The organism is Pseudomonas sp. Pseusp88 (assembly GCF_047303955.1).
Classification (GTDB): domain Bacteria; phylum Pseudomonadota; class Gammaproteobacteria; order Pseudomonadales; family Pseudomonadaceae; genus Aquipseudomonas.
Genome location: NZ_JBGLYM010000039.1, coordinates 1 through 47,213, shown reverse-complemented (window position 1 = coordinate 47,213; position 47,213 = coordinate 1). Strand labels below are relative to the sequence as shown.

The window sequence follows — 47,213 nt, the reverse complement described above, 5'->3', positions numbered from 1 at the left end:
GAGTGGGGCGGGGCGGTGTTGATGGCTGTCGAGCATGCGCCTGAAGGCAAGAAAGGTTTCTATGGCAGCCTGCCGCAGACCGGCGTGGGCGCCGGCCTGGTGCTGGCGTCCCTGGCCATGGGCCTGGTGGCGAAACTGCCGGAAGCCGACATGCTCAGTTGGGGCTGGCGCCTGCCGTTCATCGCCAGTGTCGTGCTGCTCGGGGTCGGCTGGCTGATTCGCCTGAAAGTGCCGGAGTCGCCGGACTTCGAACGCATCAAGAAGGAAAACACCGCAGTCAAAATGCCGCTGCTCAAGGTCCTGCGTGAACACCCCCGGGAAACCCTGACCATTATTGGCGCCCGTACCGCCGAGAACGCCTGGTTCTACATGTCGGTGACCTTCGCCCTGGCCTACGCCGCCAACCAGCTGCATATCCCTCGGGCCGACGTGCTCAACGCCATTACCGCCGGGGCGGCGCTGTCGCTGTTCACCATGCCGTTCTGCGGGCATCTGTCGGACAAGGTCGGCCAGCGCCGCCTGTATTTCGCCGGGTTGCTGCTGCTCTGCGCCTTCGTCTATCCGTTCTTCGCCATGCTCGAAACCCGTGAGCCGACTCTGGTCTGGTGGGCCATGGTGCTGGCGGTGGGCGTCATCTTCCCGATCCTCTACGCACCAGAGTCGTTGCTGTTTGCCCGACAGTTCCCGGCGCAGATCCGCTACAGCGGCATCTCCGTCTCGGTGCAACTGGCCGGCGTTCTGGGCGGCGGTTTTGCGCCAATGATTGCTACCAAGTTGCTCGAATCCGGCGGTGGAAGCCCGCATTACGTCATCGTTTACCTGATCGGCATGGGGGTTGTGGCGCTGTTCTGCACAGCCCTGATGAAGCGCGACCCGAAGCGCGTCGTCTGACCGAACTTACTTGAGGAAACTGCCAAATGAATGCCCATAACAACAATACCAGCGTCGCCCGGGTCAAACTGTTGATCGACGGCGAGTGGGTTGAATCCCAGAGCACCGAGTGGCGCGATATCGTCAATCCGGCCACTCAGCAAGTACTGGCCCAGGTGCCTTTCGCCACTCAGGGCGAACTGGATGCCGCCGTCGCTGCCGCGCAAAAGGCCTTCCTGACCTGGCGCCACACCCCGGTGGGTGCGCGCATGCGCATCATGCTCAAGTTGCAGGCGCTGATTCGCGAGCACTCCAAACGCATCGCCGCCGTGCTCAGTGCCGAGCAGGGCAAGACTCTTGCTGACGCCGAGGGCGATATCTTCCGCGGCCTGGAAGTGGTCGAACACGCCTGCTCCATCGGCACCTTGCAGATGGGCGAGTTCACCGAGAACGTCGCCGGTGGCGTCGATACTTACACGTTGCGTCAGCCTATCGGCGTCTGCGCGGGCATCACGCCCTTCAACTTCCCGGCGATGATCCCGCTGTGGATGTTTCCCATGGCCATCGCCTGCGGCAATACCTTCGTGCTCAAGCCATCGGAACAGGACCCGATGTCGACCATGCTGCTGGTGGAACTGGCCGTGGAGGCAGGCGTGCCGGCCGGTGTGCTCAACGTGGTGCATGGCGGCAAGGAGGTGGTCGATGGCCTTTGCACGCACAAGGACATCAAGGCCGTTTCATTCGTCGGCTCTACAGCGGTGGGCACCCACGTCTATAACCTCGCCGGGCAACACGGCAAGCGTGTGCAATCGATGATGGGCGCGAAAAACCACGCCGTGGTACTGCCCGATGCCAATCGCGAACAGACCCTCAACGCCCTGGTCGGTGCCGGTTTCGGAGCGGCCGGTCAGCGCTGCATGGCGACTTCCGTGGTCGTGTTGGTGGGCGCTTCGAAACAGTGGCTGCCGGACCTCAAGGCCCTGGCGCAGAAACTCAAGGTCAATGCCGGTTCAGAGGCGGGGACGGATGTCGGACCGGTGATCTCGCGTCAGGCGAAAAAACGCATTCTCGATCTGATCGAAAGTGGCGTGCGCGAAGGCGCCAAGCTGGAGCTGGATGGCCGCGACATCAAGGTGCCCGGCTTCGAGGACGGCAACTTTGTCGGGCCGACCCTGTTCTCCGGGGTGACCACCGAGATGCAGATCTACACCCAGGAAATCTTCGGCCCGGTCCTGGTGGTGCTGGAAGTCGATACCCTTGATCAGGCCATCGCCCTGGTCAACGCCAACCCCTACGGTAATGGCACCGGTTTATTCACTCAGAGTGGAGCGGCAGCGCGCAAATTCCAGAGTGAAATCGATGTCGGCCAGGTGGGCATCAATATCCCGATTCCGGTGCCGGTGCCGTTCTTCAGCTTTACCGGTTCACGCGGTTCCAAGCTCGGCGATCTCGGTCCGTACGGCAAGCAGGTGGTGCAGTTCTACACTCAGACCAAGACCGTCACCAGTCGCTGGTTCGACGACGACAGCGTCAACGATGGCGTGAACACGACGATCAACCTGCGTTAGGGAGAACTGCCATGAAAATCGCATTTATCGGCCTGGGCAACATGGGCGCCCCCATGGCGCGCAACCTGCTCAAGGCTGGCTACCAGTTGCACCTGTTCGACCTCAACACCGCCGTGCTGGCGGAACTGGCTGCCCTCGGTGGGCGCATCAGCGAATCACCGAAACACGCCGCTCAGGGCAGCGATATGGTCATTACCATGCTGCCTGCCGCTGCCCATGTGCGCAGCGTGTACCTGGGCGAAGACGGCGTGCTGGCTGGCATCGCCGCCGGCGTGCCAGCGGTGGATTGCAGCACCATCGACCCGCAGACCATACGTGACGTCGCCGCTGCGGCGGCCAAACAGGGTGTGGTATTGGGTGACGCGCCGGTCTCGGGCGGTACCGGTGGCGCCCAGGCCGGGACCCTGACGTTCATGGTCGGCGCCAGTGTCGAACACTTCGAAGTGCTCAAGCCGGTACTCGCGCGCATGGGCAAGAACATCGTGCATTGCGGCGATATCGGCACCGGGCAGATCGCCAAGATCTGCAATAACATGCTGCTGGGCATCTCCATGATCGGCGTCGCCGAAGCCATGGCCCTGGGCAATTCGTTGGGCATCGATACCGGGATTCTGGCCAACATCATCAACAGCTCCACCGGCCGTTGCTGGAGTTCGGAAATCTATAACCCCTGGCCCGGCGTGGTCGAAACCGCCCCGGCTTCGCGCGGTTATACCGGTGGCTTTGGCGCCGACCTGATGCTCAAGGACCTGGGCCTGGCCACCGAAGCGGCGAAGGCGGCCCATCAACCGGTGATCCTCGGCGCATTGGCGCAACAGCTGTATCAGGCGATGAGCCAGCGTGGCGATGGCGGCAAGGATTTCTCGGCGATTATCGAGGGGTATCGCAAGGCTGAATAATGGCGTTGGGCTAACTCCTGTAGGAGATTCTGTGGGAGCGAATTCATTCGCGAAAGCTTTATTCCGGACGCCGCCATGTGTTGGATGTACTGGCCCCTTCGCGGATGAATCCGCTCCCACAGGTATCGATGATATTCACGCGCTACTGTGGGAGCGAATTCATTCGCGAAAGCTTTCTTCCGTACGCCGCCAATGTGTTGGATGTACTGGCCCCTTCGCGGATGAATCCGCTCCCACAGATCCGACGATATGCACGCGCTACTGTGGGAGCGAATTCATTCGCGAAAGCGATATTCAAGCCGCTGAAGATGCGCTGAATGTACCGGCCTCTTCGCGAATAAATTCGCTCCCACCATTTGCTCCCGGTTCAACCAGCCAGCAACGCGTTCAGCTCGCCTTTTCTTTCCAGTAGCGCCAAATCATCGAACCCACCCACATGCAGGTCGTTGATGAAAATCTGCGGCACGCTGCGACGCCCACTGCGGCTCATCATTTCCAGCATTTTCTCGTTCGAGCCGGCAACGTTGATCTCGATCGGCTTGACGCCTTTACCCGCCAGCAGGCTTTTGGCGGCGACGCAGTAGGGGCAGGTGTTGGTGGTGTAGACGGTGACTTCGCTCATGGCGGACTCCGATGCAATTAAGGACATGGACTTATCCTAGGGCGAAAGGTGTATCGTTCGGCTGCTAAAAGTCGAAGAAATGCAACCGATCGTCCAAACCCGAGGGCTTCCATGGATCGCCTGTCCACGCTGCTCAATCACTTCGGCGTCAGTGCCGGGACCTTTCACAGCGGTGAATTCTGCAACGCCGCAGCCTTCGATGCGGACGGTCGTCATGGTCATCTGCATGTGTTGCGCAGTGGTGTGCTTGGGCTGCGCCTGGCTGACAATCGCGAGCTGACGTTGAGCGAGCCGACGCTGATCTTTTTCCCCCGGGCCTATGCCCATCGCCTGACGCCGGCGCCCGGAGAGTCGGCGCAAATCGTTTGTGCCAGCCTGGATTTCGCCGCCGGTTCAGGCAATCCGATTGCTGCCGCTTTGCCGGATTACTTGCTGCTGCCGCTGTCTTCCAGTGCCTTGCTGGGGCCGACCCTGGAATGGCTGTTTGCTGAGGCGTTCGGCGATATGTGCGGGCGCGAGGCGGTCATGGACCGGCTGTTCGAGCTATTGGTAATTCAACTGCTGCGCTATCTGCTCAACGAAGAGCGACTGGGCAGCGGCATGCTCGCGGGGCTTGCGGACCTGCGTCTGGCCAAGGCGTTGAACTTGATGCACGCCATGCCGCAGCAGGCCTGGACGGTGGGTGAACTGGCCGAAGCGGCGGGGATGTCGCGAGCCAGTTTTGCCGCGCATTTTCATGAGGTGGTCGGGCAGCCGCCTGCGGAGTATCTGCTCAGCTGGCGGGTCAGCCTGGCGCAGAAACGCCTGCGCGAAGGCCGCCCCATCGCCTTGATTGCCGATGAGGTCGGTTATGAAAGTCCTTCGGCACTGGCCCGGGCCTTTCGTCGCAGAACCGGCTCAAGCCCGCGCCAATGGTTACAGACCACTCAGAACGGTTTGTAAGGCAAAAACTTTCCGTCCAGAGTGATGACGGCGCGGGAACCGCCCTCGGGATCCTTAACCTTTTTCACGTCGAGCTTGAAGTTGATGGCGCTGATAATGCCGTCCCCGAACTGCTCGTGGACGATGGCTTTTAGGGTGGTGCCGTAGACCTGGATCATCTCGTAGAAGCGATAGATGGTCGGATCGGTGGGTATGCCATTGGGCAGGCTGCCGCGCAACGGGATGGTCTGCAGTTGGGCGACGGTGCTGTCGTCCAGGTCCAGGTGCTTGCCGATGACTTTCGCGGCATCGGCGGGCAGCGGATGCTGACCGAGCAACGCGGCAGTGACGTAGGCAAGGCTCAGGCCGGTGCCTTCGGTCAACTGGGCGAAGGACAAGTCCTTGCGGGCTTTGATTTCCAGCACTTTGCTGGTCAGGGCCTGGGAGGGATCCTGGAAAGCATGGGACTGTTGCATAGGGTGATTCCTGTAAGCAAGGGAAGGGCGGCAGTGGCCCATACTCATCGCATCTGCGTGATAGCGTCCAAGACCGATATGCAATAGTTTCTATTGCTCCTGCCTATAGCTTCCTCGGAGCGCCCCCAATGCTGCTGCGACATATCCGCTACCTGCTCGCCGTGGCTGAGCAGGGCAACTTCAGCCGTGCCGCCGAGGTGCTGCATGTTTCGCAACCGACCCTGTCCCAGCAGATCAAGCAGTTGGAAGAAGAACTCGGCGTCGAACTCCTTGACCGTTCGGGGCGCAGCGTCCGCCCCACGGCGGCAGGGACGGCCTATATCGAACATGCGCGCAAGATGCTGCTGGAGCTGGAGGCGGGCAAACGGGCCATCCACGATGTCCAGGACCTGTCTCGGGGCAGTTTGCGCCTGGCCCTGACACCGACTTTCATCCCTTACCTGGCCGGCCCGCTGATCCGCGACTTTACTGCGAGATATCCCGATATCCACCTGACCGTCCTGGAGCGCTCGCTCAACGATATCGAGAGCGAACTGGCCGAGGACGCCATCGATATCGCCATTGCCTTCGATACGGTGCGCAACCCGGAAATCGAGCGCCTGCCGCTGTTGGTGGAAACCCTGGGCCTGATGGTGGGCAGGCATCACCCGTTCTTTGCCCGCAACAAGATCCGGGTAGCGCCGCCGCAGTTGTCCGAGCAACCTTTGGTGCTGCTGACTAAAGACTTCATTACCCGCACCTGCATCGAGGATTACTTCCGTGTGCATGAGGTCAGGCCCAAGGTGGTGATGGAGACCAATTCAGTGGGGGCGATTCTCGAAATTCTGCGCCATGCGCCGATGGCCACCATCCTGCCCGAGGCCATTGCCAGTGAAGAACGCGGGTTGCGCTGCTATCAGCTCGAAGGCTATCCGCCACAGCGTACGGCGGCGTTGTTGCGGCGGCGGAATGGCTACCAGAGTGCGGCGGCATTGGCGTTTACACAGATGGCCGAGGCGTGGTGTGTCAATAATCTCGGGGGGCGGGAGGTTTAGATCTCAGTAGTGGACACTGTGGGACCGGCTTTAGCCGGGAATACGCCTTCCCGGCTAAAGCCGGTCCCACATTTGCTCTGTGCCGCGCTACGGCGAGCTTCCCGCGAGGCAAGAAAAGGCTAGGATACGATCCCTTCCCCTATGTCAGATGGAGCCCCTCGCATGGCCTTGCATATCAACACGCCGCTGCTCGAATCCCGCGCCCTGAGCGAGCGCGCCGGTTATTCCGTGTGGCTGAAACTCGATGCCTTGCAGCCGCCGGGTTCGTTCAAGATTCGCGGCGTGGGGCATGCCTGTGAAGTCCATCATGCTCGCGGTGCCAAGCGTTTCATTTCATCTTCGGGCGGTAATGCCGGGTTAGCGGTGGCGTATGCCGGGCGGGCACTGGGTGTGCCGGTTACGGTAGTCGTACCGCAAACCACTACTCAGCGGGCGCAGGATCTGTTGCGTCTGGAGCAGGCCGAAGTGATCGTGCATGGCGCGTCCTGGCAGGAGGCCAACGCCCTGGCCCAGACTCTGGTGACGGATGCCGATGCTTTTATCCATCCCTTCGACGATCCGCTGCTGTGGACCGGCCATGCCACGCTGATCGATGAAGTCGCGGCAGCCGGGCTCAAGCCTGATGCGGTGGTCCTGTCGGTGGGCGGTGGCGGCCTGCTGTCGGGGATGATCGAGGGGCTCGATCGCAATGGCTGGCAGGACGTGCCCGTGTATGCGGTGGAAACGTCGGGCGCGGCGTCCTTTCATGCAGCGGTGCAGGCGGGCGAAGCGGTGGAGATCGATGCGATTACTTCGGTGGCAACATCTCTGGGCGCCAAACGGGTCTGTGCGCAGGCGGTGGCGAGCCTGAAGAATCACCGGATTCACAGCGTCGTGGTGTCGGATGCCGAGGCCCTTGATGCCTGTGAGCAGTTTTTGAGTGATCACCGTGTTCTGGTCGAACCTGCCTGCGGTGCAGCGCTGGCCCTGGCCTATCACCCGGAAAAGCTTCCGGCCCAGGGCAAGGTACTGTTTATCGTCTGCGGTGGCGCGACGGCAACGCTGGAGCAGATTCGGGCCTGGGCCAAGGCCTGATCATTGCGGGTTGAGCCAGGGCGTTTGCGTACTCCAGAAGATGATATCGACCCCCAGGTAATCTTCGGCGAAAGTCACGAGCTCCTCGCGGGTGAAAGGCGCGCCGGTCTTTGGGTTGGTATAGGTCAGGGTCGGTTCCTGTACCGCCATGGCCACCTGTTCCAGCCGCTTTTTGTAGCGATTAAGGAATGGGTAGGCGGCGTTCATATGGGCCTTCTTGTACGGCACGATATCCGGGCCGCCGAGGCCGATGCGGTTATTTGCTGCGAACTCGAATAACCGCGACATATAGCGCTGATCGTCATTCCACTCACAGGGGAAGAAGTTGACGTACTGCACCACATGAGACTGTTTGAAGGCGTTGCGAGCGAAGCGGATATTGTCCAGGGTCGCGGCGAAATAGCCTTCGCAGGTAAAGCCGGAAGCGGCGTCATTCACATCAATGTCGATAGCGGTTTCCGGCAAATTCATACCCGCGATGCGGCCATCGAATGACGCCGCCAGGGCAGCCAGCAACGCCTGGAAACGTGCCCGCACACTCGGCTGCCATTGCATCGCTACCCACCCCTGGCCTTCGGGCATGCCTTCACCGGCATTGTCGGATTGGGCCATCAGCCCACCGTGATAGACCGGCTCCTGTTGCAGGTAGAGCGGGATATTGCGGGCTTCGGCAGTGAAGAACCGGTCCTGAATCTGGATGAACAGTTTCTTGTCGAGTTTGCCCAGTCGGGCGAGGTCTTCTTCGATAGCGGAAAAGTTGTATTGGCCTTCGGCGTTTTCCAGCAGCTTCCATGAGTAAACGATCTGCACCCCTTCGATATCAGGGCGCGTCAACAGCGCACCGAGCTGTTCAAGCTCACCGGATGAGGTGTAGAGATAGTGCTTTGGCGGGGCCGCCAAGACGTTGCCGATGCCAATGATAAGCAGGGCAATGAGGGTGATGAGGCTGCGCATTGTTTAAATCCCTGGCAGTGGGTAAGGGATGTTTTATAGGTGATTGTGCGATGGGATGTGCGGTATGGGGATATTGCAGGCAGCGCCGCAGGGTCACCTGTGCAGCCTTTGTCGGACCGGCTTTAGCCGGGAAGGCGTAGGCAGGATCGATACCCGTATATCGTCTGCCCCATTGTCTTCCCGGCTGAAGCCGGTCCCACAGAAAAGCCGGATCAGGCAAAAACGAAGTATTTGCGCACAGTCTCGACCACTTCCCAATTGCCTTTGAAGCCTGGCTCGATGATGAACTTGTCGCCGGCTTTCAGATGGATCGGGTCTTTACCTTCGGGAGTCAGGATGCAGTAGCCCTCCTGAAAGTCGCAGTATTCCATATCATATATTTATGTTCTCATCCCTTGTCTAGCTAAGATTTTCACTGCGGAACAGGGCAGCTTTTGGCGGCAGCCTGTAATGACTTGGCATAATCCATATAGGTTTCGGGGTCGTAGGGCTCGGCAATTATCTCGAAGCTGGATCCGTTTTTGCTGTCAAGCCACTGCTCAACGTTCAATGCCCATAGCCGACCATCATGCCTGGCGAGCAAATCAAAAACGTGTAAATTTAAATCGTTATCTTCGCCCACATAGGAATAGCGGTAATATAGTTTTTTGTACCAACCGTCAATCCCGGTTATCGCCCTGATCGCTACTGTTGCCTGCGCTTCGTCGGCATCGCTCAGAGAATACATTCTACCGATAGTCAGTCTGCCAGACTCCTCAAGTTCGGCCAGGGGCACTACCAGTGGCTGGCGGCTTATCAGCCGAGAGTTGCTGCAATCGAAGACCCACTTACCCGACTTCACAAAATCATCGGCGTAGACAACTACACCATTGCCAAAATCCCGTTTATATACACTTGTCATTATCTTTAATCCATAGTGAGCCGCGACCAGCAGTAACGGCGAGAACATGATTATTGCAACCCATAAATTCTTACTTCGATAGAAATTCAAGGTGACCTCCCGGCGCACCGACGGGTGTATCGCCTGAAATCACAGGCTTGCTGGCTCCTGCGGACTGGTAGGTAAATTTTGAGCTTTTATCGTACTTATCACGCTCAATTTCCAACTCCTTCCACCGCCTGCACCACGCCTCGTGTGGCGCCGCACTGCCATTAACCTCACACGACTTACTCCGCTGCCTATCTCTAAACGAACCCCAGGTATTCTTGTAATCCGAGCGCCGAATAAACGCACGCACCTTTATTTGCAAATGATCGACCAATAACTGCGCTATGAGCGCGTCATCGACCGGGCTTCCTGGGCTTACAATACCGAGCTTGTCGAAATTCATTGCGGAACAGGACAACTTTTGGCGGCAGCCTGCAGTGATCTTGCATAATCCATATAGGTTTCGGGGTCGTAGGGCTCGGCAACTATCTCGAAGCTGGATCTGTTTTTGCTATCAAGCCACTGTTCAACGTTCAACGCCCATTGCCGACCTTCATGCCTGGCGAACAAATCAAAAATGTGTAAATTTAGATTGTTATTTTCACCCAGACGAGAGTAACGGTAATATAGTTTTTTGTACCAGTCTTCAATCTCAGTGATCGCTCTGATCGCTACCTTTGCCTGCTCTTCGTCGGCATCGCTCAGAGAATACATTCTACCGATAGTCAGTCTGCCAGACTCCTCAAGTTCGGCCAGGGGCACTACCAGTGGCTGGCGGCTTATCAGCCGAGAGTTGCTGCAGTCGAACACCCACTTACCCGATTTCACAAAATCGTCGGCGTAAACGACTACACCATTTCCAAAATCCCGCTTATACACACTTGTCATTATCTTTAATCCGTAATGAGCCGCGACTAGCAGTGACGGCGAGAGAATGATTATTGCAGCCCATAGATTCTTACTTCGGTAGAAACTCAAGGTGACCTCCCGGCGCACCGACGGGTGTATCGCCTGAAATCACAGGCTTGCTGGCTCCTGCGGACTAGTAGGTGGATTTTGAGCTTTTATCGTACTTTTTGCGCTCGCCCTCCAACTCCTTCCACCACTTCCACCACTTCCACCACTTTTCGTGTGGAACCGCACTACCATTAACCTGACACGACTTACTCCGCTGGCGATCTCTAAACGATCCCCAGGTATTCTTGTAATCCGAGTGCCGAATAAACGCGCGCACCTTTATTTGCAGTTGATCGGACAATAACTGCGCCATGAGCTCGTCATCGACCGGGCTGCCTGGGCTTACAATACCGAGCTTGTCGAAATTCATTGAGGAACAGGGCAGCTTTCGGCAGCGGCCTGAAGCAGCCTAGAGTGATCCATATATATTTCGGGGTCGTAGCGTGTGGCAGTTACCTTGAAGCTGGATTTGTTGTCATAGCCGATAGATTGATCAATTTCGACGGCCCATTTACGCCCAGCATGTTTAACCAGCAAAGAGAATGTATGATATCTGAGCACACTGTTCTCATCTAGCCCAGAGTAAAGATAACGAATTCTTTTATGCCATTCAGGTATGCGCACAATAGCTCTAATGGCCTCCTTTGCCAGGACTTCATCAGTCTTGCTTAAAGTATACATATTACCTATTGTGAGTTTTCCGGCGGTATTCAGCTCTGCCAACGGAGTCGACAATGGTTCACGACTGATCAGTCGACGATATTCACAATCGAATACCCAGCGTCCAGTTCTCACATAGTCGTCCGCATAGATTACGACGCCATTACCCAAGTCCTTTTTATATACACCTGTCATTAGTTTGGCCCCATAATTCATAACAATCACCAGCAAGAAAAGAAAAAAAGCCAAGGCGATCCAGAGCTTATTATTTTGGCAGAAACTCAAAGTATTCTCCTGACGCGCCTACAGGCGTATTGCCAGATATCACAGGATGAATGGCGCCCACGAGCTGGTAAGTGAACCTCAAACTCTTATCAGTTTCATACCGCTCCGTGGCTAACTCCCTCCACCACTTACACCACTTCTCGTGTGGCACCGCACTACCTTTAGCCTCACACGACTTACTCCGCTGGCGATCTCTAAACGACCCCCAGGTATTCTTGTAATCCGAGCGCCGAATAAATGCGCGTACCTTGATCTGCAGATGATCAGCCAATAACTGCGCCAGGCTTTCATCGGTTTGCGAGAAGAACTGGAACAGCCCTTCGATAGCAAGGTCATGCACGTTGCCCATACCCGTGCGGCAGGCGTAGCTGTCGATTTGCGCGGAACCGGCAAACGCGAGGGCGGAAAGCTGTTCGTAGTTCAGTACATCAAGGGACAGCTCTTGGTCTTCGGCCAGTTGGTAGCCAAAGGCAATGCGCTGGGGTACGCCGTGGCTGAACAGCGATAGGTGTTCGATAGGGGATTGCTTACGGTCTTTGCCTTGATTGAGGTAGTGGATCAGCTCCTGAGCGTTGCCAACGGTGATGAAGGCTGCGTCGTAGTGGTCGGCAGACGCGCGCGCCGCGCTGAGCATGGCGTCGTTGTAGCTCGGGGCGAACACCACCAATGTGCGCGTCAGGCCGGGCTTGTCGGACCGGAATTCAGCCAGCTCGCGCACGGCCTGGGCGATGAACATCATCTTGTTGCCGGAGCCGTTATCGTGCTGGCTGCCGGCGACCGCGATCAGCTCGGGTGTCAGCGGCTCCTTGGCAGCTTGAGGCGCAGCCTCGGATTGCAGCAGCGCTCCCGAAAGCAGGGCTCGTTCCTTTAGCTGCGGGTCGGCCAGCAGTTGCGCCATGAGTGGCTCATCAACCGAGCCGTCCGGGCGCACGGTGCCGAGTTTGGCGAAGTCGATCACGGTCTCGGTGCATTCACCCTCGAATTGATAGCCGCCAAAGGTATCGTGGCTGCCCGAGACGATGAAGCCGCCGTGGCTGGTCGGGCTGCCCAGATGCGCGACCGGCCGATGGTTGATGATGATGCGCGGATAGCCTGCCGTGATCACCGCGCCACAACCGCAGACATCGCCCACGCGGGCGGCGCCCAGGTCGTTGATCTGAACGTCGGACGATGCGCTGACGATAGTCGAGGTGCCATGGCCGGGGATGGGGCAGACGTGTTTGTCGCCGAGTCGGGTAACGGGGATCATGCCATTCCTTGGGTGACGTCTTTGAGGAGACGAACGCTAAAGGAATGTGCTGGAGGGTTCTGTAGGGCAAATCGCAAAGGGCTGAGGGATGTTTCTTTGAATTCTTCTCGCGCGCTCACTGAGGCGCGGTTGGGCGGAGCCAGACGACAACGGCGCGTTGAGTGTACTGGCTCCTCCGCGAATCAATTCTTCCCCACAAAAATAAAGTCATTTCATCTTTCGATGATAATCAGGCAAAAACGAAGTACTTGCGCACAGTCTCGACCACTTCCCAATTGCCTTTGAAGCCTGGCTCGATGATGAACTTGTCGCCGGCTTTCAGGTGGATCGGGTCTTTGCCTTCGGGAGTCAGGATGCAGTAGCCCTCCTGGAAGTCGCAGTATTCCCACTTGGTGTATTCCACGTACCACTTGCCCGGGGTGCAGATCCAGGTGCCCATGATCTTTTCGCCGTCAGCGGAGGTGTAGCAATTGAGGTTGACGGTGTGCGGGTCGCCCGCGAGTTTTTCCCACTTGCAGGCATCGACGACGGGCAAAGGATGGGTATCGCGCAGGACGGTAATCAGGTTAGACATGACAGCTCCAGATCAGTGGCGCAAATTGCGTGCGCCCACCATAGGGTGGATGGAGGCGGGCCAGTTGTCTGAACTCGACATCGGGTTGTCCATAAACGCTGGTTTTCAGCCCCGGCTCAGTGCATCCAGCAACACCCTGGCATAACCCGGCAGAGCGGCGAAGTCGCGGGCGCACAGCAGCAGTCGGCGCTGGGCCCAGGGATCGTTCAACGGCAGGCTATGGAATGGCTGCGGCCCCTGCCAGCGTTCAAGGACTATCTGCGGCATCACGCTCAGGCCGGCACCCCGGGCGACCATGCGCAGAGCGGCGTCGAAGCCTTCGGCGCGCACGCGGATGTTCAGACGGCGGCCGACATGCAGTGACTGTTCTTCCAGGTACAGGGCCAGTGCGCTATTGGCGCTCATGCCGACGAATTCGTGATCCAGGGCCTGACTGAAACTCAGGGTGGGTTCCCCGGCCAATGGATGGCCCAGAGGCATCACCAGGGCCAGTGGATCTTTGCGAAACGGCAGGGTCTGCAGGTCGCTGGCGTCCACGGCGTCGGAAATGATGCCGATGTCGGCCTCTCCTTGGCGCAGGGCATGAAGAATGCGCAAGCTGGGGCGTTCTTCCAGTTCAACATCAATGGACGGATTGCTGACCAGAAAGTCGGCCAGCAGCTCCGGCAGATGTTCACTCAGGGCCGAGCTATTGCCCAACAGGCGCACCCGTCCCTTGAAGCCTTTGGCGTAATCGGCCAGATCCGATTGCATGCGTTCTACCTGTTGCAGGATCAGTCGCGCATGCTGAGCCATGGCCAGGCCCGCTGGAGTCGGCGTGACGCCCCGGCGCCCGCGCTCGAACAACGGGGTATTCAACGATGCTTCCAGTGCGCGCACCCTGGCACTGGCCGAGGCCAGGGACAAATGGCTGCGATGGGCGGCGGCGGTGATATTGCCCCTTTCCACCACCTTGAGGATCAGGCGCAGGTCGGTCAGGTCGAAGTGCATGAAGGTAAGCCTATGGCAGAAACTGAGGCTGGCTCAGTATATGGCAGATTTTCAAGGCACGCCGTGGCCGCCATCATGAGGCCATGAACGCACTGATCGAACACTATCAAATACTGGGTTTGGGCCTTTGCGCGTTAGTGCTGGGCACCTTTCTGCTGGCCGGTACGGTCAAGGGCGTGATCGGCCTGGGCCTGCCGACCGTGGCCATGGGCTTGCTGGGCCTGGCTATGCTTCCGGCTCAGGCAGCGGCGCTGTTGATCATCCCGTCGACGGTGACCAATGTCTGGCAGCTGGCGATTGGCGGGCAGTTGCGGCCGTTGCTCAAGCGCCTATGGCCGATGCTGACCATGGTGGCGCTGGGCACCGCAGCGGGTTCCTGGCTGTTGGGAATAGGCTCGGACGCTGCCATGGGTAGAGCGCTGGGCGGTGCGTTGTTGCTGTATGCGTTGACGGGATTGTTTCTACCGCCACTGCACGTCGCCCCCCGGCATGAACGCTGGCTGGGGCCGTTATGCGGCTTTCTCACCGGTTTGATCAGTTCGGCTACCGGGGTTTTTGTGATTCCCGCCGTACCTTATCTACAGGCGCTGGGTCTTGAGCGAAACCAATTGGTGCAGGCCCTCGGGTTGGCCTTTACCGTGGCGACCCTGGCCCTGGCAGCCACGCTATTGCGCAGCGGCGCATTGGGTGGGGGGGAGCTGAGCGCTTCGCTGTTGGCGCTGCTACCCGCGCTGCTGGGTATGTGGCTGGGTCAGTATTTGCGCCAACGCATCAGCGCCCAATTGTTCAAGCGCCTGTTCTTCATTGGCGTCGGCGGCCTGGGCCTGCACTTATTGATTAGCGGATGACGGGCTGATCATGTCGATCATGCGGACCTCGAAATCCCGCTCCAGGTAGTACATGCGATTTTCGAAGAAGCGCGCCATATGCGGCAACGAGGAGTGCACATCCAGATGCGCCTTGGATTGCCAGACTTCATAGAAGATAAACAGCGACGGATTTTCACGGTCGCGCAGCATGTGGTACTCGATGCAGCCGTCCTCCTCGCGACTCTGCTCCACGTACTGACTGAACAGGGCCAGGAATGCATCAGACTTGTCCGGCCGGGTGTAGGCGTGGAGGATAAAGCCATACAAGGCGTTCATGGGATGGGCTCCTGAGGGAAGAAATTTGTCGAATCCTAATTCAAGAGTTCACTGTTGATTTGTGCCTTTTAAGCAAATATCTTTTGCTCCGCTTCTGCTTAATCTGCCGCTATTGCGTCGTTATCCTGCCGTCACTTCCCCTTACTGACTTCCCGGACCAGCCCTGTGGGCTTGCGGGATAGCGACGAGAATCAAGATGAAAAAAATCCTGTTTTTGAATGGCGGCAAGCAATTCGCCCACTCCGAGGGTCGTTACAACGCCACCTTGCACGAAGCTGCCGTGGCTTTTATGGACCATGCCGGTTTTGACGTGAAGGAAACCTTTATCGACGGCGGTTACGACGCCGCCGAAGAAGTGCAGAAGTTTCTCTGGGCTGACGTCATCGTCTGGCAGATGCCGGGCTGGTGGATGGGCGCGCCTTGGACGGTGAAGAAATACATCGACGAAGTCTTCACCGAGGGCTACGGCAGCCTGTATGCCAACGACGGTCGCACCCGCTCCGACGCATCGCAGAAATACGGCAGTGGCGGATTGCTGCAAGGTCGTCAGTACATGATTTCCGCGACCTGGAACGCCCCGCAACAAGCCTTCGATGATCCGACCGACTTCTTCGAAGCCAAGGGCGTGGACGCCGTGTACTTCCCATTCCACAAGGCCAATCAGTTCCTTGGCCTGACCGGCCTGCCGACTTTCCTGGCGGTAGACGTGATGAAAGTGCCGAATATCGAAGCCGATGTGCAGCGATATCAGGCGCACCTGGCACAGGTTTTCAATATCACCGCCTGAGTAGCCCTGCGATAGTCGGATGTTCTTTGCTTCAAACACGGCTAACATCCAGCGTGTTTTGAGCGGAGAACAATAATGAAAGCCAGATCCGACGAGCTACAAGTCTTTATTTCTGTTATCGAAAGCGGCTCCATTTCGGCGGCTGCCGAGCAATTCGGCCAGACGCCTTCGGCCGTGAGTCGCACCTTGTCGCGGCTTGAAGCCAAGCTGGAAACCACCCTGATCAACCGCACCACGCGGCGTATGGACCTGACCGAAGAGGGCAAGTTCTTCCTCGAGCGCGCGCGGCAGATTCTGGCGCAGATGGAAGACCTCGAAGAGCGCCTGTCCCTGCGCCAGCAACACCCCGCCGGGCGTCTGCGGATCAACGCCGCATCGCCTTTCATGCTGCATTCGGTGGTGCCCTATGTCGCCGAGTTTCGCCTGCTGTACCCCGATATTCAGCTGGAGCTCAACAGCAACGATTTGATCATCGACTTGCTGGAGCAAAGCACCGACATCGCTATCCGTATCGGCAGCCTGGCCGACTCGACCCTGCATGCCCGTTCGTTGGGCAGCAGCCCGCTGAATATCCTCGCCAGCCCGGCTTATCTTGAGCAGCATGGCACGCCGCGCCGCGTTCAGGACTTGAGCAGCCACACATTGTTGGGCTTTACCCAGACCGAAACCCTCAATCATTGGCCATTGCGTCATGCCGAAGGGGATCGCCTGTTCATTCAGCCGGCGGTCGCGGCGTCGAGTGGCGAAACCTTGCGTCAACTGGCTATAGCCGGTGAAGGGATTGTTTGCCTGTCGCATTTCATGACCCACGACGACATCCACAAAGGCCGCCTGAAAGTGCTGCTGCCCGAGGCCAACAGCGGCTATCGCCAGCCGATCCATGCGGTGTACTACCGCAACTCGCAACTGGCGCTGCGGATTCAATGCTTTCTGGATTTCATCCAGCAGAAGATGGCGGGGTATGCCGCCTGAAATGGGGGCCGTTTATTGTGAGACCGGCTTTAGCCGGGAAGACTTCAAGGCAAGCGATAGAGATGCATCGACTGTACTTGCCTCTTCCCGGCTAAAGCCGGTCCCACATCTATGATTGCGGCTTCTGCCTTTACCCATTATTTACGCTCTCAGCCCCTTGCCGTTCAGCTTGCTGCGGTTAGGCTGGCGCTTTGCCTGTCCCGACCTTTTATCGAGATAACCCTGTGAAGCTCATTCCTGTTCAATACCGCCTGGCTGCGGCTGTCCTGCTGGGGACGCTGGGCCTGTTGTCTGCCTGTTCCAGCACGCCTACCGATCCGCGTATCAAGTTCAACGAGCAGCTCGATGAGGACCTCGGCACCGCCTATAAGTCGGCCCGCCAGCAGGTAACCGGTTGGGAGGCTGACTGGGACTTCGGCCCGCAGTCTGTCGCGGTGGCCTTGCAGGCGCCGGTGACGGCGGGGCCGGTGCCGCTGATCATTTATCTGCCGGGGCTGGGTGAGTCGGCCACGGGCGGGGAGCAGTGGCGGCGGGCCTGGGCACAGGCCGGTTATGCAGTGCTGTCGATTCAGGATCAGGACGACGGCCCGGACATCTACGCCAGTGGCCTGGCCCAGGCCGGTGACTTCCATGGCCTGGCAGCTTATCGCTATGCCGACTCGGCGTTGCAACGGCGCCTGGCCACGGTACAGAAAGTCATCAAAGAAGCGCGCAGCCGCGCCGCCAAGGGCGATGCACAATTGGCGGCCATCGACTGGAATCAGGTGGTCTTCGCCGGTTTCGACCTGGGAGCGCAAACCGCCCTGGCCATGGCGATGAACCCGGCTGCGTCACCAGTGCAGCCCAAAGCCTTGCTGTTGCTCAGCCCGTACGCCGAAGCCGGTGCCGATCCGGCGCAGTTCGCCAGGGTATCGGTGCCGGTATTGTCGCTGACCGGCCAGAATGACGAAGACCCGTTCAACTGGGTCAACACTTACCACCTGCGTCAGGTAGTCGGCGACTCGGTGAATGTCGCAGGGAGTTATCAGGTGGACCTGAACCGGGCCACCCACAAGACCTTTTCCGGCACGGAACTGGTGAGTGCGCCGAAGCCGGATAGCAAGACCGCCAGGCTGCCCGAGGCTACCGACACCGGCAGCAAACAGTCCCATGGCGGCGGCAAGGGCCGCAGCCGCGGCGCACCGTCCCGAGGGGCCAATGGGCCGTCGGCTGGCGAGCCGCCGACCGATCCGAAGCAGGTCGCAGCGATCCAGTCCCTTAGCCTGGCGTTCCTCGACAGCCAGCTCAAGCATGCGCCGGGCGCGGCGGACTGGTTGCACAATGGCGCAGCCGGCTGGCTTGGCGACGCCGGGCGGTTGAAGGAAAAAGCCGGGCGCTGATAAGACGGGATAGTGGGATGTGGGACCGGCTTTAGCCGGGAAGGCGTCAGATCTGACCATGCAATTGTGGCGAATGTACCGGCGCTTTCCCGGCTAAAGCCAGTCGAACATAGTTCGAGTTTTCAAGGATATTCGTGATTTATACGCAACATTCATTTGGCCTTGCATGACTTTTTCAGAGGTAATACCTGCTCGATACTGGGGGCAACAGTTACTTACCCCTGAGGAGTCATTCCATGAAGATTTTCATTACGGGCGCTGCCGGTTTTATCGGCGGCTCCATCGCCACCGCCCTCGTCAAGCAGGGCCATCAAGTCTCCGGCCTGGTTCGCACTGCCGAGCAGGAAGCGCAAATGCTTGCGTTGGGTATCACGCCAGTCATCGGCACTCTGGACGACAGCGGATTGCTTTCCGGGCAGGCGCGTCAGGCCGATGCAGTGATCAACGCCGCCAGCAGTGATCATCGCGGCGCGGTAGAGGCGTTGATCGCCGGTTTGAAAGGGTCGAACAAGGTGTTCCTGCATACCAGCGGTTCGAGCATCGTCGGTGATGCCTCGGGTGGTAAAGGCAGCGACGTTATCTACTACGAAGGCCGGTTGCCGGAGCCGACTGCCGACAAGGCCGCTCGGGTCGCCATCGACAATTTAGTGCTCGATGCCGCGAAGCAGGGCGTGCGCTCGGCGGTGATCTGCAACACCCTGATCTACGGCCATAGCCTGGGCGTGAAGCGCGATAGCGTGCAACTGCCACGCTTGCTCAAGCAGGCGCAGAAAAGCGGCATCGTTCGTCACGTCGGCACAGGCCAGAACATCTGGTCCAACGTGCATATCGAAGATGTGGTGGCGCTCTATGCCCTGGCTTTGGAGAAGAATCCGGCCGGTACTTTCTATTTCGTGGAGAGTGGCGAAGCTGCGTTTGCCGATATGAGCAATGCCATTGCCAAGGCGTTGAACCTCGGCCCGGCCCAGGACTGGCCGCTCAAGGATGCTGAAGCCGAATGGGGCTACGAGATGGCCAATTACGGCCTGGGTTCCAACAGCCGGGTGCGCGGCAAGAATGCCCGTGAGCTGCTGGGTTGGGAGCCCAAGCGCACGGATGTCACGCAGTGGATCTTGAACGAGATGCTGTAACCGATCTGTTTAAACTCTCGGGAGCGAGATTTGTGGGAGCGAATTCATTCGCGAAGACGGTACTTGCGACACTAGAGATGTGTCGGATGTACTGGCTTTTTCGCGGATGAATCCGCTCCCACAGGTTTCGTGCCCAGGCTTACAGCCTTAGTGATGCTCACGCGTCGCGCGGAAGCTCACGTCTTTCCAGCGTTCTTCCATCAGTGCCAGGTTGACCCGGGTTGGCGCCAGGTAGGTCAGGTGACCGCCGCCGTCCAGTGCCAGGTTTTCCACGGCCTTGTTTTCAAACTCTTCAAGCTTCTTCTTGTCCGCGCAGTCGATCCAGCGGGCCGACCACACGGTGATTGGCTCGTAGGCGCATTCGACCTTGTATTCTTCCTTGAGGCGGCTGGCGACCACATCGAACTGCAGCACACCGACGGCCCCGAGGATGATGTCGTTGCTGCGCTGCGGGAAGAACACCTGGGTGGCGCCTTCTTCGGCCAGTTGCTGCAGGCCCTGGCGCAGTTGCTTGGACTTGAGCGGGTCTTTCAGGCGTACGCGGCGGAACAGTTCCGGGGCGAAGTGCGGGATACCGGTGAAGCCCAGGGTCTCGCCCTCGCTGAAGGTATCGCCAATCTGAATCGTGCCGTGGTTGTGCAGGCCGATGATATCGCCTGCGTAGGCTTCTTCCAGTTGCTCGCGCTCGGAGGAGAAGAAGGTCAGGGCGTCACCGATACGCACATCCTTGCCCAAGCGTACGTGGCGCATCTTCATGCCTTTTTCGTAACGGCCCGAGCAGATGCGCATGAAGGCGATGCGGTCGCGGTGCTTGGGGTCCATGTTCGCCTGGATCTTGAACACGAAACCGCTGAACTTCTCTTCGGCCGGTTCCACAGTGCGCTCGTTGGCGACCCGCGCCAACGGCATTGGCGCCCAGTCGACGACGGCGTCGAGGACATGGTCGACACCGAAGTTGCCCAGTGCGGTACCGAAGAACACCGGGGTCAGTTGACCGTTGATGAACTCTTCCTGATTGAACTCGTGGCAGGCGCCCTGCACCAGTTCCAGCTGTTCGACAAAGCGGTCGTACTCGTCGCCCAAGTGGGCGCGGGCTTCGTCGGAGTCCAGTTTCTGGATGATCTTGACGTCGGTGCGCTCATGCCCGTGACCGGCGGTGTAGACAATGATGTAGTCGTCCGCCAGGTGATAGACACCCTTGAAGTCGCGGTAGCAGCCGATCGGCCAGGTGATCGGCGCAGCCTTGATCTTGAGGACCGCTTCGATTTCATCCAGTAGCTCGATCGGGTCGCGGATGTCGCGGTCGAGTTTGTTGATGAAGCTGACGATGGGCGTGTCGCGCAGGCGGCAGACGTCCATCAGGGCGATGGTCCGTGGCTCTACACCCTTACCGCCATCGAGGACCATCAGTGCCGAGTCCACTGCCGTCAAGGTGCGATAGGTATCTTCGGAGAAGTCTTCGTGGCCCGGAGTGTCGAGCAGGTTGATCATGTGATCGCGATACGGGAACTGCATGACCGAGGTGGTGATGGAGATGCCGCGCTGCTTCTCCATTTCCATCCAGTCGGACGTCGCATGGCGATCAGACTTACGTGATTTCACCGTACCAGCAATGGCAATGGCCTTGCCCATCAACAGCAGCTTTTCAGTGATGGTGGTCTTACCCGCATCCGGGTGGGAAATGATTGCGAAGGTGCGGCGTTTCGCGACTTCGGCGGCCTGTTGGGTCATGGGAAATCGCCTGGCAGGTGAGTCAAAAAAGGGCAGCGATTATAGCCTAAGTCAAGGCAATAACCGAACCGTTCAGTCGATTAAGGGTGGCAATTTGCTGCTTCAGATGGGAACCTTTTAAAACGTGGAGACGTCCATTCCCCTGCAACACGCACTGTCAGGGTCTGCAATATCAGCAAGTTAGCTTGACGAAGCTGCGCTCATGGCTTGTGTTTTCGCCGAGGTAAAAACCTCAATGGCGACCCACCCGCTGCTCTTCGCGAACGCTGTGACAGGTCACCGACATGGTGGACCCTGGCATCCGTTCGCCGACTGAAATAAGGAGTCCGCCTGTGGCTAATCGCTATGGCAAGGGGCTATTGGGAGGTACGGTGACTATCGTACTCCTGGCCCTGCTGGTCCATTGGATCGGCATCGATACGATCAAGCAGTATCAGGACGATCTGCTGTTTTATCTGCAAGCACACGTGATACTGGTTCTGGTGTCCATGTGCGCCGCCCTCGTGGTCGGCATCCCGGCCGGCATCATCCTGAGCCGTCCGCAGCGCATCGGCAGTGCCGAACGCTTCATGCAGATCTTCAACGTCGGTAACACCGTTCCGCCTCTCGCGGTCCTGGCCATCGCCCTGGGTATCCTCGGCATTGGCAGTGGTCCGGCCATCTTCGCCTTGTTCCTGGCCTCGTTGCTGCCCATCGTGCGCAACACCTTCGAAGGTCTGAAAAACGTCCAGGGCTCACTCAAGGAAGCCGCCACAGGCATCGGCATGACCCCGCGCCAGGTGCTCTGGCAGGTGGAATTGCCCAACGCCGTGCCGATCATTGTCGGCGGCGTGCGGGTTGCCCTGGCGATCAACGTCGGCACCGCGCCCCTGGTGTTCCTGATCGGCGCCAACAGTCTTGGCAGCCTGATCTTCCCCGGCATCGCCTTGAACAATCAGCCACAGCTGGTCCTGGGCGCTGCCTGTACGGCGCTGCTTGCGCTGTTGCTCGACGGCCTGGTGACCCTTGCCAGTCGTATCTGGCTGGAACGTGGCCTGGCTCGCTGAGCCCGCCGAGAGAAGGAAACAACTCATGAAAAAGACAGGCTTGTTTTTAGCCTTTGCCTTGCTGTTCGCCGGATTTGCCCAGGCGGCCGATAAACCGCTGTTGCGCATCGGCGCCCGGGTGTTCACCGAGCAGACCCTGCTTGCCGAACTCACCGCGCAATATCTGCGCACCAAGAACTATGACGTGCAGATCACCGGTGGCCTGGGCAGTACCCTGGCCCGCAGCGCTCAGGAAACCGGGCAGCTGGATCTGGTCTGGGAATACACCGGTGTCTCGCTGGTCTCCTACAACCATATCGATGAAAAGCTCGATAGCCAGCAGACCTACGACCGGGTCAAGGGACTGGATGCGAAGAAGGGCCTGGCCTGGCTCTCGCCGTCGAAGTTCAACAACACCTACGCGCTGGCCCTGCCGCAGAAGATCGCCGACCAGTACCCGCAGATCAACACCATGTCTGACCTGAGCCAGGTGCTCAAGGACGAGGCCAAAGAAGGCCATATCGTCGCCCTCGATACCGAGTTCGCCAACCGTTCCGACGGCCTGGTGGGCATGGTCAAGCACTACGACATGAACCTCGGCCGCGAAAACACCCGGCAGATGGATGCCGGGCTGGTCTACACCGCACTGCGCAACGGCCAGGTGTTCGCCGGGCTGGTCTACACCACCGACGGGCGCCTGAATGCGTTTCGCCTGAAAGTGTTGCAGGACGACAAGCATTACTTCCCGGACTACACCGCCGCGCCGGTGATTCGTCAGGCCTATCTGGATCAGCACCCCGACCTCACCGGGCTGCTCAAGCCACTGGCCGACCTGCTGGATAACGCCACCATGCGCGAGCTCAATGCCCGGGTCGATGTCGATCACGACAGCCCATCTACCGTTGCCGCAGATTTCCTGCGCGCACATCCATTGAACTGAGCAGGAGAAGATCATGAGCTTTCTTAACGCCTTCTCCCATCTGGACTGGGCCCAGGTCCTGCACTTGACCTGGCAGCACATCACCCTGGTCGGCGTCGCCGTGACCCTGGCGATAGTCATCGGTGTGCCCCTGGGTATCCTGATGACCCGCTTCCCGAGCCTGGCCGGCCCCCTGCAAGCCAGCGCCACCGTGCTGCTGACCGTGCCGTCCATTGCCCTGTTCGGCCTGCTGTTGCCGTTCTACTCCAAATTCGGCCAGGGCCTGGGGCCGATGCCGGCCATCACCGCCGTGTTCCTGTATTCACTGCTGCCGATCATGCGCAACACCTATCTGGCCCTGACCAGCGTTGAGCCGGGCATTCGTGAAGCCGCCAAAGGCATCGGCATGACCTTCGGCCAGCGCCTGCGCATGGTCGAGCTGCCCATCGCCGTGCCGGTGATCCTTGCCGGTGTACGCACCGCCGTGGTGATGAATATCGGTGTCATGACTATCGCCGCGACCATCGGCGCCGGTGGCCTGGGCGTCCTCATCCTCGCTTCCATCAGCCGCAGCGACATGTCGATGCTGATCGTCGGCGCCTTGCTGGTCAGCCTACTGGCCATCTTCGCCGACCTGCTTCTGCAATGGCTGCAACGCACGCTGACTCCAAAAGGATTACTGAAATGATCGAACTCCAGAACCTGAGCAAAACATTCCAGAGCAATGGCAAAGAAGTCAAAGCCGTTGATTCCGTCAGCCTGACCGTCAATGAAGGCGAGATCTGTGTGTTCCTCGGCCCGTCGGGCTGCGGCAAGAGCACCACGCTGAAAATGATCAACCGTCTGATCATGCCGACCTCCGGCAAGGTGCTGATCAACGGTGAAGACACCACGGGCCTGGACGAAGTGACCCTGCGCCGCAACATCGGTTACGTGATCCAGCAGATCGGCCTGTTCCCGAACATGACCATCGAAGAGAACATCACCGTGGTGCCGCGCCTGCTCGGTTGGGACAAGCAGAAATGCCACGACCGCGCCCGGGAGCTGATGAGCATGATCAAGCTCGAGCCCAAGCAGTATCTGCATCGCTACCCCCGTGAATTGTCCGGAGGCCAGCAGCAGCGTATCGGCGTGATCCGTGCCCTGGCTGCCGACGCCCCGGTATTGCTGATGGACGAACCTTTCGGCGCCGTGGACCCGATCAATCGCGAGATGATTCAGAACGAGTTCTTTGAGATGCAACGGGCGCTCAACAAGACCGTGATCATGGTCAGCCACGATATCGATGAAGCCATCAAGCTGGGCGACAAGATCGCGATTTTCCGCGCCGGCAGGCTGCTGCAGATCGATCATCCGGATACGCTGCTGGCGCATCCGGCTGATGACTTCGTCTCCAACTTCGTCGGCCAGGACAGCACCCTCAAGCGCCTGTTGCTGGTCAAGGCCGAAGACGCTGCCGATAACGCCCCATCGGTCAGCCCGGAAACTCCGGTGGCCGACGCCCTGGAAGTCATGGACGAGAACGACCGCCGCTATGTCGTCGTTACCGACAGCGAGAACAAAGCCCTGGGCTATGTGCGCCGTCGTGACCTGCATCGCCAGACCGGCACCTGTGCGCAATTCCTGCGTGAGTTCAACGCCACCGCCGTCTACGACGAACATCTGCGCATCCTGCTGTCGCGCATGTACGAGTTCAACCGCTCATGGCTGCCGGTGATGGATGCCGAGCGGGTGTTCCTCGGAGAGGTGACCCAGGAATCGATTGCTGCCTACTTGAGTTCGGGGCGTTCCCGGGGGATGAAGACCAGTATCGTGTCGCCGGCCGAAGCCGTCGCTTGATGTCCTGGCAGGAGCGAACGTGTTCGCGGCGCATTCTGCACACCGCGTCATGCCTCTCGCCAACAAGTTGGCTCCTGCCCACAGCGCTGACCCGCTTCAATGAGTGGCATCAGGGCGTGCTCAAGAACGGGTTGCAATCGGCCTTGAGTGCGTCCTCCTGCGATACATAGGGTCGGAAGGGTTCCAGGTTCCACACGTTCTTGTCCCGGGCACGGATGGTTTTGCCCGTATCTTTATCCTTGCCCGTCCAAGTCAGATGGCAGACAAACTGCCGGCGCATGCTGCCGTTATCCGGTGTCCAGCGCGGGTCGCTGCCGTATTTGTTGAACAGCTCGCCATAGGCGGCTTCGGTCTGGGCGGGAGTGAGTTTGCGGCCGCATTCGGTGGGTTTGACTGACAGTGTCCAGGCCTCTTTTTCGATCCCGGGGTCGAAACGCTTCTCCCAATTGGCATCAGCGATATAGCTGGTGCAGGGGTTGTCCGCCTTGGGCTCGGGGACGCTCTGGTCCGCCGGATTGTAAGTGAAGCGGGCGTTCTGTGCGGAGGTCCGCGGCAGGTCGGCCTTGATCACGGGCAGCCATATAGCTTTGCCCTTGGCAGCGGTGGCCTTGTAGTATTTCTGTTGATCGGCCCTGGCACCGGCCAGGCCCTTGGCCTCGGTATAGATGAAGGCCATGATCGGCAGATCCCCATCCAGATCCTCTGGCCAGGTTTCCACCCGTACCTCGGTCTGGGTCTCCATGGACTCGTCCTTGATCATCTGCCGGGCGCGGATGCCCTGGTAAAAAGAGTAGGCGTCGTCCGGGCGGTCACCGATCTCGAAGCCGCACTGGCGTTTATGGTCGTTGCGCACGCTGCGGTAGTCCTTCAACCACGCTTCGGCGGTTTTGATATTGGCGCTCTGGCAGATTTTTTCGACCCGGTCAGTTGTCTCAGTATTATCAGCGCAACCCGCGTCGCTCCTATAGTCAGTCCAGGCATCGATCGGGAAGAAACACAGGACCTTGGTCTTGCGTTGGTCTTTCTCGATAAAGTCATTGGGTTTTAAAACGAAGCCGTTGGTTTTCAATAGGCCAAGGTCCTGATATTCCGAGTCCTTACGCAAGTAAGACATGGACACACCGCCACTCTTCTTTGAAGCGGGGCTGGGGTTCCAGGCATTGAATTGATCGGAGTTCTCGGTGCCCCGGAGTAACAGCCCGGAGCACCAGAAGGCTGGCCGGCCCTCGCCGCAATCCTCCACGGTGCGGCTGTAGTAATAGTTCATCAAGTGGGCAGTGTCGGTCCCTGCACCGGCCCAGGCGATGCTGCTGGCCAGTAAGAATGCGGGGAGTGATAGCGATGCATGCAGGACTGTTTTTGTTCTGTCGTCCATGGCAAATACCTCGGCCTATAAGCAGGCAGCTGTGTTTACGCGTTCGAGCGATAAACACGGACCTGTAGGAGCTGCCGAAGGCTGCGAAAGCGGCGTATCGGACAGGTCCGTTCGCGGCCTTCGGCAGCTCCTACAAAACTCCCGTTTGCGCTCAGAAGACTGCGTAGTGTTTGTTGGGAGGAAATTGCAGGTTTACAGAGAAATGCTATGCAGCCAGCAGAGGGCCTACTACTGTCAGAACTGCTAGGTATCCAGTCCTTTTTGCAGTGAAAGCCGATCTTTTAATGACCATTTGATTGCCGGTGCCACGGTGCAGGGCAGCATCGTCATGGGGCGATCAAAACCACATCGGGCGGAACATCACGCTGTCATGTCGGTCGGTTACATAGTGGGGAGTGGTTGAGCGGTTCACCCACGGGTGAAAACAGGCAGAAAAGCGACATTTTTTGTTGATCTCGAGCCCTTCAGGTCCTAAAGTTCGCGCCGAACGTCCATGCTGGAAACGATCCATCCGGCTCAAGTACTGACGACGAGACAGCAAGGCCAAGGGCAGCGTCGCTCCCATGGCCTTTTTGCTTTCGGCGACATGCCTTGGGAAGTAGGCGAACCAAAGTGGGGATACGGAGGACGTTCGGTAGGGCCTGTCATTGATGACTGGCCCTCGCACCCATTTATTCATTTGTTTGCCATTGGAGTCCCTGAGCATGCCGATTAAGGTCGAAGACTATTTCGAAAAAAACACCTTCGAGAAAATGAAGGCGTTCGCCGACAAGCAGGAAACCCCGTTTGTCGTGATCGACACCCAGATGATCAGCCAGGCCTACGACGACCTGCGCGCAGGCTTCGAATTCGCCAAGGTCTACTACGCGGTCAAGGCCAACCCGGCTGTCGAGATCATCGACCTGCTGAACAAGAAGGGTTCGAGCTTCGATATCGCTTCCATCTATGAGCTGGACAAAGTACTGGGCCAGGGCGTCAGCGCCGACCGTATCAGCTATGGCAACACCATCAAGAAGTCCAAGGACATCCGCTACTTCTACGACAAGGGCGTACGTCTGTACTCCACCGACTCGGAAGCCGACCTGCGCAACATCGCCAAGGCCGCGCCGGGTTCGAAAGTCTATGTGCGTATCCTCACCGAAGGCTCGACCACGGCTGACTGGCCTCTGTCGCGTAAGTTCGGTTGCCAGACCGACATGGCCATGGACCTGCTGATCCTGGCCCGTGACCTGGGCCTGGTGCCTTACGGTGTGTCCTTCCACGTTGGCTCGCAACAGCGCGACATCAGTGTCTGGGACGCGGCCATCGCCAAGGTCAAGGTAATCTTCGAGCGTCTGAAAGAAGAAGACGGCATCGAACTCAAGCTGATCAACATGGGTGGCGGCTTCCCGGCCAACTACATCACCCGTACCAACAGCCTGGAAACCTACGCCGAAGAAATCATCCGCTTCCTCAAGGAAGATTTCGGCGACGACCTGCCGGAAATCATTCTGGAGCCTGGCCGTTCGCTGATTGCCAACGCCGGCATCCTGGTCAGCGAAGTGGTACTGGTTGCGCGTAAATCCCGCACCGCTGTCGAGCGTTGGGTGTACACGGATGTGGGCAAGTTCTCCGGCCTGATCGAAACCATGGACGAAGCCATCAAGTTCCCGATCTGGACCGAGAAGAAGGGCGAGATGGAAGAAGTGGTCATCGCCGGTCCTACCTGCGACAGCGCGGACATCATGTACGAAAACTACAAGTACGGCCTGCCCCTGAACCTGGCCATCGGCGATCGCCTGTACTGGCTGTCCACCGGCGCCTACACCACCAGCTACAGCGCCGTAGAGTTCAACGGCTTCCCGCCGCTGAAGTCCTATTACGTGTAATGCCGTAGCCGGATGTGAAAAAACCCATGAGTGATCATGGGTTTTTTTTTGCTCGCCAGGTATGACCCCACGGGCAATGGTAATGGGTTGTTAAGTCGTTGCCGTTTGATATGCATTATTTGTTTATTTGCTGCCTGATCAAGTTGGGTGGCTATTATGGATCCATAAAATAAGAAGGGATATTTGCAGTAAAGTCATTGATGCCTATTGTCGTATTCCTACAGTTCAGGTCGGTAGTCGGGTCTGTTTAATAGTTAAATCCTTTGCTAGTTTTTAAAGCGCCCCTTGCCAGGGGTGATAATTTAAATAATAAGGATATTGATGATGAGTATGATAAACCCCAGCCTCGATCACCCCGAAGTCCGTGGCTTCGATGAGGTCAGTGAGGCCACTAAAAACTATCTTGATCTCTTGAGCGGCAAGGAGTCGGAGTCCGAGCGCGATCCGGGATTGTTGATCACTAACGAGGATGTACGGCGTATTCGACGCTATGTAAAAGCCGGCCTGGAGTTACCGACGGATCTCGAAGAAGTCCGGCAGCTTCTGAATAACCAGAATAGTAATATCAAGGGCCTCGAAGCCGAGGATATTCAGGTGCTGTACCAGGGCATCAATACCCACGCCAGAAGTTGGGCGCCCATTGAGTCCGATATGAAGGAGGTCGGCAGCGACCTTAATGTGTTCGCTGGCAACCTGATCACCACGGGTCAGGAAATGATCCAGTTCATAACCAGCCTCGAGTCCTACCAGCAACGCAAGGTCGGTGATCTGACACCGGATGAGATCGACCGCCTGCCGCCAGTGGACATGCTGCCAGACGACCATAAGAAGATCCCGGCGCTGTTGAGCCTGGTTGATGAGCTCAAAGGCTATGTCAAGGAGCACAGCGACAGCACGCAGCGGGTCAAGAGCAGTATTTCCACGTTCAAGGACATGTTGAAAAACGATATTGCGCCGAGCGTCAACCTGAAGATCCAGTTGATCGCCAGCGGTAATACCAATGAAGTGCTTGCGCTGCTCAATAGCGAAATTGCCCTATTGAATGAGCGCATCCAGCAGAAGATCAAAGAGTATGAAGAGTATTCGAAGTTCAAGTGGCTCGGCTTCTGGTGGGGCCCCATTGGTGGCGGAATTTCATATTCAATCTGGGGGCCAAAGGCCGCCCAGGCAAATAGGGATAAAGAGGCCCTGATGGCGCAAAAGCGTCAACTTGAAATACAGGTTGAACAGATCAACCGTCTTTCGGCGGCATTGTTGAAACTTGAAACTGACATGCAGGACTTACAGATCAGGATGGAGGGTGCGGCGAGCAGTGTGTCCAATCTTGAGAGCCTGTGGGTGCTTCTGGATGAATTGGTTGACTCGTCTTATCGACGCTTTGAGGGCATCACCAATGCAATGTATCTGGTAAGTTTTGTTTCTCGTTTCAAGACTGTGATTGCCAATTGGGAGGACATCAAGAAGCAGTCCTGGGACCTGCTGACCGCTTTCAATAACGCGCTGGATGAAAAAGACGCTTGATGGGCGTTATATCAAATCTATTATAAGAGTGAAAAGAACCAATGACTATTCATACTATCGATACGCCTTTTCAATTACCGCAACCTGATATTGCTGTGGTCAATAAAAACCGACAGGAATTCAATCGTCAGGCGAGCGCGCTGAGCGATATTTATCTACCCGTACTCAAAGAGAAGTTGTTGGACCTGCAAAGAGAGTTCGATAGCGTCGACAAGCAGGCCCTCAATGTTTTGACTCTGATCCCGCCTGTTCTGGAAAACGATGGCCTGGCGGACTTGCTGCAAGCGATTGTCGACTTGCGTGGCAAGGAGCCTGACGACGAGGTGCTGCAAGCCATTGCTGCACTGAGTGTCGACTTGAATGAACAGATTGCCCAAGGTCTGCTTGGCATCCGCAAGCACGCCCGTGATTTTGACGACAATCTGGTCAATCTCAAGGCTGTAAGCCTGGATGAGGCCAGGTTCGTGATGCCTGCTTTGCAGAAGGAGATCGATGAGTTGGCCGGTTCGCTGGCTGACCAGGAAAAGACCCTCGCCGAACTGGTGGAACGGGAGACTATGGTGAACAAGTTGATTGCCGATGTTGAAGCGATCAGCTTTCTGGATCGACTCAAGCCCTTGATCAGTTCCCTGGAAAAACTCATGGAAATCGATCCCAAGAATCCCCTGATTGGTTCCGTGAAAGCTGGCCTTGAGGGGCTCAAGAATATTCTCGGTCTGGCCGCCGATGCGATCCGCTACGATGATTTGATCAAGTTGCGCAAGACAGTACAGGAACAGTTGGATAGCCTGCGTCGCAGGCTCGGCGATATGCGCGAGCGCCGGGATATGGCCAAGAAAAAACTGGCCCAGTTACAGGCTGTGCTGGACCTGGACGTGCCCCGCCAGCTTTACGTAACCGAGATTGGCAAACTGCTCGAAGCCTTGCGCCGCTTTATTGAGCACAACGGCGATGCAGGCGAGGACATTGTCGAGTATGCCTCGCAATTCATTAATCACTCGCAGGTGCTGGTCAGTTACCTGGACGATTTGCGCCGCGAGTGGCGCAGTTAAGATCAGTCGCCTGACACTGGGGGCTGCATATCAGCCTGAAAATTTCTGAGTTCTACCGCGTCGGACTCATCACCCAGTTCAGCCGCGCGTTGGTGATAATCAATCGCCAGCGCGCGCAGCTGCGACTGACTTGCCTGTAACAGCGTCTTGCGGGTGACCCTGAGAAAATTCAAATTTCCCCCTGCCAGTGCGGTCTTGAGCCAGGCCACCGCCTGATCAAGATGACCTTGGTCGGCCAGCACGGCGGCGTAGCTGAACTGCCCGCGAAAGTCTCCGGCTTCGGCTGAGCGGCGATACCACTCGTAGGCGGCGGGTAGGTCGACCTGACAGCAATAACCTTCCTCAAGATAGCGACCCAGCAGGTTCATGGACTTGGCGTGGCCCATGTTGGCCGCCTGGCGGTAGCAGTTCAGGGCGCGGCGTGGGTCCTGCTGGATGCCGCGTCCGGTGGACAGCAGGTTGCCCAGGTTATACAGGCCCCAATCCAGGCCATGTTCGGCGGCGATCAGATAATGCCCGGCGGCCTTGGCGGCATCCGGTTCGCAGCCCCAGCCATGCTCGTGGCAGCGACCCAACATATTGCGCGCCATGCTGTGGCCCTTTTGTGCGTCGATGGCGAACCATTGCAGGGCCAGGACCTGGTCCTGCTCGATACCGTTGCCATCGAGCAGGATCTGCCCCAGCAGCGCCTGGGCGTCGACGATGTTCTCCCGGGCAGCGATCAGGATCGCCTGGGCGGCGCGGGCAGGATTTTCTTCCAGCATCCGGGCCAATTGCTCGCCATCAAGGATCTCTTCGCGTTGCAGGTTCCAGTTCAAGCGTCAGACCTCGACCCAGCGGCGCAGCAGGTTGTGGTAGGTGCCGGTCAGCTGGATCAGCGAAGGATGATCGGGTACGTCCATGGTCAGTTTCTGAATGGCATTGTCCATCTCGAACAGCAGGGCGCGCTGGCTGTCCTCGCGCACCAGGCTCTGGGTCCAGAAGAACGAGGCGATGCGCGCGCCGCGAGTGACCGGGGTGACCTTGTGCAGGCTGGTGCTGGGGTAGATCACCATGTCCCCGGCCGGCAGCTTGACCCGCTGCACGCCGTAGGTGTCCTGGATTTCCAGTTCTCCGCCGTCGTAGTCATCCGGGTCGCTGAAGAACACCGTGGTCGAGACATCCGTGCGAACCCGCTCCGGGCTGCCCTTGACGTAACGCACGGCGTTGTCGATGTGATAGTCGAAGCTGCCGCCGCCGGTATAGCAGTTGAACAGTGGCGGGAAGATCTTGCGGGGCAGGGCGGCCGACATGAACAGCGGGTTGCTCCACAGCCGTTCGACCATTGCCGCACCAATTTCCCGTGCCAACGGGTGGTCTTCGGGCAGTTGCAGGTTGTGCTTGGCCTTGGCTGACTGGTAACCCGCAGTGATCTTGCCGTCGGCCCACTCCGCCTGCTCCAGCGCCTGGCGGATACGCAACACTTCATCACGATTAAACAAGCCAGGGACGTGTAGCAGCATGGTGGTGGGGCCCGGTAAACAGAAGAAGTAGAGAATGGTAGTGATTCTTATTGTCTATGTAAAACCTGTAACGATGATCGACATCAAGGGTCGCTAAAATTTCGTCAATCGAGAATGTAAAGAACGTAAATTTTTCTCAAATAGCAATACCTCTCAATTGTTGCAAAGACGTGATTCCCCTATATTCCGCCGCCTTAACTCCTTGGGGAAGGAACCAATCATGTCGCGCGAACACCTGTTCTCAGCACCTCATTCTCCGCGTTCGATTGCCTCGGCCGTCGGCGTGGCAGTGGCGGCGATGTCTGCCGGGACCATGTCCCAGGCCGCCGAAACCGGCGAAGACAAGGCCATCAACCTGGGCGCCACCAGCATCACCGGTGAGCAGGATGCTACTTACAAGACCGATGAGTCGGCCTCGAAAAAATACACCGCGCCACTGCGCGAGACGCCCAAGAGCGTGACCGTCATCGCGCAGCAGGTTATTCGCGACACCGCCGCCACCAGTCTGGCGGACGCTTTGCGCACCACGCCGGGCATTACCTTCGGTGCAGGCGAGGGCGGCAACCCGAACGCAGACCGGCCGATCATTCGTGGCTTCAACGCCGAGAGCGACGTGTTCATCGACGGCATGCGTGATGTCGCCGCGCAAACTCGCGAAATCTTCAACATTGAATCGGTGGAAATCAGCAAGGGGCCGGGCTCGGCCTTTACCGGCGCTGGTTCCACGGGCGGCAGCCTGAACCTGATCACCAAGGAAGCGCACCTGGGCAACGCCTATAACGGTGGCTACACCTTCGGTTCCGACCAGACCCAGCGTTACACTCTGGACGTCAATCAGCAGATGACCGATACCTCGGCATTTCGTCTGAACCTGATGAAGCACGATGCCAACGTTGCCGGTCGTAATGACGTCGATGTCAGCCGCTGGGGTTTTGCGCCGTCGTTTGCCTTTGGCCTGGGCACCGACACCCGGGTGAAGGTTGACTACTACCACCTGGACACCGACGACATGCCCGACTACGGCATTCCGTTGGCCTACAGCGGTACCGCGCGCAGCAAGTACAACGTGGACAAGCCGGTCGACGTCAACAAGAACAACTTCTATGGTTTGACCGACCGCGACTATCGCAAAAGCAAGAATGACAGCGGCACCCTGCGCATCGAACATGACCTGAACGATAACGTCACGGTCTCCAACAGCTTCCGTATGTCGCGCTCGACCCTGGACTACATCGTCACCAACCCTGATGACAGCCGTGGCAACGTCAACAGCGGCACGGTTTCGCGTTCGGCCAAGAGCCGTAATTCGACGTCCAGTGGCTTCGTCAACCAGACCGACCTGAGCGCGAAGTTCGATACCGGCTTTATCAACCACAGCCTCAATACCGGCGTGGAATTCAGCTATCAGGACACCCATAACCGCGCGTACAACGTGCTCAGCGCTACCGGCGGCACTATTGCCACCGTCTGCTCTGCAGCGGTCATCCGCTCCGGCGATTGCACCAACCTGTACGATCCGACGCCCAAAGACGCGTGGAACGGCCAGATCACTGACAGCGCTGCGTATACCGATACCGACACCAAGACCTCTGCGGCCTATGTGTTCGATACCCTGAAGTTCAACGAGCAGTGGTCCCTGAACCTGGGCCTGCGCTACGACAACTACGATGTGCGTTCCAGCGGCTATGCCACGGCCGGTCGCGGCACGGTGGCGGGCAACTTCGATCGGCAGAAAACCAGCAACCTGTGGAACTACCAGGTCGGTGTGGTCTACAAGCCACTGCCTAATGGCAGCGTGTATGCGGCGTGGTCGACCTCCAGCAACCCGTCCGGTGAAACCAGTGGTAATGGGGGGCTGGAAGTAACGGCGGCCAATACCGATCTCGATCCGGAAAAGAACCGTAACTACGAGCTGGGCACCAAATGGGACTTCTTCGGTGATGATTTGTCCCTGACTGCCGCGCTGTTCCGCACCGAGAAAACCAACGCCCGTATCACCGATCCGGACAACAGCACCTATCAGGTACTGGACGGCGAGCAGCGCGTGGACGGCTTCGAGTTCACCTACACCGGCAAGATCACCAGCAAGTGGAAAGTCTACGGCGGCTACACCTATATGGAGAGCGAGCTGGTCAAGACCACACTGGCAGCGGACAAGGGCAATCATATGCCGAGTACGCCGCGTAACAACTTCAACCTGTGGTCCACTTATGAGCTGATTCCGAAGCTGACCATTGGTGGCGGTGCCACCTTTGTAGACTCGCGCTTCGGCAACGAGGCCAACTCGATCGAAGTACCGTCCTACTGGCGCTATGACGCCATGGCCAGCTACGCCCTGACCAAGAACGTCGACCTGCAACTGAACGTTCAGAACCTGACCGACAAACGTTACTTCGACCAGGTGTTCCAGACCCACTACGCCCACGTAGCGGCTGGTCGTACTGCATTGATGAGCGCCAACTTCCACTTCTGACCGCAAGTGACGATGCAAGCCCTGCTGACCTTCGGGTGAGCGGGGCTTTTGTTTGTATGCACTTGTGGGGGGTGTGGGACCGGCTCAAGCCGGTCCCACTGAATCTGGAGCTCGTGTAAATAATCGATACAAAGCGATAACGCTAATGAGAATGCATTCCGTTCAGTTCATACTACGCGGCATGGCTGATGAGTGAGGTAATCAAGGGTGTTGAAGAAAGTCCTGTTTCAAGTGCACTGGTTCTTCGGAATCACCGCGGGGTTGATCCTGGCCCTGATGGGGATTACCGGTGCGCTGTATTCGTTTGAAGACGAAATCACCGAGTTGCTCAACCCCGGCGTGGTGCTGGTGCAGCCACAGGACGTGCAAATGACGCCTGCCGCACTGGCGAGCAAGATCGAGGCGGATACTGGCAAGAAGATCTCGATGTTCCGCATCGAAGTCGATGGCAATCATGCCGCGCAGGTGTATTACACGCCGCCGCCAGGTGAACGTCGCGGGATGATGCAGTACTTCGATCCCTATACCGGCGTAATCACCGGCACTACCGGCAGCGATCAGGTCTTCGGCTTTATCCTCAACCTGCACCGCTTCCTCGCCGCAGGCGAGACGGGCAAGCAGATTACAGCCGCCTGCACGCTGATCCTGGTGTTCTTCTGCCTGTCTGGTCTGTATCTGCGCTGGCCGCGCCAGGCCTTGAACTGGCGCGTATGGCTGACCCTGGACTGGGCCAAGAAGGGCCGCAGTTTCAACTGGGACCTGCACTCGGTGTTTGGTACCTGGTGCCTGATTATTTATCTGCTGCTGGCCATCACGGGATTGAATTGGTCCTACCAATGGTTCAACGAAGGCATGACCCGTCTGATTGGCGATTCGGCGTCGGTTGAACAGCGCAAAGGTGGCGGTGGGGGTGGTGGTCAACGTCCGGGCGGCGGCCGTGGCGGGCAGGAGCAAGCTCCTGCGGCAGCACCGACCATCGATTACGTGGCGATCTGGGACAGTATCCAGAAGACTGCCGGGCCGGATCTGCGTGGTTATAACCTGCGTCTGCCGAACGCCGCCGGGCAACCGGCGACCGTCTTCTACCTGTTGAAAACCGCACCCCACGAGCGCGCCCTGAACCAGATGAGCCTTGATCCGGCCACGGGCAAACTCATCAGTGTGTCGCGTTATGCCGAAAAGGGAGTCGGCAGCCAGCTGCTGGCCAGTAACTACGCGTTGCATGTCGGCAGCTACTTTGGCCTGCCAGGGCGCCTGATCATTACCTTTGCCGCGCTGCTGATGCCGTTGTTCTTTATTACTGGCTGGCTGCTGTACCTGGATCGTCGGCGCAAGAAGCGCCAGGTCCAGGCCGCCCGCGGCGCGCTGGCTCCGTCAGCAAGCAATACTGACGAACGCGCGCCATGGTTGATCGGCTTTGCCAGCCAGAGCGGTTTCGCCGAGCAACTGGCCTGGCAGGCGGCGGGGCAATTGCAGACCGCCGGCTGGCCGGTGCAGGTGCAGCGCCTGGCTGATGTTACCGAGCAGGATCTCAAGCAACGGCATAACGCTCTGTTCGTGGTCAGTACCTTCGGCGATGGCGAGGCACCGGACAGCGCCCGTGGCTTCGAGCGCAAGATCCTCGGCCAGCCCCTGGCCCTGGAAAATCTCAATTACGCGGTACTGGGCCTGGGTGATCGCCAATATCCGGACTTCTGCGGTTTTGCCCGACGCCTGAGTGGCTGGCTCAGTGAGCGCGGCGGCAACACGCTGTTTGCTCCCATAGAAGTGGATAGCGGCGACGCTGCCACCTTGCAGCATTGGCAGCAGCAGTTGGGGCACTTGACGGGCAGCCAGCCGACCAGCACCTGGCAGGCCCCGGTGTTCGATAACTGGACCCTGGGCAAGCGCCGGTTCCTCAACCCGGGCAGCAGTGGCTCGCCAGTGTTCCTGCTGGATCTCGAACCACCTGCCGGACAAACCTGGCAGGCTGGTGACCTGGTCGAAGTCATGCCGCGCAACAGTCATGCCGCCGTGGCCCAGTTCCTCAGCGGCCTGGGTATCGCTGCCGACACCTCGGTGAAGGTGGACGGCTTGCAGGAGAGCATCAGCCAGGCCCTGGAAAGTCGCCAGTTGCCGATGCACCGTGCCCATCTGGTCGGCCTGCATGCCCAGGCGCTGATCGACGCCCTGGTGCCGATTGCCGTACGCGAGTATTCCATCGCCTCGATTCCGTCCGACGGTTCGCTGCAACTGATCGTGCGCCAGGAACTGCATGCCGACGGCAGCCTGGGCCTGGGCTCCGGCTGGCTGACCGAGCATGTCGCACTGGGTGATTCGGTCAGCCTGCGTGTGCGCCGCAACAGCGCCTTCCATGTGCCGCTCGAGCCCGTGCCGCTGATCATGATCGGCAACGGCACGGGCCTGGCCGGATTGCGCAGCCTGCTCAAGGCTCGCGTCGAGCAAGGACAGACTCGCAACTGGTTGATCTTTGGTGAGCGCGCTGTCGCCCATGACTTCCATTGCGGCGACGAGCTGCAAGGCTGTCTGGCCAACGGCAGTCTGGCTCGTCTGGACCTGGCGTTCTCCCGGGATCAGGCTGAGAAAGTCTACGTACAGGATCGCCTGCGTGAAGCGGCAGATGAGCTTCGCGAGTGGCTGGTGCAAGGTGCGGCAATCTATATCTGCGGCAGCCTTCAAGGGATGGCGGCGGGGGTTGATCTGGCATTGAGCGAGATACTCGGTGCCGAGGAACTGGAGCGACTGGTTGAGCAGGGACGTTACAGAAGGGATGTCTACTGATAAAACCTGGGCAGAATAACTGTTGGAGCGAATTCATTCCCGAAAGCAGTATTACAGACTATAAAAAGTACGTCGGATGTACTGGACTCTTCGCGGATAAATCCGCTCCCACAGGTTGATTTGTTCCCACGCAAAAAAGGCGGTGTGTCGTTTCGGACACGCCGCCTTTTTTGGATCTGAGCCGCGTTCAAGGAAGGCCGCGACACCGATATAAGGAGCCGGCAGCCTATCGCCAAACAGTCTGTCTACTGTCATAAGTGACAGTAGACCGTATAGGGAGCGATGCCTTAGTTTTTTAAGCGTTATTTACGCAAACCAAGGTGTGTCATGGAAAGGCTGAATGATCTGGTTATAGATCACTTCGATAGTGATCCAAGGGAATTGGTCCTTGCTCGCGGAAGTATCAGCGAACTTGAGCAGGCTGATGCAATTGACTATTTACTGATATCCAGCCGAAGCAGGGACTATGACCCTGCTCAGGGTGGCTGGGTAGCAGAGCTCCAGGAGGCCGGTGTTTCTGTCGAGCTGCTTGAGCGTGAGCCGGCGATGGATTTACGCCCTGCATTTCCTTGCTGGATATCCAGGGACATCGCCACGGGGCCAGGGCGTAACTTTAAACGCCTGGTGGTGTTTGAGCCTGTAGACCCGCATGTCTTTGCGGCACGGGATCTGTGGATGGTATTTCAGGCGTTGCGCCTGTTTGCCGGTGATGGGGCGGGAACCGAGGCGGATGTGCGAGTGGCTTTACCTGTACTGAGTTCGTTGGCGGGACAGGCGGATTTCTCGGTGATGTTGCGGATGATTTTTTTTGCCGCCGCCAGCCTGGCCTCAAGAGCGCGGTGGCGGCAGATCACTATAATCGTGTCTGATGAGCGTGCTGATCAGGCGACGGCGGACTTTTCCTCGCTCAAACAGCACTATCTTTCACCGCCAGATGAGCCAGAAGCGATCCAGGCTTTGCTTGCATCTATCAAGACCCGATACCCGGATCGACTCAAGAGTGTGGCAGACGCCCACGAGTATGGCCTCACCGAACGCCAGGCTTTGGCGATCTACCACTATACGCGTCAAAGTTATATTTTTATTAACAGAGCCTTGAGCCGCGGCGATGTCACTGACCCCGAATTTGCCTATTTTCAGCCTCTTATAGAGGCGCTCGGTTCAGGCCTGGCGGCGCTTGCCAATTACTCGCCTGGGGTAATCGTTTCACGCAATCTTGTGGCGTTTCCTGGTGTTGAGGATATCTACAAGGTTTCCAATGTTGTGCGGGAAGCGGCCTTCACCAGCACGACCCGGGATGAACTTCCTGTGGTTCAGGATTATAAAATTCTGTTGAAGGGGCAAATTGGCAAGGATATCGAGGCAATGTCCAACTTTCCCGAGGAGCGGGAAGTGTTATTCGACAGTGCGATGTTGCACCTGGTGAGTAAAGTCGAGGAAGAAGAGTGGGAGCCTCTACCAGGAGTGCCCATTACTTTTAAGGTCGTCACGACCGATGAGGTGTTGGCCAACACGTCAAATATTCATTTCTCCCATCTGTAAGGTCTCGACGCCATGATCACTTTACCCCCGCCCTCAAAAGCAACCGTCGATATCATTCTTGATCATGCACCGGATTTTGCCAGGCTCACGGCCCGGACAAGCGAGCGTGAAGAGCAACGCGCACTGGATAGCTTTATTGGAGTCGTCTATGCGACGGACTTCATGATGCCCTTCGACTGGATGGCCGAGTTTGCCGGGAAACACAATGAGCTGACCGACATAACGGTGCTGAGCAACGCCGATGCGGCGATGCTGAGGAAGTTGCTGATCGCCAACTTGCGGCTTGATCGCTTCAGTACCGGGCATCTTGAGCAGTTGCTGCGCTCAGGGTATCTGGAGGCTGCACTGGATCGGTTGCGCGCGTTGTTTGCCGTGCCTTGAAAGTGTGGTCCCTCAGGGCTTTTCTAAATTCATAAAAAAGGCGGTGCGCCCGGGCACACCGCCCTTTCTCATTTATTGTATTGACTACGCCGGCACAAAACGCTCGGCATGGTGGCAAGCCACCCGGCGATTGTCGATCAGGCGCAGTTTTAGAAAGCGCTCACGCCACCGATAAAATAATCCGTCACTATAATAGGCTTATTCGATATCGCTAATAAGTCTGTGGACTATCATATGTGATAGTTGAGTTGGCTGCGAAGCTTATTTAGTCTTATGCCAGCGCTGTATTGAACGCTGAGGGAAAGACCATGGATAGGCTGGATGCTCTCATTGTCGATCACTTCGACTTTGACGTGCGGGAATTAATCTTGAGTCGCGGAAGTATAGGCGAAATTAATGCGGTCGATGCAGTCGACTATTTAATCATATCCGCTCGAAGCAAAGACTATGATCCCGCGCAGGGCGGATGGGTCGCTGAGCTGCACGAAGCAGGTGTTTCTATCGAAGACCTTGAACGTGAGCCTGCAATGGACTTCCGTCCTTTGTTTCCTTGCTGGATCTCCCGAGATATCGCCAGTGGGCCAGGCCTTTATTTTAAACGTTTGGTTGTCTTTGAACCGATTGATCCAGCGGAGTCTGCCGCAACGGACGTCTGGATTGCCTTCCAGGCCTTGCGGGTTTTTGCGGGCGAGGGTGCAGGAGTCGAAGGGGATATTCGTGTAGCGGTGCCTGTATTAAGCTCTTTAGTGGGTGAAGCAGACTTTTCAGTGATGTTGCGGATGATTTTCTTCGCGGCCGCAAGCCTGGCCTCCAGAAGTCGATGGAGAACTATCAATATCTTCGTACCCGACGACCGCAGCGAGCAGGCGCAATCAGAGTTTGCTTCGCTCAAGAGCAGTTATTTTTCACCACCCGATGTGCCCGGAAGCATCAAGTCCGAGGTAGAGTCTGTCAAAGCCCGATATCCCGCGCGAACCTGGCCTGTCGCAGAGGGGAGAGAGCTTGGGCTGACAGAGCGTCAAGTGTTCGCGATCTACAATTATACGATTGTCACTTACATTTTTGTGAACAGAGCCTTGCGCCGTAATGATGTCACTGATCCTGAATTTGTATACTTTCAGTCCTTTATAGAGGCACTGAGTACCGGGTTGGCGGGGTTGGCTAATTATGTGCCTGGGGCACTATTGACACGGTACCTTGGCAGGTTTCCTGGAATCGAAGATATCTACAAAGTATCCAATGTTGTGAGAGAGGCTGCTTATTCAAGTACTTCTTATGTGGAAGTCCCCCTTGCAGATGATTATAAAATACTGTTGAAGGGGCAGATCGGCAAGAATATCGAGGCGGTTTCAGCCTACCCCACCGAACACGAGGTATTGTTCGACAGCTCAATGCTTCACTTGGTGAGCCGGGTTGAAGACGTAGAGTGGGAGCCTGTACCCGGCACGCCTGAAATAATGACCGTCGTCTCCACTGATGAGGTATTGGCCAATACCATCAATATCCACTTCTCTCATCTCTGAGGCATGAATGCCATGACCGTTTTGCCTATTCCTTCAAAAAAGACCGTCGAAATCATTCTTGACCATGCGCCGGATTTTCGCAGACTAAAAACCCTCTCAGATGAAGAGCAGCAGTACGAACTGAGCACCTTTCTTGCAGTTGTCTATGCCACGGACTTCATGATCCCGTTTGACTGGATGAAGGAGTTTGCCGGTAAGCACAACAAGCTTGCCGACCCAGCGCTATTGACTAATGCCGATGCCGCCACGGTAAGAAAGCTGCTGATTGCAAACTTGCGGCTTGATCGCTTCAGTACCGGACACATAGAACACTTGCTGCGTTCGGGTTATCTGGAGGCGGCACTGGACCGACTGCGCGTGTTGTTTGCCGTACCCTGAAAGTGTGTGTGGGACCGGCTTTTCTGAGTCCATAAAAAAAGGCGGTGCGCCAGGGCACACCGCCTTTCTCATTTACTGCATTGACTACGCCGCCACGAATTGCTCGGCATGGTGGCAAGCCACCTGGCGGTTATCGATCAGGCGCAGCTCCGGCAGCTCATTGACGCAACGCTCCGTCGCATACGGGCAGCGCTTGTGGAAGGCGCAGCCGGTTGGCGGGTTGAGCGGGTTGGGCAGTTCGCCGACGATCTTGATCTTCGGCTTGAGCGGGTCCGGGTGAATGGTCGGGGTCGCCGACAGCAGCGCCTGGGTGTAGGGGTGCAGTGGGCGGTTATAGATCTCGTCCTTGGGACCCATTTCCGCCGGGCGCCCCAGGTACATTACCAACACTGTATCGGCGACGTGACGCACCACCGACAGGTTATGGGAAATGAACACGTAGGCGGTCTGGAACTGTTGCTGCAAGTCCATGAACAGGTTCAGCACCTGGGCCTGGATGGAGACGTCCAGTGCCGAAGTCGGTTCGTCCGCCACCAGCACCTTGGGTTGCAGCATCATTGCCCGGGCCAGGGCGATCCGCTGGCGCTGGCCACCGGAAAACATGTGCGGGTAACGATGGTAGTGCTCAGGACGCAGGCCGACCTGGGCCATCATCGCCTGGACTTTTTCCCGGCGTTCTTCCTTGGACAGATTGGTGTTGATCAGCAGGGGCTCGCCCAACTGGTCACCGATTTTCTGCCGGGGGTTGAGCGAAGCGTAAGGGCTCTGGAACACCATCTGCACATCGCGGCGCAGTTGCTTGCGTTCAGCCTTGCTGGCGCCGGTGACTTCCTGCCCGGCGATTTTCAGCGAGCCGGACGACGGTTCTTCGATCAGGGTCAGGGCCCGGGCCAGGGTCGACTTGCCGCAGCCGGATTCACCGACCACAGCCAGGGTCTTGCCGGCTTCCAGTTCGAACGACACACCGTTGAGGGCGCGGACCAGGGCATGGCCCTTGAACATGCCACGGGAGACTTCGTAGTGACGGGTAAGGTCGCGGGCGGTAAGAACGACGCTCATTACGCCACCTCCTGATTCAACGGATAGAAACAGCGCGCAAGGCTATGGGCCTTGGGGTCCAGGCTCGGGCGCTCGGTGCGGCAGTTGTCCTGTACGTACGGGCAGCGCGGCGACAGCAGACAGCCTTGCGGGCGGTCGTAACGGCCGGGAACCATGCCCGGCAGCGTGGCCAGACGCTCGGCGCCCATGCTGTGCTCGGGAATCGCCGCCAGCAGCGCTTCGGCGTACGGGTGCGCGGGGATGTCGAACAGCTCGGGAACGTGGCCGACTTCGACCGCTTGCCCGGCATACATCACGCAGACACGCTGGGCGGTCTCGGCGACCACGGCGAGGTCGTGGGTGATCAGGACCAGGGCCATGTTCTGCTCTTTCTGCAGATTCAGCAGCAGCTCCATGATCTGCGCCTGAATGGTCACATCCAGGGCCGTGGTCGGTTCGTCGGCGATCAGCAACTTGGGCTCACCGGCAATGGCCATGGCAATCGCCACGCGCTGGCTCATGCCGCCGGACAGCTGGTGCGGGTAGGCATTGAGGCGCTGGGCGGCGCCGGGGATTTCGACTTTTTCCAGCAGTTCGAGGGCACGCTGGCGCGCCTGCTTGCCGGACATGTTCAAGTGCTGGCGCAGTACTTCTTCAATCTGGAAACCGACGGTGTAACTGGGGTTGAGCGCGGTCATCGGGTCCTGGAACACCATGGCCAGGTCCTTGCCGACGATACGGCGACGCTGGCGGTTGCTCAGCTTGAGCAGTTCCTGGCCGTCGAAGTTGACCGAGTCGGCGGTGATGATGCCGGGGTGATCGATCAGGCCCATCAAGGCCATCATGGTCACCGATTTGCCGGAACCCGATTCGCCGACGATGGCCAGGACTTCGCCTTTTTCCACTTCCAGGGACAGGCCGTCTACTACAGGCACGGCAGTGCTGTCGCCGAAGCGGACATTGAGATTCTTGATGCTTAAAAGTGACATGTGAACCTCCTCAGGCGGCGTTCTTGAGTTTCGGGTCCAGCGCATCGCGCAGACCGTCGCCCATCAGGTTGATTGCCAGCACGCTGAGCAAGATGGTCAGGCCGGGCAGGCTCACCACCCACCAGGCGCGTTCGATGTAGTCCCGTGCCGAGGCGAGCATGGTGCCCCACTCAGGTGTCGGCGGTTGTACGCCCAGACCGAGGAAGCCCAGTGCCGCAGCATCGAGAATTGCCGAGGAGAAACTTAAGGTCGCTTGAACGATCAGTGGTGCCATGCAGTTGGGCAGCACGGTGATGAACATCAGGCGCGGCAGGGTGGCACCGGCCAGGCGGGCGGCGGTCACGTAGTCGCGGTTGAGTTCACCCATGACGGCGGCACGGGTCAGGCGCACGTAGGACGGCAGCGAGACGATGGCGATGGCGATCACGGTGTTGATCAGGCCAGGGCCGAGGATGGCGACGATGGCCACGGCCAGCAGCAGCGACGGCAGGGCCAGCATGATGTCCATCAGGCGCATGATCGAAGGGCCGAGGATGCGCGGGAAGAACCCGGCCAGCAGGCCCATGAAGATGCCCGGAATCAGCGACATCACCACCGAGGACAGGCCGATCAGCAGCGACAGGCGTGAACCCTGGATCAGGCGCGACAGCAGGTCGCGACCCAGTTCGTCGGTGCCGAGCAGAAAGCGCATTTGCCCGCCTTCGAGCCAGGCCGGCGGCGTCAGCAGGAAGTCGCGGAACTGCTCGCTCGGATCATGGGGGGCAACCCACGGCGCGAACAATGCGCAGAAAATGATCAACAGCATGAACGCCAGGCCGGCAACGGCGCCTTTGTTCTTGGCAAAGGCTTGCCAGAATTCTTTGTACGGGGACGGATACAGCAGGCTTTGATCGACTGCTGCCACAGGAGTAGGTGTGCTCATGGTCGTGGTCTCAGCGCTGATGACGGATGCGTGGGTTGGCCAGGCCGTAGAGGATATCCACGACGAAGTTGACCAGGATCACCAGGCAGGCGATCAGCAGGATGCCGTTCTGTACGACGGGGTAGTCACGGGCGCCGATGGCCTCGATCAGCCACTTGCCGATACCCGGCCAGGAGAAGATCGTTTCGGTCAGCACCGCACCGGCCAGCAGCGTGCCGACCTGCAGGCCGAACACCGTCAGTACCGGGATCAATGCATTGCGCAGGCCGTGGACGAATACCACGCGCGCCGGCGACAGGCCCTTGGCCCGTGCGGTACGCACATAGTCTTCACGCAGCACTTCGAGCATCGAGGAGCGGGTCATCCGGGCGATGACCGCCAGCGGGATGGTGCCCAGCACGATGGCCGGCAGGATCAGGTGATGCAGGGCATCGAGGAACGAGCCTTGCTCATCGCTGAGCAGGGTGTCGATCAGCATGAAGCCGGTGCGCGGCGGGATGTCGTAGAGCAGGTCGATGCGCCCCGAGACCGGGGTCCAGCCCAGGGACACCGAGAAGAACATGATCAGGATCAGACCCCACCAGAAGATCGGCATCGAGTATCCCGCAAGCGAGATACCCATGACCCCATGGTCGAACAGGGATCCTCGCTTGAGTGCCGCGATCACCCCGGCCAGCAGCCCCAGGATGCCAGCGAAGATCAGGGCGGCAATCGACAGTTCCAGCGTGGCCGGAAACAACGATGTGAACTCGCTCCACACGCTTTCGCGGGTGCGCAGGGACTCGCCGAGATCGCCATGGGCGAGCTTGCCGACGTAGTCGATGTATTGCGCGTACAGGGGCTTGTTCAGGCCAAGACGTTCCATGGCTTGGGCGTGCATTACGGGGTCTACCCGGCGTTCGCCCATCATGACTTCGACCGGGTCACCTGGAATCAGGCGAATCAGGGCGAAGGTCAGCAGGGTGATGCCGAAGAAGGTGGGTATCAACAACCCCACCCGGCGGGCAATAAAACTCAACATCTTCTGGTGTACCTCATCAGCCGGTTAGGCATACCCGTCGTCTTTCGGATTGATCGACGACGGGCGTTTCTTCTTTTACTTCACGCCGGTAGTGGTGAAGTTGTTATTGGTCAGGGGGCTAATGTGATAGCCCTCGACGTTCTTGCGCATTGCAGTGAACAGCTTGGGGTAAGCCAGGCTGATCCACGGTTGCTCCTGGTTGAACACTTGCTGGGCCTTCTGGTAAAGCGCGGCGCGCTCCGCCGGATCGGTCTTGGCCCGTGCTGCGCTGATGGCGTCTTCGAACGCCTTGTTGCACCAGCGAGCGTAGTTCTCACCGTTCTTGGCTGCATCACAGCTCAGGTTCGGGGTGACGAAATTGTCCGGGTCGCCGTTATCGCCGGCCCAGCCTGCAAAGACCATGTCGTGCTCGCCGTTCTTGGCGCGCTTGAGCATCTCGCCCCATTCAAGGACGCGAATATCTACCTTGATACCCACTTGCGCCAGATCCGATTGCAACATCTGTGCCCCCAGCAACGGATTGGGGTTGGTCACGGCCCCGCCATTGCGGGCGAACAGGGTAAATACCGTGCCTTCCGGCACCCCGGCGGCCTTGAGCAGCGCACGGGCCTTGGCCGGGTCATGGGCGGCGTTCTTGATCGACGTGTCATAACCCAGCATGGTCGGCGGATACGGCCCGACCCCCTCAGTGGCCTTGCCTTCGCCAAACAGGGCCTTGATATAGGCCTGCTTGTCGAATGCCAGATTGATCGCCTGACGAACCCGCACATCTCCGAGGTACTTGTGCGAAGTGTTGATGGCGACGTAGCTGGTCATCATCGCTTCCATCTCGTCGAGCTTGAGATTGGGATCCTTCTTGATGCTGTCGATATCGTCGGGTTTCGGGTAAAGCGCGACCTGGCACTCGTTGGCCTTGAGTTTTTGCAGGCGCGTATTGTTGTCGAGCGTGATGGCAAACACCAGTACTTCGCTCGGAACCGGACCCTTCCAGTAATCGGGGTTGGCTTTATAGCGGACCTGCGCATCCTTGGCATAGCGCGTCAGGATGAACGGCCCGGTGCCGACGGGTCTGCTGTTCAACTCGGCGGTTTTGCCGCTTTTGAGCAACTGATCAGCATACTCGGCCGAGTAGATCGAGGTGAAGGGCATGGCCAGGTCGCGCAGGAATGGCGACTCGGGGCGCGACAGGGTGAACTTCACTGTGTAGTCGTCGACTTTTTCGACGCTTTTGAGCAGGTTGTTGAAGTCCATGCTCTCGAAATAGGGGAAGCCGGTCAGGGACTTGTCATGCCATGGGTGTTTGGGGTCCATCTGGCGATGGAAACTCCACAGTACGTCGTCGGCATTCATGTCGCGGGTCGGCTTGAAACCATCGATGGTCTGGAACTTGACCCCGTGGCGCAGCTTGAAGACGTAGGTCAGGCCATCCGGGCTGATCTCCCAGCTCTCGGCCAGGCCCGGCACGGTGTCGGTGGTACCGGGCGTAAACGCTACCAGGCGCTCGAGAATGGTTTCCGCCGAGGCATCGGCCGTGACGGCCGTGGTGTACTGGACGATATCGAAGCCTTCGGGGCTCGCTTCGGTGCAGACCACCAGGGGCTTGGCCGAGACGCTGACTGCGACGCTGAACAGGGCCAGGGCAATCGAGTTGCGTAGTGAGATCAGTTTCAAAAAATAACCCTCCGTTTAAGAACTGCAGAGATTTCTGTGGGAACGGCTTCAGCCGGGAATAGCGTCTTCCCCGCTGAAGCCGGGGCACATCAAACAATTAAAGAATATTTAAAGGAATAGTCGTCACGACCCGCAGTTCATTAAGGTTTCCATAGGCCTGGGACTCGCTGGGACGGTGGGTGGTGTAG

General features: G+C 58.3%; 43 protein-coding genes and 1 pseudogene. 24 read left to right on the top strand and 20 right to left on the bottom strand.

Annotation, left to right across the window (positions count from 1 at the left end):
- From ACCD02_RS28930 to mmsB, 3 genes are all read left to right on the top strand, one after another.
- A partial coding sequence (locus ACCD02_RS28930) for an MFS transporter (RefSeq protein WP_413309464.1) occupies nt 1-891 on the top strand: 891 nt, incomplete at its 5' end.
- Nucleotides 892-917: 26 nt separating this feature from the next.
- Entirely contained in the window at nt 918-2,438 is a 1,521-nt protein-coding gene (locus ACCD02_RS28925) for a CoA-acylating methylmalonate-semialdehyde dehydrogenase (protein ID WP_413309462.1), read from the top strand.
- Between the two features lie 11 nt (nt 2,439-2,449).
- Nucleotides 2,450-3,337 (top strand): 3-hydroxyisobutyrate dehydrogenase, encoded by an 888-nt coding sequence (gene mmsB / locus ACCD02_RS28920; protein WP_413309460.1) that lies wholly within the window; start codon nt 2,450-2,452, stop codon nt 3,335-3,337.
- A 367-nt stretch (nt 3,338-3,704) separates the two neighbouring features.
- Here mmsB and grxC read toward each other — a convergent pair whose 3' ends face one another.
- On the bottom strand, nt 3,705-3,959 hold the full coding sequence (gene grxC, locus ACCD02_RS28915; protein ID WP_413309458.1) for a glutaredoxin 3: 255 nt from the start codon (nt 3,957-3,959) through the stop codon (nt 3,705-3,707).
- Between the two features lie 111 nt (nt 3,960-4,070).
- Between grxC and ACCD02_RS28910 the strand changes: the two genes are divergently transcribed.
- On the top strand, nt 4,071-4,901 hold the full coding sequence (locus ACCD02_RS28910; RefSeq protein WP_413309456.1) for a cupin domain-containing protein: 831 nt from the start codon (nt 4,071-4,073) through the stop codon (nt 4,899-4,901).
- Here the strand turns inward: ACCD02_RS28910 and cynS are convergent.
- Nucleotides 4,886-5,356 carry a cyanase gene (gene cynS / locus ACCD02_RS28905; RefSeq protein WP_413309454.1) on the bottom strand — a complete coding sequence of 157 codons (471 nt, stop codon included), beginning with the start codon at nt 5,354-5,356 and terminating at the stop codon, nt 4,886-4,888. The two genes, ACCD02_RS28910 and cynS, sit on opposite strands and share 16 nt — an antisense overlap.
- A gap of 128 nt (nt 5,357-5,484) precedes the next feature.
- Between cynS and cynR the strand changes: the two genes are divergently transcribed.
- A complete protein-coding gene (cynR, locus tag ACCD02_RS28900; RefSeq protein WP_413309452.1) occupies nt 5,485-6,390 on the top strand; it encodes a transcriptional regulator CynR in 906 nt (301 codons plus the stop codon).
- Nucleotides 6,391-6,552: 162 nt separating this feature from the next.
- Nucleotides 6,553-7,464 carry a pyridoxal-phosphate dependent enzyme gene (locus ACCD02_RS28895; RefSeq protein WP_413309450.1) on the top strand — a complete coding sequence of 304 codons (912 nt, stop codon included), beginning with the start codon at nt 6,553-6,555 and terminating at the stop codon, nt 7,462-7,464.
- Here the strand turns inward: ACCD02_RS28895 and ACCD02_RS28890 are convergent, their stop codons facing one another.
- The 8 genes and pseudogenes from ACCD02_RS28890 to ACCD02_RS28855 form a co-directional block, all read right to left on the bottom strand.
- A complete protein-coding gene (locus ACCD02_RS28890; protein ID WP_413309448.1) occupies nt 7,465-8,418 on the bottom strand; it encodes a hypothetical protein in 954 nt (317 codons plus the stop codon).
- A 212-nt stretch (nt 8,419-8,630) separates the two neighbouring features.
- Nucleotides 8,631-8,786 (bottom strand): annotated as a pseudogene (locus tag ACCD02_RS28885) (cupin domain-containing protein); the annotation flags it as partial.
- A gap of 44 nt (nt 8,787-8,830) precedes the next feature.
- Entirely contained in the window at nt 8,831-9,409 is a 579-nt protein-coding gene (locus ACCD02_RS28880) for a hypothetical protein (protein WP_413309446.1), read from the bottom strand.
- A 336-nt stretch (nt 9,410-9,745) separates the two neighbouring features.
- Nucleotides 9,746-10,324: a hypothetical protein gene (locus tag ACCD02_RS28875; protein ID WP_413309444.1), complete on the bottom strand. Its 579-nt coding sequence runs from the start codon at nt 10,322-10,324 to the stop codon at nt 9,746-9,748.
- Between the two features lie 345 nt (nt 10,325-10,669).
- Entirely contained in the window at nt 10,670-11,248 is a 579-nt protein-coding gene (locus ACCD02_RS28870; protein WP_413309442.1) for a hypothetical protein, read from the bottom strand.
- The gene (locus ACCD02_RS28865) at nt 11,229-12,497 is read right to left on the bottom strand and encodes a PAAR domain-containing protein (RefSeq protein WP_413309440.1); all 1,269 of its coding nucleotides are present in this window, start codon (nt 12,495-12,497) and stop codon (nt 11,229-11,231) included. The genes ACCD02_RS28870 and ACCD02_RS28865 overlap by 20 nt, the downstream gene beginning before the upstream one ends.
- A 229-nt stretch (nt 12,498-12,726) precedes the next feature.
- Entirely contained in the window at nt 12,727-13,071 is a 345-nt protein-coding gene (locus ACCD02_RS28860; RefSeq protein ID WP_413309438.1) for a cupin domain-containing protein, read from the bottom strand.
- 105 nt (nt 13,072-13,176) lie between these two features.
- Nucleotides 13,177-14,061 carry a LysR substrate-binding domain-containing protein gene (locus tag ACCD02_RS28855; protein WP_413309437.1) on the bottom strand — a complete coding sequence of 295 codons (885 nt, stop codon included), beginning with the start codon at nt 14,059-14,061 and terminating at the stop codon, nt 13,177-13,179.
- A gap of 83 nt (nt 14,062-14,144) precedes the next feature.
- Here ACCD02_RS28855 and ACCD02_RS28850 point away from each other — a divergent pair, with 83 nt between their 5' ends.
- Nucleotides 14,145-14,909 carry a sulfite exporter TauE/SafE family protein gene (locus ACCD02_RS28850; RefSeq protein ID WP_413309435.1) on the top strand — a complete coding sequence of 255 codons (765 nt, stop codon included), beginning with the start codon at nt 14,145-14,147 and terminating at the stop codon, nt 14,907-14,909.
- Here ACCD02_RS28850 and ACCD02_RS28845 read toward each other — a convergent pair.
- On the bottom strand, nt 14,892-15,206 hold the full coding sequence (locus ACCD02_RS28845; protein ID WP_413309433.1) for a putative quinol monooxygenase: 315 nt from the start codon (nt 15,204-15,206) through the stop codon (nt 14,892-14,894). The two genes, ACCD02_RS28850 and ACCD02_RS28845, sit on opposite strands and share 18 nt — an antisense overlap.
- 196 nt (nt 15,207-15,402) lie before the next feature.
- On the opposite strand from ACCD02_RS28845, the gene ACCD02_RS28840 reads away from it, so the two are divergent.
- The 4 genes from ACCD02_RS28840 to ACCD02_RS28825 all read left to right on the top strand — a co-directional run bounded on the left by ACCD02_RS28840 (nt 15,403) and on the right by ACCD02_RS28825 (nt 19,474).
- Complete coding sequence (locus ACCD02_RS28840) at nt 15,403-15,993, top strand: NAD(P)H-dependent oxidoreductase (protein WP_413309431.1); 591 nt, start codon at nt 15,403-15,405, stop codon at nt 15,991-15,993.
- Nucleotides 15,994-16,068: 75 nt separating this feature from the next.
- A complete protein-coding gene (locus tag ACCD02_RS28835) occupies nt 16,069-16,965 on the top strand; it encodes a LysR substrate-binding domain-containing protein (protein WP_413309429.1) in 897 nt (298 codons plus the stop codon).
- A gap of 224 nt (nt 16,966-17,189) precedes the next feature.
- A complete protein-coding gene (locus ACCD02_RS28830) occupies nt 17,190-18,344 on the top strand; it encodes an alpha/beta hydrolase (protein ID WP_413309427.1) in 1,155 nt (384 codons plus the stop codon).
- A gap of 236 nt (nt 18,345-18,580) precedes the next feature.
- Nucleotides 18,581-19,474 (top strand): NAD-dependent epimerase/dehydratase family protein, encoded by an 894-nt coding sequence (locus tag ACCD02_RS28825; RefSeq protein ID WP_413309425.1) that lies wholly within the window; start codon nt 18,581-18,583, stop codon nt 19,472-19,474.
- A gap of 147 nt (nt 19,475-19,621) precedes the next feature.
- Here ACCD02_RS28825 and ACCD02_RS28820 read toward each other — a convergent pair whose 3' ends face one another.
- Nucleotides 19,622-21,205, bottom strand: a complete 1,584-nt coding sequence (locus tag ACCD02_RS28820) for a peptide chain release factor 3 (protein ID WP_413309423.1) — start codon at nt 21,203-21,205, stop codon at nt 19,622-19,624.
- A gap of 332 nt (nt 21,206-21,537) precedes the next feature.
- Between ACCD02_RS28820 and ACCD02_RS28815 the strand changes: the two genes are divergently transcribed.
- From ACCD02_RS28815 to ACCD02_RS28800, 4 genes are read left to right on the top strand one after another with little or no spacing between them, the layout of a single operon-like run.
- Nucleotides 21,538-22,251 carry an ABC transporter permease gene (locus tag ACCD02_RS28815; RefSeq protein WP_413309421.1) on the top strand — a complete coding sequence of 238 codons (714 nt, stop codon included), beginning with the start codon at nt 21,538-21,540 and terminating at the stop codon, nt 22,249-22,251.
- Nucleotides 22,252-22,276: 25 nt separating this feature from the next.
- Nucleotides 22,277-23,170 (top strand): glycine betaine ABC transporter substrate-binding protein, encoded by an 894-nt coding sequence (locus tag ACCD02_RS28810; protein ID WP_413309419.1) that lies wholly within the window; start codon nt 22,277-22,279, stop codon nt 23,168-23,170.
- Nucleotides 23,171-23,183: 13 nt separating this feature from the next.
- Nucleotides 23,184-23,837 carry an ABC transporter permease gene (locus ACCD02_RS28805; protein WP_413309417.1) on the top strand — a complete coding sequence of 218 codons (654 nt, stop codon included), beginning with the start codon at nt 23,184-23,186 and terminating at the stop codon, nt 23,835-23,837.
- Nucleotides 23,834-24,988, top strand: a complete 1,155-nt coding sequence (locus ACCD02_RS28800; RefSeq protein WP_413309415.1) for a betaine/proline/choline family ABC transporter ATP-binding protein — start codon at nt 23,834-23,836, stop codon at nt 24,986-24,988. Before ACCD02_RS28805 ends, ACCD02_RS28800 begins: the two co-directional genes overlap by 4 nt.
- Before the next feature lie 109 nt (nt 24,989-25,097).
- On the opposite strand, the gene ACCD02_RS28795 is transcribed toward ACCD02_RS28800, so the two are convergent.
- Nucleotides 25,098-26,363 (bottom strand): DUF2599 domain-containing protein, encoded by a 1,266-nt coding sequence (locus tag ACCD02_RS28795; protein WP_413309413.1) that lies wholly within the window; start codon nt 26,361-26,363, stop codon nt 25,098-25,100.
- 704 nt (nt 26,364-27,067) lie between these two features.
- Between ACCD02_RS28795 and ACCD02_RS28790 the strand changes: the two genes are divergently transcribed.
- The 3 genes from ACCD02_RS28790 (at nt 27,068) to ACCD02_RS28780 (ending at nt 30,804) form a co-directional block, all read left to right on the top strand.
- Nucleotides 27,068-28,231: a type III PLP-dependent enzyme gene (locus tag ACCD02_RS28790; protein ID WP_413309411.1), complete on the top strand. Its 1,164-nt coding sequence runs from the start codon at nt 27,068-27,070 to the stop codon at nt 28,229-28,231.
- 321 nt (nt 28,232-28,552) lie between these two features.
- The gene (locus ACCD02_RS28785; RefSeq protein WP_413309409.1) at nt 28,553-29,752 is read left to right on the top strand and encodes an alpha-xenorhabdolysin family binary toxin subunit A; all 1,200 of its coding nucleotides are present in this window, start codon (nt 28,553-28,555) and stop codon (nt 29,750-29,752) included.
- 41 nt (nt 29,753-29,793) lie between these two features.
- Nucleotides 29,794-30,804, top strand: a complete 1,011-nt coding sequence (locus ACCD02_RS28780) for an alpha-xenorhabdolysin family binary toxin subunit B (protein ID WP_413309407.1) — start codon at nt 29,794-29,796, stop codon at nt 30,802-30,804.
- A 2-nt stretch (nt 30,805-30,806) separates the two neighbouring features.
- Here the strand turns inward: ACCD02_RS28780 and ACCD02_RS28775 are convergent, their stop codons facing one another.
- Together ACCD02_RS28775 and ACCD02_RS28770 are read right to left on the bottom strand one after the other, a co-directional pair.
- The gene (locus ACCD02_RS28775) at nt 30,807-31,622 is read right to left on the bottom strand and encodes a tetratricopeptide repeat protein (protein WP_413309405.1); all 816 of its coding nucleotides are present in this window, start codon (nt 31,620-31,622) and stop codon (nt 30,807-30,809) included.
- A gap of 3 nt (nt 31,623-31,625) precedes the next feature.
- Entirely contained in the window at nt 31,626-32,306 is a 681-nt protein-coding gene (locus ACCD02_RS28770) for a Fe2+-dependent dioxygenase (RefSeq protein ID WP_413309403.1), read from the bottom strand.
- 220 nt (nt 32,307-32,526) lie between these two features.
- On the opposite strand from ACCD02_RS28770, the gene ACCD02_RS28765 reads away from it, so the two are divergent.
- The 6 genes from ACCD02_RS28765 (at nt 32,527) to ACCD02_RS28740 (ending at nt 41,384) form a co-directional block, all read left to right on the top strand.
- A complete protein-coding gene (locus tag ACCD02_RS28765) occupies nt 32,527-34,779 on the top strand; it encodes a TonB-dependent receptor (RefSeq protein ID WP_413309401.1) in 2,253 nt (750 codons plus the stop codon).
- Nucleotides 34,780-34,989: 210 nt separating this feature from the next.
- Nucleotides 34,990-37,560 (top strand): PepSY domain-containing protein, encoded by a 2,571-nt coding sequence (locus ACCD02_RS28760; protein ID WP_413309466.1) that lies wholly within the window; start codon nt 34,990-34,992, stop codon nt 37,558-37,560.
- A gap of 327 nt (nt 37,561-37,887) precedes the next feature.
- Nucleotides 37,888-39,102: an ADP-ribosyltransferase domain-containing protein gene (locus ACCD02_RS28755; protein WP_413309399.1), complete on the top strand. Its 1,215-nt coding sequence runs from the start codon at nt 37,888-37,890 to the stop codon at nt 39,100-39,102.
- A gap of 12 nt (nt 39,103-39,114) precedes the next feature.
- Complete coding sequence (locus ACCD02_RS28750; RefSeq protein WP_413309397.1) at nt 39,115-39,483, top strand: DUF6508 domain-containing protein; 369 nt, start codon at nt 39,115-39,117, stop codon at nt 39,481-39,483.
- Nucleotides 39,484-39,791: 308 nt separating this feature from the next.
- Nucleotides 39,792-41,006 (top strand): hypothetical protein, encoded by a 1,215-nt coding sequence (locus tag ACCD02_RS28745; RefSeq protein ID WP_413309395.1) that lies wholly within the window; start codon nt 39,792-39,794, stop codon nt 41,004-41,006.
- Nucleotides 41,007-41,018: 12 nt separating this feature from the next.
- Nucleotides 41,019-41,384, top strand: a complete 366-nt coding sequence (locus ACCD02_RS28740) for a DUF6508 domain-containing protein (RefSeq protein ID WP_413309393.1) — start codon at nt 41,019-41,021, stop codon at nt 41,382-41,384.
- 84 nt (nt 41,385-41,468) lie between these two features.
- Here ACCD02_RS28740 and ACCD02_RS28735 read toward each other — a convergent pair whose 3' ends face one another.
- The 5 genes from ACCD02_RS28735 to ACCD02_RS28715 form a co-directional block, all read right to left on the bottom strand.
- Entirely contained in the window at nt 41,469-42,443 is a 975-nt protein-coding gene (locus tag ACCD02_RS28735; RefSeq protein WP_413309391.1) for a peptide ABC transporter ATP-binding protein, read from the bottom strand.
- The gene (locus tag ACCD02_RS28730) at nt 42,443-43,411 is read right to left on the bottom strand and encodes an ABC transporter ATP-binding protein (protein ID WP_413309389.1); all 969 of its coding nucleotides are present in this window, start codon (nt 43,409-43,411) and stop codon (nt 42,443-42,445) included. The genes ACCD02_RS28735 and ACCD02_RS28730 overlap by 1 nt, the downstream gene beginning before the upstream one ends.
- A 10-nt stretch (nt 43,412-43,421) precedes the next feature.
- Nucleotides 43,422-44,333, bottom strand: a complete 912-nt coding sequence (locus tag ACCD02_RS28725; RefSeq protein ID WP_259106452.1) for an ABC transporter permease subunit — start codon at nt 44,331-44,333, stop codon at nt 43,422-43,424.
- 10 nt (nt 44,334-44,343) lie between these two features.
- The gene (locus tag ACCD02_RS28720; RefSeq protein WP_259106461.1) at nt 44,344-45,354 is read right to left on the bottom strand and encodes an ABC transporter permease subunit; all 1,011 of its coding nucleotides are present in this window, start codon (nt 45,352-45,354) and stop codon (nt 44,344-44,346) included.
- 75 nt (nt 45,355-45,429) lie between these two features.
- Entirely contained in the window at nt 45,430-47,025 is a 1,596-nt protein-coding gene (locus ACCD02_RS28715) for an ABC transporter substrate-binding protein (protein WP_413309386.1), read from the bottom strand.
- Nucleotides 47,026-47,213: the final 188 nt, after the last annotated feature.

Bases quoted from the DNA above. Each gene is read 5' to 3' on its own strand.
- ACCD02_RS28925 (WP_413309462.1), top strand. From the start codon at position 918: ATGAATGCCCATAACAACAATACCAGCGTCGCCCGGGTCAAACTGTTG.
- mmsB (WP_413309460.1), top strand. From the start codon at position 2,450: ATGAAAATCGCATTTATCGGCCTGGGCAACATGGGCGCCCCCATGGCG.
- grxC (WP_413309458.1), bottom strand. From the start codon at position 3,959: ATGAGCGAAGTCACCGTCTACACCACCAACACCTGCCCCTACTGCGTC.
- ACCD02_RS28910 (WP_413309456.1), top strand. From the start codon at position 4,071: ATGGATCGCCTGTCCACGCTGCTCAATCACTTCGGCGTCAGTGCCGGG.
- cynS (WP_413309454.1), bottom strand. From the start codon at position 5,356: ATGCAACAGTCCCATGCTTTCCAGGATCCCTCCCAGGCCCTGACCAGC.
- cynR (WP_413309452.1), top strand. From the start codon at position 5,485: ATGCTGCTGCGACATATCCGCTACCTGCTCGCCGTGGCTGAGCAGGGC.
- ACCD02_RS28895 (WP_413309450.1), top strand. From the start codon at position 6,553: ATGGCCTTGCATATCAACACGCCGCTGCTCGAATCCCGCGCCCTGAGC.
- ACCD02_RS28890 (WP_413309448.1), bottom strand. From the start codon at position 8,418: ATGCGCAGCCTCATCACCCTCATTGCCCTGCTTATCATTGGCATCGGC.
- ACCD02_RS28865 (WP_413309440.1), bottom strand. From the start codon at position 12,497: ATGATCCCCGTTACCCGACTCGGCGACAAACACGTCTGCCCCATCCCC.
- ACCD02_RS28860 (WP_413309438.1), bottom strand. From the start codon at position 13,071: ATGTCTAACCTGATTACCGTCCTGCGCGATACCCATCCTTTGCCCGTC.
- ACCD02_RS28855 (WP_413309437.1), bottom strand. From the start codon at position 14,061: ATGCACTTCGACCTGACCGACCTGCGCCTGATCCTCAAGGTGGTGGAA.
- ACCD02_RS28850 (WP_413309435.1), top strand. From the start codon at position 14,145: ATGAACGCACTGATCGAACACTATCAAATACTGGGTTTGGGCCTTTGC.
- ACCD02_RS28845 (WP_413309433.1), bottom strand. From the start codon at position 15,206: ATGAACGCCTTGTATGGCTTTATCCTCCACGCCTACACCCGGCCGGAC.
- ACCD02_RS28840 (WP_413309431.1), top strand. From the start codon at position 15,403: ATGAAAAAAATCCTGTTTTTGAATGGCGGCAAGCAATTCGCCCACTCC.
- ACCD02_RS28835 (WP_413309429.1), top strand. From the start codon at position 16,069: ATGAAAGCCAGATCCGACGAGCTACAAGTCTTTATTTCTGTTATCGAA.
- ACCD02_RS28825 (WP_413309425.1), top strand. From the start codon at position 18,581: ATGAAGATTTTCATTACGGGCGCTGCCGGTTTTATCGGCGGCTCCATC.
- ACCD02_RS28820 (WP_413309423.1), bottom strand. From the start codon at position 21,205: ATGACCCAACAGGCCGCCGAAGTCGCGAAACGCCGCACCTTCGCAATC.
- ACCD02_RS28810 (WP_413309419.1), top strand. From the start codon at position 22,277: ATGAAAAAGACAGGCTTGTTTTTAGCCTTTGCCTTGCTGTTCGCCGGA.
- ACCD02_RS28805 (WP_413309417.1), top strand. From the start codon at position 23,184: ATGAGCTTTCTTAACGCCTTCTCCCATCTGGACTGGGCCCAGGTCCTG.
- ACCD02_RS28800 (WP_413309415.1), top strand. From the start codon at position 23,834: ATGATCGAACTCCAGAACCTGAGCAAAACATTCCAGAGCAATGGCAAA.
- ACCD02_RS28795 (WP_413309413.1), bottom strand. From the start codon at position 26,363: ATGGACGACAGAACAAAAACAGTCCTGCATGCATCGCTATCACTCCCC.
- ACCD02_RS28790 (WP_413309411.1), top strand. From the start codon at position 27,068: ATGCCGATTAAGGTCGAAGACTATTTCGAAAAAAACACCTTCGAGAAA.
- ACCD02_RS28785 (WP_413309409.1), top strand. From the start codon at position 28,553: ATGATGAGTATGATAAACCCCAGCCTCGATCACCCCGAAGTCCGTGGC.
- ACCD02_RS28780 (WP_413309407.1), top strand. From the start codon at position 29,794: ATGACTATTCATACTATCGATACGCCTTTTCAATTACCGCAACCTGAT.
- ACCD02_RS28770 (WP_413309403.1), bottom strand. From the start codon at position 32,306: ATGCTGCTACACGTCCCTGGCTTGTTTAATCGTGATGAAGTGTTGCGT.
- ACCD02_RS28765 (WP_413309401.1), top strand. From the start codon at position 32,527: ATGTCGCGCGAACACCTGTTCTCAGCACCTCATTCTCCGCGTTCGATT.
- ACCD02_RS28755 (WP_413309399.1), top strand. From the start codon at position 37,888: ATGGAAAGGCTGAATGATCTGGTTATAGATCACTTCGATAGTGATCCA.
- ACCD02_RS28750 (WP_413309397.1), top strand. From the start codon at position 39,115: ATGATCACTTTACCCCCGCCCTCAAAAGCAACCGTCGATATCATTCTT.
- ACCD02_RS28745 (WP_413309395.1), top strand. From the start codon at position 39,792: ATGGATAGGCTGGATGCTCTCATTGTCGATCACTTCGACTTTGACGTG.
- ACCD02_RS28740 (WP_413309393.1), top strand. From the start codon at position 41,019: ATGACCGTTTTGCCTATTCCTTCAAAAAAGACCGTCGAAATCATTCTT.
- ACCD02_RS28735 (WP_413309391.1), bottom strand. From the start codon at position 42,443: ATGAGCGTCGTTCTTACCGCCCGCGACCTTACCCGTCACTACGAAGTC.
- ACCD02_RS28730 (WP_413309389.1), bottom strand. From the start codon at position 43,411: ATGTCACTTTTAAGCATCAAGAATCTCAATGTCCGCTTCGGCGACAGC.
- ACCD02_RS28725 (WP_259106452.1), bottom strand. From the start codon at position 44,333: ATGAGCACACCTACTCCTGTGGCAGCAGTCGATCAAAGCCTGCTGTAT.
- ACCD02_RS28720 (WP_259106461.1), bottom strand. From the start codon at position 45,354: ATGTTGAGTTTTATTGCCCGCCGGGTGGGGTTGTTGATACCCACCTTC.